The following is a 57,088-nucleotide window of genomic DNA, read 5'->3' as shown; positions in this document are numbered from 1 at the left end:
GCCAGCGGGTCACGGTGCTGTCGGGCTGGTGGACCGCCGGCGCGATGGTGCGGGCGGGCGGCGGGCTCGGCGCGACGGACCTGTGGCTGTGGTGCGGCAACGGCCGCGCCGAGGCGGCGTCCACGGGGGTGCCGATGACGGAGGCGGACGACTCGTGGGTGCGCCTGTCGGTCTCGGCGTACTCGCCCGGTGGCACCTGCACGGTGTCCGTGGCGACCGACGGCCCCGCGGGTGCCTGGGTGAACGTCGACGACGTCGAACTGGTGCGCGGGCAGGCGACACGCGGGATCCGCGGCGGCGACCTGTCGGGCGTCGCGAAGAACGAGGACTTCGGCGCCGTCTACCGTGACGCGAACGGCACCGTGGCCGACCCGGTCGAACTGCTCGCGAGCAAGGGGATGAACCTGGCCCGGCTCAAGGTCTGGGTGGACCCGGCCGACGGGTACAACACGGCGACCCAGGTCGCTGCCATGGCCCGGCGCGCCGAGACGGCCGGGATGGCCGTCATGATCGACTTCCACTACTCGGACCGCTGGACCGATCCCGGCGCCCAGGGCACCCCGGCAGCCTGGGCGGACGCGGCCCCCGCGGAGATGGCCGGGCTGCTGGCGGATCACACCCGGGACGTCCTGACCGCCGTGCGCGACGCCGGGGTGAGTGTCGACTACGTGCAGATCGGCAACGAGATCAACCCGGGCATGATGTGGCCGCACGGCCAGACCTGGGACGTCGACCCGGACGACGGCGTCCCGGGGGCGCAGTGGGACAACCTGGCCCGGTTCCTCACGGCGGGCCACAACGCCTCCAAGGAGGTCTTCCCGCAGGCGAGGACGATCCTGCACCTGACCAACATCAACAACGGGATCGGCGGGCTGACCTGGTGGTTCGACGAGGTCACGGCACGCGACGTCCCGTTCGACCTCATCGGCCTCAGCTACTACGGCTACTGGCACGGTTCGCTGGGCGACCTGCAGCACGCGATCTCGACGCTGTCCGCCAGGTATCAGCGTGACGTCGTGGTGGTGGAGACCGCCTACCCGTTCACGCTGGCTGACGACGCCCCTGCCTGGGAGAACGTCGTCAACACGTCGGGCGAGCTGGTCGCCGGCTATCCCGCGACCCCGGCGGGACAGGCGGCGTGGTTCCGCGCGGTCCAGGACGTGACGGCGGCCGCACCCGGCGGCCGCGGCCTCGGCGTCGTCTGGTGGGAGCCCGCGTGGACCGCGGTCGCGGGCAACGGCTGGGACCCGGAGGACCCGTCCTCGGGCAACGCCTGGGAGAACCAGGCGATGTTCGGGTTCGACGACCGCCTGCTCCCGCAGGTCGCGGCGGAACTCGCCCCGGACCCGACCCGCTGAGCCCGGCGCGGAGTTCCGGGCGCCCGCCCGCCGCCGCGTGGCGGATGCGGCCGGAACTCCGCGCCGGAGCACCGCGCCGGAACTCCGCGCCGGAGCACCGCGCCGGAACTCCGCGCCGGAGCACCGCGCCGGAGCGTCCGCGGCGGAGCGTCCGCGGCGGAGCGTCCGCGACGCTTCGCCGCGACCTCGCGCGGATACTCCCGCGTAGAGGACTCCGTGTCCGGGACGCCACGCGACCCGGACAAACGCCCCGTGTGTCCGCACCCGGTTCGAACAGATCGGGTCAATTCCGATAGCCTCGGCCAGCGACCTGGGATCTCGCGACGTCCGCCCAGGGCACTCAACAGTTCGAGGAGTTCGTGGTGCTGTTCGATATCGCTGGGCGCGTGCCCCGGCCTCAGGTCCAGCCTCTGGTCGCGGGAGACCCGGTGGAACTCGGGGGGTACGAGATCCGGGGGCGGATCGGGAGCGGCGGCATGGGCGCCGTCTACCTCGGCGCGACCCGCAGCGGGCGTCTCCTCGCCGTCAAGGTGATCCACCCGGAGAGCACCGGCGACCAGGAGTTCCGGGCCAGGTTCCGGCGCGAGGTCTCCGCGGCGACCCGCGTGCGCAGCCGCCGGACGGCCGCGGTGATCGACTTCGACGTCGACGCCGCCGTGCCGTGGCTCGCCACGGAGTACATCGCGGGGCCGACGCTCGCCCAGGTCGTGGCCGCACACGGCGCGCTGCCCGACGACGCCGTCCGGGAGCTCGTCGCCGGGCTGGCCGAGGCGCTCGAGGCGGTCCATCGCGAGGGCCTCGTGCACCGGGACGTGAAGCCCGGCAACGTGATCCTCGGCCCCGACGGCCCGGTGCTGATCGACCTCGGCATCGTGGCCGAGTCCGAGGCGACCTCGCTCACGACGACCGGCCTGCAGCCCGGCACCCCGCAGTACATGTCGCCGGAACAGGCCCGCGGCGTGGCCGTGGGTCCCGCGTCGGACGTCTGGTCGCTCGGCGCGGTCGGGTACCTGGCGGCCACCGGCAGGGCGCCGTTCGGGACGGGCACCCTGGCGGCGCTGACCTATCGCATCGTGCACGACGAGCCCGCGCTCGCCCCGGTCCCGGACGCCCTGCGCGGGCTGATCCAGGCATGCCTGGCGAAGGATCCCGCCGCCCGCCCGGCGCCGCCGGCCCTGCTCCGGTCGGTGACCGGACCAGCCCCCGGCGCGGACCTTCCCCTCTACCGTGCGCCGGAGCCCACCGGAACGGGCACCCTCGACGACCCGACCCAGCTGAGAACGGGGACGGCGGTCGCCGACAGCGGTACGACGGTCCCGGACGGGAGGCCCGGCGGCACCGGCCTGTCCCGCTCCCGCCGGGGCCTGGTCGTCGTGCTCGCCGCGGCGGGCCTCGTGCTCGCCGCGGGAGGCGGAGCCGCCGCCTGGCACTTCTGGGGTGGGGGCGGGGAGCCGTCGCCCGTCGCGGAACGCTCGGCCGGCGCGACCGATGAGCCGAGCTCCGAGGCAGGCGACCGGGCCGGGGAGAAGAAGCCGGGCGACGAGCAGGGGAAGAAGAAGCAGTCCCCGAAACCGTCGTCGTCCCCGTCGCCGTCGTCGGTTCCCACGAGCAGCACGACGCCCGCCTCGAACACGACGCCGCTGCCCCGGGATCCGGGACAGGAACCCGCTGGTCCCAAGACCTTCGGTACCGGAACCGTCACGGTCGCCGGGGAGGTCAGGGTCGGGGCGACGCTGACCGCGCAACCGAGCGGCTGGAAGCCCGAACCCGCCTCACGGGAATGCCGGTGGACGGTCGGCGGCGCGGCGGGCGCCCTGGGCCCGTGCAGCTACGCCGTCACGATCGGCGACGTCGGGAAGGCGATCCAGGTCGAGCTGGCCGGCTCACGCGACGGCTACCAGCGGTCCTCCGTGCGCACCGTCGTGACCCAGAGTGTTCCCCAGCCGCAGGTGGCGCAGCCCCGCTGCTCGATCTACTGGACCGCGGGCAAGGTGTACAAGGGCTGGTTCGGGCACTGCGACGTCGAGCAGCTGGAGGGTGTCACCTACCGCTGGCAGTGGCGTGACGCCGCGACCGGGCAGATCGTCAGCAAGAACGACTACGAGACCGGACCGCGGGCGTGGATCCCGGGCACCCACGCCGGCAAGGACGTGATCTGCGTGGTGACCGCGACCCGCGAGGGCTGGCGGAGCAGCGAGTCCAAGGCCGCGGCGACCCTCCCTACGGAGTGGAGGGCCTCCGCCTGACCGGCCCGTCGCCGGCCGGCGAGCCCCGGCCGGCGAGCCCCGGCCGGCGAGCAACCGCCGGCGAGCGACCGCCGTCGGCCGGCCCCGACGAGGCGGTGGCTTCCCCGGAACCCCACCACCCCGCCGGGCGCCCCGCCTGACGCTCAGCCGAAGTTGACCCCCTGCGCCAGCGGCAGCTCCGTCGAGTAGTTGATCGTGTTCGTCGCGCGGCGCATGTACTGCTTCCACGCGTCGGACCCGGACTCGCGCCCGCCGCCGGTGGACTTCTCCCCGCCGAACGCCCCGCCGATCTCCGCGCCGGACGTCCCGATGTTGACGTTGGCGATCCCGCAGTCCGACCCGGCCTCGGACACGAACCGCTCCGCCTCCCGGGCGTCCAGCGTGAAGATCGCGCTGGACAGACCCTGTGGCACGGCGTTGTGGGTCGCGATCGCGTCGTCCAGGTCCTCGTAGGTCAGGACGTACAGGATCGGCGCGAAGGTCTCGCGCCGCACCACGGCGGTCTGGGCCGGCATCCGCACGATCGCCGGGGACACGTAGGCGGCGTCGGGCGCCCCGTCCACGGAGACCCGCTCACCACCGGCGAGCACCTCGCCGCCGTCGGCGCGCGCCTCCGCGAGCGACGCCGCCATCCGCTCGGCCGAGCCCGCCTCGATCAGCGGCCCCACGAGCGTGCCCTCGCCCCGCGGGTCGCCGATCGGCAGGCCCGCGTACGCCCGGACCAGCCGCGCCACGACGTCGTCCACGACCGACGCGTGCACGACCAGCCGGCGCAGGGTGGTGCAGCGCTGCCCGGCCGTCCCGGCCGCGGCGAAGACCACGCCGCGCGTCACCAGGTCGAGGTCGGCCGACGGCGCCACGATCGCCGCGTTGTTCCCGCCGAGCTCCAGCAGGTACCGCCCCATGCGCGCGGCCACGACGGGCGCGACCTGCGCACCCATCCGCTCCGACCCGGTCGCCGACAGCAGCGCGACCCGCGTGTCGGCCACGAGCGCCTCGCCGGCGTCGCGCTCGCCGAGCACGAGGCCCGAGATCCCGGGCGCGTACCCGGCCTCGGTCAGCGCCCGGGCCAGCAGCGCGTGCGCGCCGATCGCCGACAGCGGCGTCTTCTCGCTCGGCTTCCACACCACCGTGTCACCGCACACGAGCGCCACGGCCGTGTTCCACGCCCACACCGCGACGGGGAAGTTGAACGCGCTGATCACGCCGACCACCCCGAGCGGGTGCCACGTCTCCATCAGCCGGTGACCGGGCCGCTCGGACGGGATGGTGCGCCCGCCGATCGACCGCGACAGCCCGACCGCGTAGTCGCAGATGTCGATCATCTCCTGCACCTCGCCGAGGGCCTCGCTGGTGATCTTCCCGGCCTCGATCGTCACCAGCTCGGCGAGGTCCGCCTTGTGCTCGGCGAGCAGCTCGCCGAACCGCTTGACCACGTGCCCGCGGACGGGCGCGGGCACGGAGCGCCAGGCGGTGAAGGCGTCGGCGGCCTGCCCGACGGCGTCCCGGGTCGCCTCGTCGTCGTCCCGCCGCACGCCGAGGATGGTCTCGCCGCACAGCGGCGACACGACTCCGAGCCGAGCGGGCGGCACGGAGGCGGGAGCGGCGTCGTCGCCTGGTTCGTCCGGCCGCCGGCGGGCCGGGCCGGTCGTGTCGGCGAAGACCGTCGCGTCGGTCGCGGCGCCGAGGCGCCGCAGCGCGCCCAGCGCCGCGTCGCGCAGCTCCGCCGCGAGCGGGGAAAGGGTGGTCGCCGGGGTGGTGGCGGTCATGATCGTCCTCCGGGGTGTCGAGAAGTGCCTGTTCGAAGAATGCCGGGCCCGACGACGCCGGGCGAGCCGGGCTGCCGACCACGAGGTTCCGATGGTGACCACGAGCTTGGCGAGCATCGTCCGAGTGGGCTCTGCGGAAAGCTCGTGGTCGGCAACGAAACCTCGTGGGCCATGGTCCGGCCGGTGGTGTTGTCAGAGTGTTTGCGGGGCTACGCCTAGCGTTGCCGCCGCGGCCTCGCGGGACTCGTCGACCTGGCGCGCGTAGAGCTCGAACGGATCGGCGAGCTCGCGGCCGAGCGCTCCCTCCATCCAGTCCGCGTCGCGTTCGGCGCCCGCCTGCGCGGAATCCTTGGCCCCCTCGTCGGAGAGGTTCGACTGGAAGATCCCCGCGGCGGAACGAGGCAGGAAGTCCTCGTACACGACCGGCGCGCGCACCACCCGGGGAGCCCGGCCCGGCCGCGGGGAACCGTGGTCCGTCCCGGTCTCTGCGCCGGGAGCCGGCGTGCGGCCCGGGCCGGCGACTGGCCCGGGCCCGCTCGGAGGTGCGTCGTGGCTGTCGTCGTCCGCCAGCTCGTACGTGAAGAACCCCAGGCCTCGCGCGGCGAGCTCCGCCTCGGTGGCGGGGAACGTCCGTTCCCAGATCTCCCGCCCGATCCGCTGCCGCCCGGCCTCGTCCAGCCCGGCGGCGCGCTCGTCCAGTTCGGCGACGGCGGCGTCGTACGCGGAACGGCCGTCGCGCGTCAGCGCGATGCCCCGTGCCTCGACCTCGCCGAACCGGACGCGCAGGGCGTCCTCGACGATCTCACCGCCGGCCGTGCGGAACGTGCGCGGTTCGGCGAGCGCGCGGAACGACGTCTGGCGCAGGAGCACGTCCGGCCCGTCCCAGCGCGGCGGGCCCTGGACGGCGGGGATCATCGTGATCCCGCGGGCGGTCATGCGGGCGTAGAGGTCGTCGATGTCCAGGACGCGCGGGGTGAGGTGGTTGATGTGCGTGGAGGCGACGCCGCCGATGTCGGCGGCGACGGCCGAGACCGCCTCGAGCTCGCGGTACCAGGCCTGGTCGACAGGCTCCCGGGACAGCTCGAAGGCCTTCGTGGCGAGCAGCAGGAACGTGGCGGCGCCGGACGCGGGCAGGCCGCCCTCGGCCGCGGCGCGGTCGGCGAGCAGCAGGAGCTCCGGCGGGAACAGCACCCGCGCCGCGAGGAACTCGTCCAGGCGCCGCTCCTGGTCCGGGGTGAAGAACCGCCGGTCGCCCGGGACGAGCATCGAGGTGAACACGCGGAACGGGTTCCGGGCCAGCTCCGCGCGGTCCACCGGCCGGAACGCCGTGGAGATCACCGGGACGGACGACGACGACGCGTCGCGCAGATCGTAGAACCCCACCGGACGCATCCCCATCGCCCCGAAGACCCGCGCGACCTGCGAGATCTCGGCCGGGGTCCCGACCCGGATCGCGCCGTGCCGCTCGGCGGTCACGCGGTCGATCGAGCCGAGCCGTTCGGCGTCCGCCCCGTGAGCGGCGACGAAGTCGGCGTTGACCTCGCGACTCACCTCCAGCAGCGTGGTGTAGGCGGGCACCTCCTTCCCGTACATGTCCGAGAGGGCCCGGGCGAACGCGGCCCGCAACTCCCACGATCCAAGGAATTTCTCCTGGGACATGCCCCACCTTTCCCTAGGCGCTTGTGGCGCACGGTGATATCACCAGAATCTTTCCATGCCGAGAGGGGTGGCGTCGATGCCTGGTCGAGGGAGCGGGCAGGGAGCGCGATGGGGGCCCCAGGGGAGTGGCCGGGAGCGTTTCCGCAGGCCAGGATGGTATGACCGGTGTGGTGCGAGGATCACCCGGCGATGTTGCCTGGCTCCTGTCGATATATACCTGTGGATAAAGGTGCCGGTTGACGATGTTGATGCCGGAGGATTGAGGGTATGGACGCTGAATCACAGATGAGGCTGGCCGCGGAGCTCAAGGACCGGCTCGACGCCTACGTGGTGTCCTCCGGGTTCCGGGACCGGTTCATGGACGCGATGGAGTGGGCGCTCGGGGTGCTCGAGACGCCCGAGGACAGCCTGCCACGGTGCGGGCCGCCACGGTGCGGGCCGCCGGCGGCGCTCGACGAGCGGGCCCACGAGATCGCGGTCGACTCGCTGCTCTTCGACCGCCGGGGTCCCGGGCGCCGGACGCTCGCCGAGCGCTACATCGACTTCACCCGTTCCCTGACGATCGCGGAGCACCGGATCCTGGATCGCTGGCGGGACGGCGGGATCCTCGGCGCGTTCGAGGTCCTCACGTTCCCGGGACCCGGCAGGCGGGTCGCGGGGCGCAACCTGGCGGACGGCAGCGTGTACCGGCTGGTCCTGCGGGAGGCGATGCACCACAGGATCGCGGCCCGGATCCGGCCGGGCGCCCTGCTGACCGGGCGCGCGCTGCCGGTGGGGGACGAGTGGCTGCTCGTCGGGACCGGGAACCGGACGCCGGTGCTCGATGCGGTCAGCCGCCGCTGACGCTCAGCTCGGCCTCGCGCAGGCGGGCCTCGAACTCGGCGTTCAGCTCGCGGGAGTCGAGCCAGCCCTGGGGGAGGTGCGGCTTCTTCGGCCTGCCCGCACGGCCGCGCTGGCCCTCGGCGTCCTCGCCCGGGTAACCGAACGTGAGGTCCAGCCCGTCGAGGAGCTCGCGGAGCTCGGCGAGCGTCGAGACGCGGGCCAGGTTGTGGCGCGCCTCGCCGCCGGCCGGATAGCCCTTGAGGTACCAGCCCATGTGCTTGCGCAGGTCCCGCACGCCGCGCTGCTCGTCGCCGTCGTAGTAGTCGATCATCAGCTCGCCGTGCCGGTACACGACGTCGGCGACCTCGCGCAGCCCCGGGCGGATCCGCGCGTCCGAGCCGTTGAAGGCGGCGGCCAGATCGGCGAACAACCAGGGGCGGCCCTGGCAGCCCCGGCCCACCACGACGCCGTCGGCCCCGGTGCGGTGCACCATCTCCAGGGCGTCCTCGGCCGACCAGATGTCGCCGTTGCCGAGCACCGGCACGGTCCGGACCGTCTCCTTGAGCCGGGCGATCGCCTCCCAGTCCGCCACGCCCGAGTAGTGCTGCGCGGCCGTGCGCGCGTGCAGGGCGACGGCGGCGACGCCGAGGCCCTCCGCGATCTTCCCGGCCTCCAGGTACGTCAGGTGATCGTCGTCGATGCCCTTGCGCATCTTGATCGTGACCGGGATCCCGTGGGGCTCGGCGGCGCGGACGGCGGCCCTGATGATGTCGGTGAACAGCTGCCGCTTCCACGGCAGGGCGGCGCCGCCGCCCTTGCGCGTCACCTTGGGGACCGGGCAGCCGAAGTTGAGGTCGACGTGATCGGCGCGGTCCTCCTCGGCGATGAGCCTGACCGCGGCCCCCACGGTCGCCGGGTCGACGCCGTAGACCTGGGCCGAGCGCGGCTGCTCGTCCTCGCCGAACGTGACGATGCGCAGCGCGGCCTCGTTGCGTTCCACCAGCGCGCGGGAAGTGACCATCTCCGCGACGTACAGCCCCGGGTCGAAGCCGCCGCTGCGGCCCGCCTCGCGGCACAGCGTGCGGAAAGCGGTGTTCGTGACGCCCGCCATCGGCGCGAGCACCACGGGCGTACGCACCGTGATCGGCCCGATCCGCAGCGGGGGCAGCACAGGGGCCGGCGCCGCCGTGCCGGTGGGCGCGTGCGGTTCGGTGCGTTCGATCGTGGCGGTCACGGGGCCCATTCTCCCAAACCCTCGGCGGTCCTCGCTGTGATCTCCGTCCTGCCGGACGACTGTCCGGTGTGGTCTTCTCATTCGTGTCGCCCGGCTGTATCGTCTTGCAAGAGCGCTCGCAATTTCTTGCAAGAGTATTCAACCCCCCTAGCACGACCGAATCACCCAGGAGACGCAATGACGCGCCGAACACCGTTGTTCGCCCTGCTCACAGCCTTGGTCGCGGCTCTCGCGACCCTGATGACCGCCGGCCTCGTGTCCTTGACCACGTCGGACAGCGCCGCCGCCAGCACGCCGCCCCGCGACGGCAAGGACGTGATCCTCAACCTCTTCCAGTGGACGTGGACGTCCGTCGCCGCGGAGTGCACCAACACCATCGGGCCCGCGGGCTTCGCCTACGTGCAGGTCTCGCCCCCGAACGAGCACGTCACCGGTTCCCAGTGGTGGACCTCGTACCAGCCGGTGACCTACCGGATCGAGTCCAAGCTCGGCACGCGCGCCGAGTTCGCCGCGATGGTCACCGCCTGTCACGACGCGGGCGTCGGCGTCATCGCGGACGCCGTCGTCAACCACACGGCCGCCGGTTCCGGCTCCGGCGTGGCGGGCAGCAGCTACGGCCAGGACTCGTTCCCCGGGATCTACGGCGCCGCCGACTTCAACGACTGCAGGACCGACATCACCGACTACGGCGACCGCTGGCAGGTGCAGAACTGCCGCCTGGTGAGCCTGCAGGACCTGCGCACCGGGTCGAGCTACGTGCGCGGCAGGCTCGCGGACTACTTCGACGACCTGAGGTCACTGGGCGTCGACGGTTTCCGGATCGACGCCGCCAAGCACATCCCGGCCACCGACCTCGCGGCGATCAAGGCCGAGACCTCGGGCTCCTACTGGGTGCACGAGGTCATCGGGGCCGCCGGAGAGCCCATCCAGCCGTCCGAGTACACGGGCAGCGGCGACGTGCACGAGTTCAGCTACGCCCGGCAGCTCAAGAGCGACTTCGACGGCCAGATCAAGAACCTGCGCTACATCGGCGACGGCAAGCTGCCCTCGGGCAGCGCCGGCGTGTTCGTGGACAACCACGACACCGAGCGCAACGGCGAGACCATGAACTACAAGTGGGGCGCCAAGTACCTGCTCGCCAACACGTTCATGCTGTCCTGGCCGTACGGCTCGCCGACGGTCTACTCCGGCTACGAGTTCACGGACAAGGACGCCGGGGTCCCGGGCTCGACGAACACCACCGTGCCCGACGCCAGCTGTGACGGTGCGTTCACCTGCACCCAGCGGCTGACCGAGATCAAGGGCATGGTCGGCTTCCGCAACGAGGTGACCGGCACGCCGGTCACCAACTGGTGGGACGACGGCGCCAACCACATCTCCTACGGCCGCGGCAGCGAGGGCCACGTCGCGATCAACAACACGGGGTCGTCCGTCACGAGGACCTACCAGACCTCGCTCCCGGAAGGCACGTACTGCGACGTGGTCGCCTCCGGCGACTGCTCGAGGAAGCTCACCGTGAACGGCTCCGGACAGCTGACCGCCACGCTCCCGGCCTACGGCGCGCTCGCCGTGCACATCGGTGCGACGGGCAGCGGCGGTCCGACGCCGTCGTCGTCGCCCACCCCGACGGCGTCCGCCGACGTCTCGGTCGCGGTGACCGCCACGACCACCTGGGGCCAGAACGTGTACCTCGTGGGCAACCGGCCGGAGCTCGGCAACTGGACCCCGGCGAACGGCGTCGCGCTGTCGGCGGCGTCGTACCCGGTCTGGAAGGGCACCGTCGACCTGCCCGCGGGAACCTCGTTCGAGTACAAGTACGTGAAGATCGACGGCAACGGCACGGTGATCTGGGAGAGCGGCGCCAATCGCACGGCGACGGTCGGCTCCGGCGGAGCGCTGACGCTGAACGACACATGGAGATAACTCCCCATCCGGCCGGGCCCGAGGCCCGCTGAGTTCGGTACCCGAACGCACGACGCGCCGGGCATCCTCGCCGATGCCCGGCGCGTCGTGCGCCGTCGGCGTCCGGGATGACGAGCGGCTGACCGGCCGGTGAACTCGACCATGTCTGGTTCAAAAGGATTTTCGTGGTGTTCCAGACTTCATCTCGGTACGTTGCGCGCGCAGTGGCGGCGAGCGGCGACGACGGAGGTGAGAGCACGATGCCAGGTTCCACGGCCGCGCAGCTCTGGGGTCAGGACATCGAGCAGGTCCGGGACCTCGCGCGCACGTTCCGGGAGCACTCCCGGCAGCTCGACGCCGCGCGGGAGACCATCGGGCACGCGGTCCTCGGCTTCGAGGGGTACGGGCCCGACGTCGACGTGCTGCGCGAGATCTGGTCGGGCGACCTCGCGCCGGCCATGGCGCGGATCGCCGCGGCGCTGCACGAGGCGGGCGACGTCGCCGAGCGGAACGCGGGCGCGCAGGAGGAGACCTCGGCGGACGACGGCCGAGAGGGCACGGCGGTGTCGGGCGACGGGGGCGGCGGCGGCAACGGCGGCGGAACCGCTGCCGCGCTCTTCCCCGGCGGCCCGGCCGGCGACTTCGCCGGGTCAACAGGCCGGCCGGGCGACCACGCGCCGGACCTCGCCGGGTGGCACTCCGGCCCGGGTTCCGTCGTCGCCGACAGCTGGGACAACCTCCTGGACGCGGGCGGTCAGCTCTGGGACGCCACCGGCGGCTCGATCCTGGAGGGCCGCTGGCCACGCACCACCGAGATCGTCGCGTCCGGCGCGCTGTTCGGCGGGGCGCTGGCCGACACCGCCCTGACCACGGGCACCGGCGGGCGCGTCGACCTCGACCTGTTCGACGACGGCGAGCCGGTGGCCGGCGAACCGGTCGCCGTCGACCTCGACCGGGAGGGCCACTACCCGCGCGACCTCGAGGACCTGGTGTCCGCCGTCGAGGACACCTCCGGCCCGGAGGTCCGCGTCACCACGATCGAGACGGCCCGGGGGCCGCGCGTCGTCGTGAGCGTCCCCGGGACGCAGGAGTGGAACCCGTCCACCGGCGGCAACCCCGCCGATCTCACCGGCAACCTCGTCACGGCGGGCGGCGGGACCTCCACGATGACGGGGTCGGTCGAGCTCGCGATGCGGAACGCGGCGATCCCGCCGGGCGCCGAGGTGATGCTGGTCGGCCACTCCCAGGGCGGCATGACGGTCGCCGACCTGGTCTCGGACCCGGGCTTCGTGTCCGCCCACCACGTGACCCACGCGATGGTCTACGGATCGCCGGTCGACTCGGAGCGCCTCGACGCCCGCGTGCACGTCCTGGAGCTCGCCCACCGCAACGACCTCGTGCCGCGCCTGGACCTCGGCGACGCGCCGGCCCTGCCCGGCCCGGTCCCCGGCGTCGTCCTCCCCGGCCCGCCCGGCGGCCACGAGCAGGCGGGCCCCTCGCACACCGAGGTCACGTTCGGCGACAGCCCCGGCGGCCTCCTCGACATCGGCGCGAACCACGGTTCCGCCGGGTACCGCGAGGCGCTCGCGGCCGGCACCGATCCGGGCCTGCTCGCCTACGAGCAGCGGTTGCGCGACGCGGGCTTCCTCGGCAGCGGCCACGACGCGTCGAACACGACGGCCGTGGACGTCTCGATCGGCAGACGGCAGGCGGACCACGCCCCGGCGTGACGGTCGCGGGCACATACGACGGCCTGGCCGCCCCCGCGGGACGCGGGGACGGCCAGGAGCGTGCTCAGGGCGAGGGCGGCGAGCAGGTCAGGCGCGGAGCCAGACCGTCGTGTCGGACGGCACCGCGATGCCACTCGCGTCGCCCGCCACCGGCGCCGACGAGATCAGCACCTCGGCACCCTCGGGCAGCACGACCGGCGTCGTGCCCAGGTTGCTCAGGACGACGACGCCGGCCACCCGCAGCGCGATGACGTCGGCGGCCCCGGCGTACCCCGTCACCCACGACAGCCCGCCACGGCCCAGGCCCTCCGCGCGGCGCAGCTCCAGCGCGTTCCGGTACATCTCGAACGTCGAGCCGGCCACGCCGTACTGCTGGTCCGCCGCCAGGGCGCGGTAGGCCTCCGGCTGCGGCAGCCAGGTCTCGCCCGACGCGCCGAAGCCGAGGCCCGGGGCGTCCGCCTCCCAGGGCAGGGGGATGCGGCAGCCGTCCCGGCCGGCCTCCTTGCCCTTCGTCCGGAAGAACGCGGGGTCCTGGCGCACCTCGTCGGGCAGCGTGGTGTGGTCGGGCAGGCCGAGCTCCTCGCCCTGGTAGACGTAGGCGGAACCGGGAAGCCCCAGCATGAGCAGCGACGCGGCGCGGGCGCGGCGCAGGCCGAGCGTGGCGTCGGGCTGGGGATCCTCCGGTCCGATCCCGTTCAGCGGGCCGTCCGCCACCTCGTCCAGCCCGAGGCGGGAGGCGTGGCGCACCACGTCGTGGTTGGACAGCACCCAGGTGGTCGGCGCGCCGACCGCGTCCATCGTCTCCAGCGACTCGGCGACGACGCGGCGGATCGCCGCCGCGTCCCACTGGGTGGTGAGGAACGCGAAGTTGAACGCCTGCTGCATCTCGTCGTCGCGCACGTACCGGGCCAGGCGCGACATCGGGCTGACCCAGGCCTCGGCGACCAGGCAGCGCTCGTCGTCGTACTCGGCGAGCACCTTGTGCCAGGCGCGGTAGATCTCGTGCACGCCCTCCTGGTCGAACATCGGGCCCTCGTTCGAGCCGCCGGACTCCGCCTCCGCGGCGTCCGCCGCGGTGTTGCTCACAGGGGTGCCGTCCGACGACGTCGCCCCGGCCCGTCCCGGCTGACCGGCGTCGGCGCCCTCGACCATGGCGACCTTGCCGGCCCAGTCCGGCAGGCCCGGCTCCTTGACCATGCCGTGCGCGACGTCCACGCGGAAGCCGTCCACGCCGCGGTCCAGCCAGAAGCGGAGAACGTTCTCGAACTCGGCGCGGACCTCCTCGTTCTCCCAGTTCAGGTCCGGCTGGGAGGAGTCGAACAGGTGCAGGTACCACTGCGGGCCCGCCGGGCCGTCGTGGCCGGCCGGGGCCAGCCGCGTCCAGGCCGGGCCGCCGAAGATGGACTGCCAGTTGTTCGGCGGCTCGCTGCCGTCGGCGCCCTTGCCGTCGCGGAACATGTACCGCTCGCGTGCGGCCGAACCCGGAGCCGCTGCCAGCGCCTCCGCGAACCAGACGTGCTGGTCCGAGGTGTGGTTCGGGACGAGGTCGACGATCACGCGCAGGCCCAGCTCGTGGGCGCGGGAGCGCATCGCGTCGAAGTCGGCGAGCGTGCCGAACAGCGGATCGATCTGGCGGTAGTCGGCGACGTCGTACCCGGCGTCCTTCTGGGGCGACCGGTAGAACGGGCTGAGCCAGACCGCGTCGACGCCGAGCTGCGCCAGGTGCCCGAGCCGCGCGGTGACGCCGGGCAGGTCGCCCATGCCGTCGCCGTTGCCGTCCGCGAAGGAGCGCGGGTAGACCTGGTAGATGACGGCGTCGCGCCACCACTCGGAGCCGGTCGCGGCGGCATGGATCGATTCGCCTGCCGTCAGCGGCACGGCGGATTCGGTGCGAGTCATCGGTGATTCGTCCTCGAGGTCTCGGGGGGAACGGGCCCGGCGCCGTGCCGGGGGACGGCGCCGCTGCAACATTGTTGCAATCTTTGCAGACAGCGTACAGCCGATCAGGGCTACCGAGGTAGCGCGTCGGCCGGGCCGGATATCACCCGCTGCGGCAGCGTTCCGGCGCCGCGGCGGGCCGTCACCGGGGGTTCGGCGCGGCCCCGGTCGAGCCGCGGACCACCAGTTCCGGGGTGAACAGCAGCTCGGTGCGCGGGGCGCGCTCGCCGTGGATCTCGCTGAGCAGGGCCGAGACCGCGGCGCGGGCCATCTCGGTGACCGGCTGGCGCACGGTGGTCAGCGGCGGATCGGTGAAGGCCACCAGCGGCGAGTCGTCGTAACCCACCACCGACACGTCGCCGGGCACGGACAGGCCCTGCTGCCGGGCGGCGCGGATCGCGCCGAGCGCCATGAGGTCGCTCCCGGTGACGACGCCGGTGTGGCCGCCGGCGAACAGCTCGCTCGCCGCCGCCTGCCCGCCCTCCAGCGTGTACAGCGTGCCGACGATGTGCTTGGCCTTGACCTCCTCGGCGCTCGAGGCGAGCTCGTGCGCGACCAGTTCCGCGCAGAACGCGTCGATCTTGCGCCGCGCCGGCACGAAGCGGTCCGGGCCGATGGCGAGCCCGATCCTGCGGTGCCCCAGCGAGACCAGGTGGCGTACCGACAGCTCGATGCTGGCGGCGTCGTCGGGCGAGACGAACGGGGCGTCGATGCCCTCGGCGAAGCCGTTGACGAAGACGATCGGCAGGCCGCGACCGCGCAGGCGCTGGTAGCGCTCACGGGAGGCGCGCATGTCGGCGTGCTTGCCGGAGGCGAACACGATCCCGTCGACGGCGTGGTCGATGAGGGTCTCGATGTACTCGTCCTCCGTGGTACCGCCCGGCGACTGGGTGCACAGCAGCGGCGTGTAACCCTGTTCGGACAGTTGCGACTCGATCGCCTGCGCGAACGCGGGGAACACCGGGTTCGACAGCTCGGGGACGATGAGTCCCACCAGGCCCGCGGGGCGCGACCGCAGCGCCGCGGGCCGCTCGTAGCCGAGCACGTCGAGGGCGGTCAGGACGGCCTGGCGGGTCTCCCCGGCGACACCGGGCTTCCCGTTCAGCACGCGGGAGACCGTCGCCGTGGACACGCCCGCCTGGGCTGCGAGGTCGGAGAGTCGGGTGCGCACGAAAGGCAGCCTAGATGAGGCCGGGCGTGTCGTCGTCTTCATCCCGTCACCGTTTCGTCGTCGAACCGTTCCATGACCGCCGTCGCCGGATGCGACCACGGCCCGACCTGCGCCGCGGCAGACCGATGCTGAAACTTTATCGCAAGAACTTGCAAACCTCCTTGCAGCGGCTCTACCGTCGCACTCACGAGATCGGAATCAGGTCCGCGGCCACCGGGTCGTGGCCGTGAACCACGGGAGAACCGATGCGACGGAGCATCCTGACGGCAGTCACCGCCGTCACCGCAACGCTGGCGCTGGCCGCGTGCTCGGCCGGCGAGGAGCCGGCGAGCGAGGAGTCGTCGGCCGCGCCGGCGCTGGAGGGCAGCCTCACGGTGTGGGTCGACGAGACCCGGATCGACATCTTCAAGGAGCTCGCCGCGGACTACAAGGAACAGCGCGGCATCGACCTCGAGGTCGTCCAGAAGGCCTCGGGCGACATCCGCGAGGAGTTCGTCCAGCAGGTCCCCACGGGCAAGGGCCCGGACGTCGTCGTCGGCGCCCACGACTGGACCGGCGAGTTCGTCACGAACGGCGTCGTGCAGCCCGTCGAGCTCGGCGAGAAGGCCGGCGAGTTCTCCGAGGTCTCCGTCGCCGGCTTCACGTACGACGGCGCCGTGTACGGCGTGCCCTACGCGGTCGAGAACATCGCCCTGGTCCGCAACGACGACCTCGTGGCCGAGACGCCGGGGACGTTCGACGAGCTGCTCGCGCAGAACGACGAGACCGGCGCGAAGTACCCCGTCGTGATCCAGCAGGGCGAGGAGGGTGACGCGTACCACCTGTACCCGCTGCAGACCTCGTTCGGCGCCCCCGTCTTCGCGCAGAACGACGACGGCTCGTACAGCACCGAGCTCGCGCTCGGCGGCGACGGCGGCACCGCGTTCGCCGAGTACGTCGCCGAGCTGGGCGACGCGGGCGTCCTCGACCCGGCGATCGACGGCGAGAAGGCCAAGCAGCTGTTCCTGGACGGCAAGACGCCGTACATGGTCACCGGCCCCTGGTACGCGAGCGAGTTCACGGCCGCGGACATGAACATCTCCGTGCTCCCCGTCCCGAGCGCCGGCGGCGAGCCCGCCCAGCCGTTCGTGGGCGTGCAGGGTGCGTTCATCAGCGCCAAGACGCAGAACGCGCTCGTCGCGAACGACTTCGTCACCAACTTCCTCGGCTCGGCCGACGTGCAGCTGCGCCTCGCCGAGGCCGGCGGCCGCGCCCCCGCCTCGACCGAGGCCGCCGGCCAGGTCGACGACGAGATCATGAAGCAGTTCTCCGAGGCCGCCGGCACCTCGCCGATGCCCTCGATCCCCGAGATGGGCTCCGTCTGGCAGTTCTGGGGCGTCACCGAGGTCGAGCTCATGACGGGCAAGTCCAAGGACCCGGCCGGCTCCTGGACGGCGATGGTGGAGAACATCCAGAAGGCGATCGACGGCTGAATCTCGGCACCCAGAGACCGATGAGGTCCAGGTCCGGCCCGGCCACCGCGGATCAGCGGTGGCCGGGCCGGGCACGGGCCCGCGACTGACGAAGAGGCGACGATGACCGAGGTTCCGCTCGGAGGTCCGGCCGCGCGCACCGGGCGGGGGAGCGACTCCCACGCCCGCCGCGTCGGGCCGGGCTGGTACGTGAAGATCATCCTGATGGCGGCGGTGAACGCCCTGGGCCTGTACGGGGCCTGGAGCGCCGTCGTGGTGGGTTCGTGGGGCGTCGCGGTGTTCCTGGCGCTCGCCGTGGCGGCCGCGGACTGGGTGTACTTCAGCCGGCGCATGCTGCCGGGGAAGTACCTGTACCCGGGCCTGCTGTTCCTGCTGGCGTTCCAGCTGTTCGTCATGCTGTACACGGGGTACGTGGCGTTCACCAACTACGGGGACGGCCACAACTCCACGAAGCAGGACGCGATCGCCGCGATCTCCGCGCAGAACGAGCGGCGCGTGGAGGGCTCGGCGACGTATCCCGTCACCGTCGTCGAACGCGACGGCGAGCTGGGGCTGGCGATCCTGCGGGACGGGGAAGCGGTCGTCGGCGACGCCGATACGCCGCTCGAACCCGCCGCGGGATCCGACGACGGCGCCCGCGTGACCGCCGTCGACGGCTGGACCACCCTCGACTTCGCCGCGCTCGTCGAGCGCTCGGCGGAGATCACCGAACTGCGCGTCCCGTTCTCCGACGATCCCGCCGACGGCGGCCTGCGGACGCAGGACGGCTCGCTCGGCTTCGTCGCCGCGCCGCGTCTCGTGTACGACGACGCCACGGACACGTTCACCGACTCGAGGAGCGGCGCCACCTACGCACCGGACGACCACGGCAACTTCGTCTCGGCCGGCGGCGAGGCGCTGACCCCAGGCTGGCGGGTCGGCGTGGGCCTCGAGAACTTCACCGCGATCTTCACCGAGAAAGGCCTGGCCGGTCCGTTCCTGCAGGTACTGGTGTGGACGTTCGCGTTCGCGGCGCTGTCGGTGATCACGACGTTCGGGCTCGGACTGTTCCTCGCGATGGTGTTCGACGACCCGCGGGTCAAGGGCCGGAAGGTCTACCGCGCGCTGCTGATCCTGCCGTACGCGTTCCCGGCGTTCCTCGCCACGCTCGTGTGGCGCGGGATGCTGAACGAGCGGTTCGGCTGGGTCAACGAGGTCCTGCTGGGCGGCGCCGACGTGCCGTGGCTGACCGATCCGCTGCTCGCCAAGTTCTCGGTGCTGGCCGTGAACCTGTGGCTGGGCTTCCCGTACATGTTCCTCGTGTGCACGGGCGCGCTGCAGTCGATCCCCGGCGACGTCGTCGAGTCCGCGCGGGTCGACGGCGCGAGCCGCCTGCGGACCATCCGCTCGATCGTGCTGCCGCTGCTCATGGTGTCGACGGCGCCGCTGCTGATCTCGTCGTTCGCGTTCAACTTCAACAACTTCGCCCTGATCTACATGCTGACCGGCGGCGGGCCCCACTTCGAGGGCGCGCCCGTGCTCGTGGGGCACACCGACATCCTCATCTCGATGGTGTACTCCGTGGCGTTCGAGTCGGGCGTCAAGCAGTACGGCCTGGCCAGCGCGGTGTCGCTGCTGATCTTCGTGATCGTGGGCGTCATCTCGTGGCTGGGATTCCGCCGCACCCGGACCCTGGAGGAACTCTGATGAGCGCGGTGACGAGGGCAGATCGGGCGGCGTCGGGCCGCGACGCGGCGTCGGGCCGCGCGGACCGGTACACGATCCGGCACGACACGAGCCCGCGCGGGCTGGCGTGGTGGGCCGAGATCGGCTGGCGGCACGTGGTCGGGCTCGTGATGGTCGTGATCTGCGTGGTGCCGCTGCTGTACGTGATCTCGGCGTCGCTCAACCCGTCCGGGACGTTCACCGGGTCGAACCAGCTGTTCCGGGAGGTGGGCGGGGACAACTACGCCGAGCTGTTCGGCACGAACTTCTGGCTGTGGTTCGGGAACTCGTTCGTGGTCTCCAGCGTGTCGGCGATCGGGACGGTGCTGATGGGCGGGGCCGCGGCCTACGCGTTCAGCCGGTTCCGGTTCGCCGGGCGGCAGGCGTCGCTCACGGCCCTGCTGCTGGTGCAGATGTTCCCGCAGATGCTCGCGGTGGTGGCGATCTTCCTGGTGCTGCTGACCCTGGGAGACGTGATCCCGGCGCTCGGCACGAACTCGACGCTGGCGCTCATCGCCGTGTACCTGGGCGGTGCGCTCGGCGTGAACACGTTCCTCATGTACGGGTTCTTCAACACCGTCCCGCGCGAGATCGACGAGGCCGCGAAGATCGACGGCGCCGGCCACGCCCAGATCTTCTGGGGGATCATCCTCCGGCTCGTCTCCCCGATCCTGGCGGTGGTCGGGCTGCTGAGCTTCATCGGCACGTTCGGCGAGTTCATCATCGCCAAGACGGTGCTGCAGTCCCCGGACCGCCTGACCCTCGCGGTCGGCCTCTACCAGTGGGCCTCGGACGAGCGGAACGCCCCCTGGGGCCTCTTCTCCGCGGGCGCGGTCCTGGCGGCCGTCCCGGTGGTGATCCTGTTCCTCTTCCTGCAGAAGTACATCGTCGGCGGCCTCACCTCGGGCGCCGTCAAGGGCTGAGGCGCCCCGGGACAGCCCCGCCGGGCGCTCCTCACGCGGTCTCGCGGAGGGCCCGGCGGGTGCTTTCTATCCGGGTGAGCTCGGCGAAGGCCGCCTGGTAGGCCTCGAAGTCCGCCGAGGGGTCGAGGCGCTGGAGGCGGCTGCGGGCCTGGGCGATGCGGCGGTTGAGGCCGAGGTCGACGAGGCCGCGGACGACGCCCTCCACGAACCCCGGGATGGCCGCCTCGCGGTCCTCCGGGAGGTCGGCCACGGCCAGTCGCGTCACCAGCGGGGCGACGACGTCCGGTGCGCGGTCCAGGACCTCGTCGACCCAGGCGGCCGGGCCCACGGCCTTGCCCGTCACGGCTCCGCCGGCGGCCACGACGGACTCGTGCACGGCCCGCCACGCCGGGGTCAGGAAGGCGTCCGGTCCCAGCTCGTCGAAGGTCTCGGGGACGTGCTGCGGATACTGCAGGACGACGGCGAGCGCGAGGTGCTCGGCGCGCGCCACGGGGTCCCGCGGGTCCGGGGCCGGCAGGCCCGGCGGCGCGGGCGCCTCCCCGCCGCGAGGCTCGCCCGTCCCCGCGGTGCCGCGCCCGGCGGCCGTCGTCGTCCCCGAGGAGCGGTCCGGGCCGGAGTCGCGCGCCGGCGTGCTCGCCGCGCGTTGTACCTCGCGTCCCACCGTGCGCTCGTCCATGCCGAGCCAGCCCGCGAGCATGCGGACGTACTCCGGGCGCAGCGCGCTGTCGCGGATGCCCGCCACGCGCGGTGCCGCGGTGCGGAGCGCGCCGACCCGGCCCTCGGCCGTGTCGAGGTCGAAGCCGTCGAGGTCCGTCTGGATGACGAACTGGAACAGCGGCACGCGGCCCTTCACCAGCGACTTGACGGCCTCCGGGCCGCGGGCCAGGCGCAGGTCGCAGGGATCCATGCCGTCGTCGGCCACCGCCACGAACGTCTGGGCGTAGAAGCGCTGGTCCTCGCTGTAGGCGCGGTTGGCGGCCTTCTTGCCCGCCTCGTCGCCGTCGAACGTGAAGATGACCTCCCCGCCCAGCGACGTGCCGCTGCGCAGCTGCAGCCCGCCGCCCACGGCCGTGTCGCCCATCAGGCGGCGCACCACCTTCGCGTGGTCCGCGCCGAAGGCAGTACCGCACGTGGCCACGGCCGTGGTCACGCCCGACAGGTGGGCCGCCATGACGTCGGTGTAGCCCTCGACGATGACGACCTGCTTGTCCTTCGCGATCTCGCGCTTGGCCAGGTCGATCCCGTACAGCACCTGCGACTTCTTGTACAGCGGCGTCTCGGGGGTGTTGAGGTACTTGGGCCCCTGGTCGTCGTCGTACAGCCTGCGGGCGCCGAACCCGATCACCCCGCCCGTGACGTCGCGGATGGGCCACACCACGCGACCCCGGAAGCGGTCGTAGACGCCGCGCTGGCCCTGACTGACCAGGCCCGCGGCGAGCAGCTCGTCGCGCGTGTAGCCGCGGCCCTGCAGATGGCGCGTCAGGTTGTCCCAGCCCTGCGGCGCGTAGCCGACGCCGAACAGCTCCGCGTCGGCGCGCTCGAAGCTGCGCTCCGCGAGCATCCGGCGGGCGGGCGCGGCACCCGGCGTCATGAGCTGCTCGGCGTAGAACTCCGCGGCGACGCGGTGCGCGTCCAGCAGGCGCTGCCGCTTGCCCGGCTCGTCCCGGGGGCGCTGCGGGCCGCCGTCCTCGTACCGGAGCTGCACGCCCACCTGCGCCGCGAGATGCTCGACGGCCTCGGCGAACCCCATGCCGTCCATCTTCATCAGGAACGTGAAGACGTCCCCGCCCTCGCCGCAGCCGAAGCAGTGGTAGCGCCCCACGCTGGGGCGCACGTTGAAGCTGGGGGAGCGCTCGTCGTGGAACGGGCACAGTCCCTTGAGCGAGCCGACGCCCGCCGGCTTGAGCGTGACATGGGCCGAGATCACCTCTTCGATGCGCGCGCGCTCGCGGACCTCGTCCACGTCCTCACGCCTGATGATCCCCGCCACGGCCACGAGTCTATGCGGCGACGGGGACGCCCGGGCCGGGCCTTCCGCAGGCGCTCCGGCGGCCGGCGACGCGCCGACGCAATACCTGGATTTGTCGCTGTACATCGGACCGATACTCTTTGCCCAGAGTTCAGCCGTGGACGTCCTGGTCCGTGGCACATCGCTGGAGAGGGAGTGGGCAGTCGCCATGTTCGGCGGAAACATCCGGTACCGCAAGAGGCTCGCGCTCGGGCCGCTGAAGTTCAACATCACCCAGAAGGGCCTGTCGTCGATGAGCTTCAAGCTCGGCTTCTGGACGTGGAACTCCAGGACCAAGAAGCACTCGATCAACCTGCCCGGCGGCCTGAGCTGGATCAGCAACAACAAGTGAGCCCCGCCCGGGGCGCACGGCCCCGCACGGCAGCGCAGAGCCCCTGGTCACGGAAACCGTGACCAGGGGCTCTGTCGTTGTCCCAGCTAGCTGTCGGTGCTCAGCCCTGCGCGCAGGTGGCCGAGACCGTGCTCGGCGAGCCGGAGGCGATGAGGCCGAAGCTCGTCGACTGCCCGGCCGCCAGGTTCCCGTTCCACGAGACGTTCTTGAACGAGGTGCCGGACTGCGTCGCGTTCCACACCTGGCTCACGGTGGCGCCGGTGAGGCCCACCGTCCAGCCGGAGATCGCGCTCGGACCCGCGGTCACCTTCACGTCGGCCTGGTAGCCGCCGCTCCACGAGTTCACGACGGTCACCGCCGCGGTGCAGGCGAGGCCCGGGTTGGACGGCGTCGGCGTCGGCGACGGCGAGACCGCGGTCGGGGACGGCGTCGGTGACGGGGAGACGGCCGTCGGGGACGGCGTCGGGGACGGCGACGGCGACGACGTGGATCCGCCGAAGTTCACGTCGGAGCAGTCGTAGAACGCCTCGGGGCTGTCCGAGCGCTCCCAGACCGAGAAGATGATGTGACGGCCCGACTTGCCGGACGGCAGCTGCGCGTTCCAGTAGTACTCCGCGCCTTCCGGCCCGCTCTGCTTCGGCGGGTTGACCGCCGTGTGGAACGGCTCGACATCCGACCACTTGAGCGGCTGGCTCGGGTCCCAGCCGTTCTTGGTGACGTACAGCATGAACTTGCCCGGGTGGGCGGCCCATGCCGCGTACCGGAAGGTGACCGTCTGCCCCGACTGGACCGACGTCGCCGGCCAGGCCGTGCCGCCCGGGCGCATGCCGGCGAACTCGGCGTGCGCGCCGCACAGCTTGCCGTCGGGGACGGCCGTCTGGTGCTGGCCCGCCGCGTTGGAGACCAGGTTGCCGAACCAGTTGTAGAAGGCGTAGTTGCCGTACTGGTCCAGGGCCGCCTTGCACATCGAGTTCTGCGGGTTCAGGCCGCCACCGCTGCCGTTGTCCACGCCGTCGCGATAGCAGGTGTACGACCGCGACATCGGGAACAACGTGGTCCCGTGGGCCTTGGCCTCCTGGGGCGCCGGGTCGGCCACGACCACGAGCATCGCCCCGAACAACGCGAGCACGGCGGCGAGGACCACCGCGCGCACCCGCGTGACCTTCTTCGTCATCGCTGTCACTTGTTTCCACTCCTTTGTCGGTACAAGCCTCCGGCCAGAGTGGAACGGCGCGTCCGCGCCGCGGTAGCGGACGAATCATTTAGGTGCGGTTGTCCGACGACGCCGGGCGCGCCCGCGCGTCGCCTCTCAGCTGCCCGGCTGCGTGAGCCGTACGTGCAGCGCCATCGCGGACAGGTCCGTCAGCGACGCCACCTGGTCGATCACCACGCGCAGCCGGGCGGCGTCGTCCGCGGCGTCCTTCCAGTCCGCGGCGAACGGGCCCTCCAGCTCGTCGGGCGCGCGCTCCGCGAGCACCCGCACCAGCTCCGTGACGATCTCCCGCTCGCGCTCGTAGCGCCGCTCCATCCCGCGCGGCGCCATCACGTAGGTGACGGCGATTCCCTTGAGCGCGAGGATCTCCAGCTCCGTCTGCTCCGGCACTATGAGCCGCGCCGCGTAGCGGGTCAGGGGCCCGTCGCCGTACTCGGCACGCGTCGCGGACACCGCGGCGTCCACGAACCGCCCGATGAGCTGGCTCGTCATGTCCTTGAGCGACGCGCGCGACCGCCGCGACCCGTCGTAGGCGCGCAGCAGGTAGCCCTCGCCGCGCAGGTAGTCCTGCAGCCGTCCGAGGGCCGCGTCGATCGCGTCGGCCGAGTACCACGTGCCGTACCAGGACCGCACGTGCTCGGCGACGCGCGCCCGCTCCTCGGCGTGCGCCATGAGGTCCAGGTCGATGCGCCCGGCCACCACGCCGTCCTCGACGTCGTGCACGGAGTAGGCGACGTCGTCGGCCAGGTCCATGACCTGTGCCTCCAGGCACTTCACGCCGACGGGCGCGCGCGAGCGCAGCCAGTCGAAGACCGGCAGGTCGTCGGGGTAGACGCCGAACTTGCGGCTCGGCTGCCCGTCGGGGCGCTCGGGCCCGGCGCCGTACGCCCACGGGTACTTCACGCTCGCGTCGAGGCTGGCGCGCGTGAGGTTCAGGCCGACCGGGCGCCCGTCGTCGGCGAAGATCTTCGGCTCGAGGCGGGTCAGCAGCCGCAGGGTCTGGGCGTTGCCCTCGAACCCGCCGATGGACTCGGCGAGGTCGGCCAGCGCCGTCTCGCCGTTGTGCCCGAACGGCGGGTGGCCGAGGTCGTGCGTGAGGCAGGCGGTGTCCACGACGTCGGGGTCGCAGCCGAGGCTGCGGCCGGTCTCGCGGCCCACCTGCGCGACCTCGAGGGAGTGCGTGAGCCGGGTCCGGACGAAGTCGTCGTGACCCGCCCCGAGCACCTGCGTCTTCGCGCCGAGGCGGCGCAGGGCGGAGCTGTGCACGACGCGCGCGCGATCGCGCTCGAACGGCGAGCGGGCGACCGATTTCGGCGGTTCGGTGACCCACCGCTCGACGTCGTGGACCGTGTACGACGACGGCGCGGGCAGAACTGGCTCTTCCACGCCCACCACCGTAGTGGTGCCGTCAGGCACCAGGGGATTCCGGCTTGTCACCGGGCATGCACAGCACGGCCACGAGGAGCAGGGCCGCGGTGACCGCCGTGGCGGTGAACACCAGGGTCATCGCGTGGGCCAGCCCGGGGCCCGTGGGTGTCCCGTCCGCGCCGATCGCCGCCAGCGCGTTGACGACGGCGCCGAAGACGGCCACGCCGACGGCGGACCCGATCGACCGGGAGAACATGTTGAGCCCGGTGACCGCGCCCCGCTCGTGCCAGGGCGCGCTGGTCTGCGCGGCGATGAGCGTGGGGACGGCCGTCATGCCCATCCCGGCGCCGATGAGGAACGTGGTCGCGGCGACCTGCCAGACGGCGGCGTGCTCCCCCAGGAGCAGGGCGGCGAGCACGGAGCCGGCGAGCACCAGGGACGATCCGATCAGGCCGGTCGCCCGGAACCCGATGCGCAGGTAGAAGTTGCCGGAGAACGTCGCGGTGAGCGGCCAGCCGATGGTCATCGCGGCGAGCGCGAACCCGGCGGCCAGCGGCGTGGCGCCGAGCACCCCCTGCGCGTAGATCGGGACGTAGGTGGACAGGCCGAGCACGATCACGCCCACCATGAACCCCGCGACGGTCGAGGCGCCGATCACGCGGCGGCGCAGCACGCGCAGGTCGAAGACGGGATGCGCGGTGCGCAGCGCCCACCAGGCGAACCCGCCGAGCAGCAGCGCCGCCAGGGCGTAGAGGCCGACGGTGAACGGGAGCGCGAGCGAGGCGCCCTCCAGCAGGCCGAGCAGCAGGGCCGTGCTTCCCGCGGTGAGGAGCGCCGCGCCGACGTAGTCGATGGGCTCGCGGGCGCCGTCGCGCTCCGGCTCGTGGAAGCTGCGCCACAGCATGACGGCCGCGAGCAGGCCCAGCGGCACGTTGATCCAGAAGATCCACCGCCAGGAGGCGAACTGCGAGAACACGCCGCCGAGCGCGGGCCCGACGACCGAGGCCGCGGCCCAGACGCTCGCCATGTAGCCCTGGGTCTTGGCGCGTTCGGCGAGGGTGTAGACGTCGGACACGATCGTCATGGACATCGGCATGACGGCGCCCGCGCCGAGGCCCTGCACCACGCGCCCGACGATGAGCCAGGTCATGGAACCGGCCACGCCGCACAGCACCGAGCCCAGCAGGAACAGCACGATCCCGGCCAGCATCATCCGCTTGCGGCCGAGCACGTCCGCCAGCCGCCCGTACACCGGCACGCTCACCGCCTGCGCGAGCGTGTAGACGGAGAACAGCCAGGGCAGGCGCTCGAAGTCGCCGAGCTCGCGGGCGATGGTCTGGGCCGCGGTCGCCAGGATGGTGGCGTCGAGGGCGACCAGCGCGGCCGCGAGCATGAGGGAGCCCAGGATCGGGCCGCGCTCGGAGCGCAGGCCGACGCCGCGCAGGGTGACCGGGGCGCCGGGTCCGGCGGACACGGCGGGCGTGGACGCGGACGTCATGCGGCGGCGCCGGCGTCGCCGGGGATCAGGGTGTGCACGCCCGGGGGAACGTTGCCCGGGGCACGTGCTATTCCCGGGGCACCGGGTGAAATCACCTCCTCTGTGGCGCATGCCACGCGAAGTGCACCTACGATCGCGAGCAACGCGACCGCCTGGCACGACGACGTGCAGTCGCGAGGACACCCCTGACACACAGGAGGCAGTTGTGAAGGCAACCCGATGGATTCCCGTGCTCGCCACCATGGGCCTGGTCCTGGGAACGACGGTCACGGCACCGGCCGTGGCCGCACCCGAGGTCCCGCCCTCGCTCGAGGACCGCATCCGGACCGACGGGGTCGTGCGGCACCTGGAGGCGTTCCAGGAGATCGCCGACGAGAACGGCGGCAACCGGTCCATGGGCACGCCCGGCTACGAGGCCAGCGGCGCGTACGTGGAGCGGCGGCTGCGCGCGGCCGGCTACGAGACCGAGCGGCAGTACTTCGAGGTCGAGCAGTTCACGGTGACCGACCTGTCGGTGACCGTGCCGGGCGTCGAGCTCGACCCGATCGCCATGACCTACTCCCGCAGCACGCCGGACGCCGGTGTCACCGCGCCGGTCGTGGTCCCCGCGATCGCCAACGGCTGCGCCGTGGCCGACGGCGGCTCGGGCGACCCGTGGGCCGGCGTGGACGTGGCCGGCAAGATCGCCCTGATCCAGCGCGGCACCTGCACGTTCGGCGCCAAGTCCCGCACCGCCGCGGCGGCCGGGGCGGCGGCCGTGATCATCTACAACAACACCGCCGGCACGCTGAACGGCACGCTCGGCGGGTCGGACCCCGCGCTCGCGCCGACCGTCGGCGTCACCCAGGCGGAGGGCGAGGCCATCCTGGCGGCGCGGGCCGCCGACCCGGCGCTCCAGGCGTTCTTCGACCTGCAGGCGGTCGAGGAGACCAAGCAGACCTTCAACGTGCTCGCCGAGACCTCGTGGGGCGACGCGGGCAACGTCGTCATGCTGGGCGCGCACCTCGACAGCGTCGAGGAGGGCGCGGGCATCAACGACAACGGGACCGGCTCGGCCGGCATCCTGGAGACCGCGATCCAGCTGGCCAAGGTGGGCCGGGCTGAAGCGCTGCCGAACAAGGTGCGCTTCGCCTGGTGGGGCGCCGAGGAGCTCGGGCTCCAGGGCTCGAACCACTACGTGGCGAGCCTGTCCGCCGCCGAGCAGGACGACATCGCGCTGTACATGAACTTCGACATGATCGGCTCGCCGAACTACACCATCGGGGTGTACGACGCCGACCAGTCGACGTACGAGGCGCCCGTCACGGTTCCCGAGGGTTCCGCCGCCGTCGAGGCGGCGTTCACCGGCTACTTCGACTCGGGCGACCAGCCGTGGGTCGACAGCCCGTTCTCCGGCCGCTCCGACTACCAGGGCTTCATCCTGGCCGGCATCCCGGCGTCGGGCCTGTTCACCGGCGCGGACGCCATCAAGACGGATCAGGAGGCGGCGATCTTCGGCGGTACGGCGGGCATCCCGCTCGACCCGAACTACCACTCCGCCGCCGACGACCTCACCAACGTCGACACCGAGGCGCTGACCATCATGTCCAAGGCCATCGGCCATGCGACGCACGAGTTCGCCCGGAGCACGGACGCGGTCGGCGGGAACTGATCCCAGGGCCGTCGTAGCAAGCACCGTGGGCCGGAACTCGACGAGTTCCGGCCCACGGTTTCTGTGTGCTCCCCCGACTGGATTTGAACCAGTGACCTGCCGATTAACAGTCGGACGCTCTGCCAGCTGAGCTACGGGGGATCAAGGCCGTTCACCCGGTGCCCCGGGCTGCGACCTGGAAAAGAGTAGCAGGTCCCTCGCGGTGTCCTCGAACCGAAATCCGCCGCCGCGGAAGCGACCTGCATCACAACATCGGGTGCCCCTGACCTGCCGCGGCCGGAGGGTTCCGGGCGCGACAGGTCAGGGGGCAGCTGCTCAGGCGGGGAGGCCGACGGCGGAGCGGGCGGCGGATTCCGCCGCGTCCACCGCGGCCGCGACGCCCGGGTCCGCCAGGTTCAGGTCCGCACCGCCCACCACCTGGGAGAACATCTCGCCGTCAGCCCTGCGCCGGATCGCTACCCGGGCCGAGCGGCCCTGCGGCAGCTCCACCGGGGCCGCGTGCACGACCGACCACTGGACGCGCTCGCGCAGCGTCTGCGGGAACGTCGTGGGCACGCCGGGCACGAGCCGCAGCACAAGGGGCGCGAAGCCGTCGACCCACTCGACCGTGATGGTGCCGGTCTCCGGATCCGCCGCCGCGCGGTCGACGTCGCACCACTCGCGCCGCACGACGACGTCGCCCGCCTCGACGACCACCAGCTCGCTCCGTGCGGCGAAGGCCCATCCGCCGGCGAGCCGGGCCCGGGCCAGCGGCCTGCCGACGCCGGAGGTCCGCAGAGCCCGGCCGACGTTGTCGGGCAGACGCGTGAAGAGTCCCATGACCGCCACGTTACTGCCCGGCCGCCGGGCGGTCGGCGTGCGGCGTCGGCGCGCCCGCGGCGTCGTCGGCGATCTCGTCCGCGGTGACCTCGTCATCCGTGTCGGGCCGCCGCAGGCGGCGGAACACCGCCCACAGGACCGCCGTGAGCGGCACGGCGATCACCGCGCCGAGAAGGCCGGCGAGCACCGTGCCGCAGGTGATGGCCAGCGCCATCGCCACGGGGTGGAGGTTCACCTGCTTGCCGGTGATGAGGGGCTGCAGCACATTGGCGTCGATCTGCGCGATGACCGTCATGCCGATGGCGACGATGATCGCGGCCTGCATGTCGCCCGTCGCGAGCGTGACCACCGCGCTGATGACGATGGCCGCGACCGGGCCGATCATCGGCACGAACACCGCCATGAACACCACGACAGTCAGCGGCAGCGCGAGCGGGTTGCCCATGATGCTCAGGAAGATCCCGGCCATGGTCGCGTCCGCCAGCGCCACGAACGCGATGCCGCGCGTGTACCCGGAGAAGGTGCGCCATCCGGCGTCGCCGCCGGCCTCCCAGCTGCCCTGGAGACGGACGGGCAGCTGCGCCACGAACCAGCGCCAGATCTGGTCGCCGCCGCTGAGGAAGAAGATCGTCAGGAACATCGCCAGGACGACGACGGTCGCGCCCGTGCCCGCGAGGTTCGCCCCGGCGAGGGCCTGGTCGATGACGGCGCCGCTGTTCGCCTCGAACCAGGTGCCGGCCTCGCCGAGCCATTCGTCGCTGGTGGGGACGTCGAAAGGGAGCTGCTTCGCGAGCGCGTCGAGGCCGGAGGTGAGCTGCTCGGACAGGTCCGCCCAGCGGCTCGCGATCGTCGAGACGACGTAGGTCGTCAGGCCGCCCACGACCACGAGCAGCGTCAGCAGCGAGGCGAACATCGCGAGGCCGCGGGGCAGGACGCGGTCGTAGAAGTTGCCCAGGGGGAGCAGGACAGCGGTCAGGACGAGCGCGAGGTACACCGCGACGAAGACGATCTGCACCAGGCTGATCAGATAGACGACGCCGACGATCACCGCCGCGATCCCGAGCAGGCGCCAGGCGGCGTCGCCGGCGTCGCGGACCCAGCCCCGGGGGCCGGAGGTGTCTGCGGTCGGGTCGGTCACGTCGTCGGTCACGGTGCCATTGTGTCGGACATCGGGTCCGGCACCCGGTCCGGCAGCCCGGCTGGTGTCTCTGGCCTCGGCAGCGGGGCCCGCGGGCTCCGCGCTTCCGGCCTCCTGGCCGGCGTCCCGTACCGGCGCGTGGGTGCTCATGAACGCTCCTGTCCTCGTGTGCTCGGGTGTCGCTCGCACGTGTCCGGGGAAATGTACCGGTTCGCCGAGCCGCGAGACAGCAGGCGCCGGAGAACGGCGGATTCCGGGGGCGAGGGACAGCGGGTACGACGACGCCGCGGCGCGGGACTCAGCAGTTCCAGCGCAGGATCACCGGCCTGGCGTGCTCGTACCCCAGCACCGAGATCGTCGCGGTGTCCAGGCGGAGCAGGCGGCCCTCGGTGGCGGGCAGGCCGAGCCACCGCGCGGCCAGGACGCGCAGCGAATGGCCGTGGGCGAAGGCGAGCGTGCGCTGGTCGCCGCACACGCGAGCGCGCTGGACCACCTTGTCGAGCCGGGCGCCGACCTGGTCGGCGTTCTCGCCGCCCGGGCACGAGTGGGTCCACACCGACCAGTGCGGTACCGACTGCTGGATCTGCGGGGTGGTCAGCCCCTCGTACTCGCCGTAGTTCCACTCGGCGAGGGCGGGCTCGACCTCGGCGTCCTCGTGTCCCGCGAGCTCGGCCGTGCGCCGCGCACGGATCAGCGGGCTGGTGAGGACCTGCCGGAACTCGACGTCGTCCAGCCGTTGCCGCAGGGCGATCGCCTTCTTCTCGCCCTCCGGGAGGAGCGGCAGGTCGGTCGACGACGTGTGCCTGCCGTTCTCGCTCCATTCGGTGGGACCGTGACGGACGAGCCAGAGTTCGTCGGACATGTGGTCAAGCGTGCCAGGGTTCGGCACGACTCGCCTGACGGGAAGGCTGGTGCGGGATCCCCCGCACATGATTTCCTTGGGGCCGGGAGGGGTCCCGCTGACCTCCTGTGACGATGGCACCATCGACCGGGAGGCCCTGTGATGACCCCGCTGCGCTCCACCCTCCTCGCTGCCGCGCTCAACCTGAGCGGCCTGGGCGTGGGATACCTGTTCCTGGGCCTCCCGTGGCTCGCCGTCGCACACGTGGCGGGCCTGGTGATCTGGTGGTTCGTGTCCGACGGCGGGGTGGGCGGGATCGTCTTCCCGGTGGCGTGGATCCTGGTGGGCGTCGTCGCCGCCGCGGTGCTCGGCGGGCGCCGCTCGCCCGCGGCCGTGCCGCCGGGCGTGGTGCCGCCCGGCGCCTACTTCGCCGGCCCGGTCCCGGTGGTGGCTCCCGGCCGGGGCCGGTGGCCCGTCCCGGTCGCGGCCACGACCGCCGTCGTGCTGGTCGTCGCGAGCCTGACCGCCGTGGGCGTCTACAACACCGCGGCCGCGAGCACGCTCGGCGCCGCGCGGGACGCGCACACGCAGGGCGACTGCGAGCAGGCCATCGAGGACCTCGGGAACCTGTCCGACGGCTTCCTCCGGCACAACCTGACGGCCCCCGCCGACGAGGTCGGACAGGAGACCGGCGCCTGCTGGATCCTGCAGGACGCCCGCGCCCAGCGGTCCGACCCGGAACGCGCCGTCAGCACGTACGACGACTACCTCGCCCGCGACGGCGTCCGGTTCGCCGGCGCCGCCGACGAGCAGGCGCTCGCGCGCCTCGACAACGCGGACCGGCTCGCGGGACACGGCGACCGCGAGGCCGCCGTCGCGGAGCTCACGACGGTGGCCGGGTCCGGCCTCGCGGCCGCGAGGGAGGTCCCGGGCAGGGTCGGCGCCATGTACGACGACGCCGTCGGCGGCGCGGACGGCGACTGCGAGATGTCCGAGACCCTGGAATGGTTCGCCGATCGCGACGAGGACGTCGTGGCGGACGTGTCGGCGACGGCCCGCCGCGAGCTTCCCGGTGCCCTCCTGGACTGCGCGAGCGACCTGTTCTCGCGCGCCCGCGAGAGCGTCCGGGACGATCCGCGCGACTACGACGCCGGCCTCTTCGACAAGGCGCGGTCCCGGGCCGGGCAGCTCCGGGCGGACTTCCCGGGTACTCCCGCGGCCGGCAGGGCCGAGACCCTCGTCAGCCGCATCGACGAGGCCGCGGGACGTGCCGCGGACCGTCGCCGGGAGCTGAAGATCATCGACGACATCAAGGCGACGACGGGCGGCAAGCTGGAGCAGCCGCGTTCCTCGGGCTCCTCGGGGAGCGGCTCGGCTCAGGTCGTCGTCGAGAACGGCTCCGCCGAGACGCTGGAAGTGCTGTGGACGGGCCCGACGACGGGCAAGGTGCGGATCGACCCCGGCGACTACGGCGACGACTGCACGGACTACCGCACACGGCCGACCGAGAGCATCACGCTCCCGTCCGGCGACTACACGGTGGTGGTCCAGGCGGTCACCGACAGCGGCGTCGTCCCCTTCAAGGGCAACTGGAGCATGGGCGCGGGGACGCGCTACGGGGAGTGCTACTACATCAAGTCCTCGTACGGCGGCTACGACCCGTTCGCGGACATCGACCCGCTCGACGACTTCGGCATCGAACCGATCGAGCCGTAGACCCGTCACGAGCCGGCTCGACGCCGTGCATCCGACTCTCGAAACAGGTAACGGCCGATGTCCTCGATGCAGCCTCCCGCCGAAGGATCCGTTCCCGGTCCGCCCGCTGTCCAGCCGCTGAAGCGCTCTCCCGCGGGCAGGACCGACCGGGACCTGACGATCGTTCTGATCATCCTTGCGCCGGTCGCCTGTGCGCTCGCCAGCTTCTGGGGGTTCTTCTCCGTCTCAGCCGCCGGCGGTTGCAGTGCCGACACCTGCAACGGGACGCTGATCAACCTGGGAATCTGGACGATGGTCGCGGGTCCGTGGGTTGTCTGGATCGTCTCGGGCATCTGGGCGATCGTCCGTCTGGCTCAGAACAAGACCGGCGTCGAGGTCATGGCGAAGGGCATCGTCGTGGCGGTTGCCCTCTACGGAATCGGCAATTCCCTGATGTTCCTGGGAATCAGCTGAGGCGCCCCGTGTACCGAGCGCACAGGGCGGGCAGGGCGCGCACGGCGCTCGGATCTCCAGGGAATCTTGGACGTCAGCCAGGGATGGATGGCTACGCTGCAGGTCATGTGCTGGTATGCGGAGATCAGGCCCCGGGTGCACTACGTCTGCGTGCCGTGCCGCCGGAGCGTGAAGTCGTGGTGGGGGCGCACCGGCGTCGTCTGTCCTTCATGCCGGGGAACGATGGTCGATGCCGGGCCCGATCTGGCCGTGCCGCCACGGAGGGACGCCCGGCGGTGGCGGGCGGTCGAGGCGGTTCTGGCCGCCGGACTGCGGTACGACGGCCGCGACGGGTGCGGCTGCGGCAAGGACCCCAAGCCCCGGCCGCGCACGAGCGCCCAGGTCCGGCGCCTGCTGCGGGCGGCGGATCGTGCGGGCGTCGCGCGGGATCGCGCGCTGACCCTCGAAGACGCCTCGGACGCCTACCGGTAGCAGAGCGCACGCGACCGGCCCTCGCGGCTCAGCGGTTCCGGGGTCGGGCGGCGTTCATGAAGCGCCTGGCAGGGACCCCGCGAGCAGGCGTTCCGCCGCTTCCCTCGCCGTGTCGGCGGCGCCCGGGTCGCTGTTGATGGCGGCGGCCACGATCGCGCCCTCGGCGAGCAGGAAGATTCCCTCCGCGACGGCGGGCCCGCCGGCCGCCGCCCAGGTGGTGACCTGCTTGCGGAACGCGGCCTTGTGCGAGCGGACCTCCTCGAGGATCGCCGCGGAGCTCGACCCGAGCTCGCCGTGGATGTTGATCCATGCGCACCCCCGGAACCCGGGTTCGGAGAACCAGCCGCGGAGCCACTCGAAGATCGCGTCGACCCGCCGGGCGGTTCCGTCGACGCTCTCGACGTGCTGTGCCAGGCTGCTGCGCCAGCGCTGGTCGCGCCGCCGGAGCATGGCCACGACCAGGGCCTCCTTGGTGGGGAAGTTCGCGTAGATCCGCTTCAGCGACCTGCCCGACACGTCGCGGATCTCGTCCATCGAGACCTCGTGGACGCCCCTGGCGTAGATGAGCCGCTCGGCCACGTCCAGCAGCACCCGGCGGTCCTGGATCTTCTGTTCCGCAGTGAGCATGCTAGCCACCAAAACCACCTCTGACATGGATAAACGTTCCCGGCATAGGTTACCCTACCGGGGAGAACGTACGTTCTCCCGACCAGGAAGGTGATATGCGATGCCCGAGACCCGGCCGCCCTTGCCCCCGTTCACCGCCGAGACCGCGCGCCAGAAGGTCCAGGCCGCCGAGGACGCCTGGAACACCCGCGACCCGCAGCGGGTCGCCCTCGCCTACACCCCCGACTCGGTCTGGCGGAACCGCAGCGAGTTCCTCCACGGCCGCGCCGAGATCGTCGCCTTTCTCACGAGGAAGTGGGAGCGCGAGCTCGACTACGCGCTGCGCAAGAGCCTGTGGGCGTTCCACGAGAACCGCATCGCGGTCCGGTTCCAGTACGAGTGGCACGACGCCGCCGGCCAGTGGTGGCGCAGCTACGGCAACGAGCAGTGGGAGTTCACGGACCAGGGCCTCATGTCCCGCCGGGAGGCGAGCATCAACGACGTCGCGATCGCCGGGTCCGAACGCCGGATCACCGGTCCGCGCCCGCCCGAGGAGCACGGTCTGGAGATCCCGCTGCGGTAGGTACCGGCCGCCGGGCCGTGCCGTGGGGGTGACCCCGCCGGGCGACGCGGGCAGCGTTGCCCCGTCCGAGCCGACGACAAGAGTTCGCCGAACCGTCGCCGTACCGCCCTACCTGCGGCTTCGCCGCAGCCGCTAGGGTCTTGCCGCCCTGTTCGTCTCGAGTCTGGAGGCACCATGTCCCGAACGCTCCGACGCGTGATCACGATGATCGTCACGGCAGCCGCCGTCTTCTCCTTCACCGCCGCCCCGCCGGCCACGGCGGCGACGTTCCTGACGCACGCCCAGGCCACGGCGCAGCTCAGCGCCGCGGGTATCACCTGGTCGTCCAGCGGCAACTGCAGCAACCGCTACAACTCGACCTGCACCTCGTTCGAGCAGATCCGGCAGACCACGATCGACGGCATCAAGACGCTCAAGCGGTCCAGCGGCTGCGCCGTCAACATCACGGGCGGCACCGAGACCGGCCACTCGAGCGGGACGTACAGCCACTGGAACGGCTACAAGGTCGACATCTCGAAGTACACGTGCGTGGGCAACTACATCAAGAACAACTTCACCTACGTCGGGTACGTCTCCGGGTGGGGCTACCAGTACCGCTCCGGCGCCGGGAACCTCTACACCGACGAGGGCAACCACTGGGACATCCTCTACTACAACTGCGGCGGGTGCTGAGGCCTGCCGGTCACCAGCCGGACGCGCTGGGTTCCCGCTGGGTCGGGACCACACAACGGAAACCATGAGGCCCGGGATCCGCAGGATTCCGGGCCTCGCGGTGCCCCGTCTGGGGCTTGAACCCAGGACCGACGGATTATGAGTCCGCTGCTCTGACCGACTGAGCTAACGGGGCCTGCGGCACCGCGCTCACCTGCGCGGAGTGCAGGTGCCGCGAGGAGGATCCTACCCGGAACGGCCGATAATTCGGTGGTGTGTCCGCCGCCCGGCCACCTACCGTGCGGTACGCGGCACACGCCGTCGGCTCGCACGGTCCGACGACGTGTGCCGCCCAGAGGTCAGGGTGCTGCGCCGGCGCCCGCATTCTTCAGGCGCCAGCGGCGGGCGTCGATCGATTTGCCTGAGCGGTTAAGCAGCGCGGCCGCGACCGCGGGTGGGTTGGCGAGGACGACGGCGTCCTGTTCCGGGGTCCATGCACGCTTCTTGACGCCGTATCGGGTGGACGGCGGGGTCCAGGCGGCGATGGCCGCAGCCTTGCGCCGCTTGCGCTCCAGGGCGAGCGAGCCGTCGTGGTACGCCCAGGTCGCCAGTTTCTTGGCTGCCACGCTCGTCACCATGATGTTCCGGACTCCGTCGCGGGTGTTCGGGCGAGCGGCCCGTTCGACGTCGCATACCGCACGGATGATCGAGCAAAGGTAGTCCGCGAGTGCCGGGCTGGCCGTCGTGAAACTCACGAAGGGGTAGCCCTTGCCGGTGAATCCAAGGGACCCGTCACCGTCGAGGAGGCCGCGGACGTAGTCCGGGGCGGAGAAGTCGTGCCGCGGAGGAGCGGCGATCGTGGACTTCCGGCCGATGGGTACGCCGGCTTCATGGAAGAAGCTGCGTGCCTCCTGGGCGTAGAACCTCAGTGTTGCCGTCCGATACTCGCCCTGCGAGAAGTTCGTGGCCCTGGCGCGGGTGGTCACGGAAGCGTTCCACGGCAGTGCTGTCGCGATCTCGTCGAGCAGCCCGCGGTCGCACTCGGCGAGTTCGATCTGCAGTCGCCCCTTGTGAGTCAGGTCGCCCTCATGGCTGCCATCCGTCTGAAGGAGTCCGACAAGGTATGAGAAGAATGGAGAAGTTAACGCTTGGATGTCCACACGGCTAGCCTAGATATCGATCAAGGGTTCGCAACCGGAAGGTCGTGGGGCCGGTTGTTATGTGGCGACCGACGGTCGCATGGAAGAATTCCGACCATGGCGATGCGTGAGATCCGGGTGATGCCCGACCCCGTCCTGCGGACCCCCTGCGACCCGATCACCGCGATCGACGAGCGGGTGCGCGGCCTCGTGGCCGACCTTCTCGAGACGGTCGACCACGAGGGCCGCGCCGGCCTGGCCGCGAACCAGATCGGCGTCGGTCTGCGGGCGTTCTCCTGGAACATCGAGGGGGACATCGGCTACGTGCTCAACCCGCGCGTCGTGGAGCTCGGTGACGAGACGCAGGACGGCGGCGAGGGCTGCCTCTCCGTGCCCCGCCTCTGGTACCCCACGGTCCGGGCGAACTTCGCCCGCGTGGTCGGCACGGACCTGGACGGCAACGAGGTCGAGGTCTCCGGCGAGGGCCTGATGGCCCGCTGCCTCCAGCACGAGTGCGACCACCTGGACGGCAAGCTCTACCTCGACCGCCTGGAACGCGAGGCCCGCAAGGAGGCCATGCGCGAGCTGCGCGCCGGCCTCTGACGCCTCGGTCAGCGCGGGAGCGACGACGCCGTCCGCTTCCGCCCAAGTTCACCCCTCTTCGGACTTGGACACCCGTCCAGTAAGTCCGTTAAACAGGTAATCTGGGCCCTGAAGTTGCTCGATTGGTGAAATTTCTCGCCGTAAACACGCTACTTCGCGTGCACGGGGCCGGGGAGTCGTGCAGGATGGGCTGCGGACGGAGTAGTACGGACGGACGCCGCGCACCAAGCCTCGGCCACAACGTCACCGCCCGGTGAGGACGTAGGGGAAGACGTGCCTCGACCAGGGAGGAAGACATGGCCGGTGGAATCACCCGTGGCGTGTTGTTCGTGCATGCTGCGCCCCGTGCCCTGTGTCCGCACATCGAGTGGCAGGCAGGCGGCGTCCTGGACCTGGATCTCTCGATGGACTGGACGCCTCAACCCGCGGGGCGCGGGCTGTACAGAACTGAATACTCGTGGCAGGGGCCGCAGGGGACGGGCGCAGCACTCGCGTCCGCCCTGCGCGGCTGGGACCACCTCAGGTACGAGGTCACGGAGGATCCGAGCGCGGGTGCCGACGGCGCCCGGTGGTCGCACACCCCCGACCTCGGCATCTTCCATGCCGTCACGGACGTCCACGGCAACATCGTGATCCCGGAGGACCGCATCCGCTCGGCCCTCGCCGAGGCGGACCCCCGGGCCACCCGCGAAGCTCTCGCCCTCGCCCTCGGCACGGCCTGGGACGACGAGCTGGAACCCTTCCGCCACGCCGGCGCCGGTGCACCGGTCCGCTGGCTCCATGACGTCGGCTAGGAAACGGCGAAAGCCCGCCCGGTGAAACCACCCGGCGGGCTTTCGGTCGTTCGGTCTCAGGCGTTCTGCACCAGCAGGGCGACGTTGTGCCCGCCGAACCCGAAGGAGTTGTTCAGCGCCGCGATGTCCCCGCCGGGCAGCTTCGCCGGCTCGTCCCGCACCAGCGGCACCTGCAGCTCCGGATCCGGTGTCACCACGTTGATCGTGGGCGGCGCCAGCCGCTCCGCCACGGCCTTGACCGTGAACACCGTCTCGAGCGCCCCGGCCCCGCCCAGCAGGTGCCCGGTCATCGACTTCGTCGCCGAGAGCTGCACGTGGTCGGCCTCGCCGCCCAGCAGCGCCCGGATCGATGCGGTCTCCGTCAGGTCGCCCACCTTGGTGGACGTGGCGTGCGCGTTGATGTGCACGACGTCGGACCCGGAGGCCCCGGAGTCCTGCAGCGCCGCGCGCATCGCGGTGACCTGCCCCTTGCCCTCGGGGTCGGGCGAGGTGATGTGGTAGGCGTCGGACGACAGCCCCACGCCGCCGATCCTCGCGTACACCCGCGCGCCGCGGGCCGCCGCGTGCTCGGCGCTCTCCAGCACCACCACGGCCGCGCCCTCGCCGATCACGAACCCGTCGCGGTCGACGTCGTACGGCCGCGAGGCGCCCTCGGGGTCGTCGTTGCGCAGCGAGAGCGTGCGCGACGCGCAGAACGCGGCGATCGGCATCGGGTGGATGGTGGCCTCGGTGCCGCCCGCGACGACGACGTCGGCCCGGCCCGACCGGATCATCTCGACCCCGTAGCCGATGGCCTCGGCGCCCGACGCGCACGCCGACACGAGCGCGTGCGCCCCGGCCTTGGCGCCCAGCTCGAGGGAGACGTAGGCGGTGGGGGAGTTGGGCATGAGCATCGGGACCGTCATCGGGAGCATGCGGCGCGCGCCGCGCTCGCGCAGGGTGTCCCAGCCGTCGAGCAGCGTCCACACCCCGCCGATGCCGGAGGACACCACCGTGCCGAGCCGTTCGCCCTCGACCTCGGGGCTGCCGGCGTCCGCCCAGGCCTCGCGCGTCGCGATGATCGCGTACTGCGCGGACGGGTCCATGCGGTTGAGCTCGGGCTTCTTGAGGACCTCCTCCGGCTTCACCTTGATGGTGGCGGCGAAGGTCACGGGGATCTCGTAGCGCTCGGACCAGTCGTTGTCCATGGTCCGTGCGCCGGACGTCCCGGCGAGCGCGGCCTCCCAGGTGGAGGTCACGTCCCCGCCGAGCGGGGTGGTGGCGCCGAGGCCGGTGACGACGACTTCGCGTCCGGAGGTCATGAGGTCTCTCTCCTGGTCGGTGGTGCGGTGGTGCTGTCGCGTAAAGGTGTCCGACGGCGGACCGGGGCGGCTTCCGTGCGGAAGGGACCCCGGACCGCCGTCGGCCAGGTACCGGTGAAGGGCCTCAGCCCTGGGCGCCCTTGATGTAGCTCACGGCGTCGCCGACGGTCGCGAGGTTCTTGACCTCTTCGTCCGGGATGCGGACGTCGAACTTGTCCTCGGCGTGCGTGACGATGGTCATCATCGAGAGCGAGTCGATGTCGAGGTCGTCGGTGAAGGACTTCTCCAGCGCGACGGCGGTCTTGTCGAGACCGGTCTCCTCGGCGACGATCTCGGCGAGACCCTCGAGGATCTCCTGCTCAGTGTTGGCCATGGGACTTCCTTTTCTTGTCGGTGGGAGTTGTGCTCCCGGGGGGTGGTGACCACTCGTTCCCCGGGAGCCCGGGGCTGAGGAGTACGAAGCGAAGGTTACGGCAGGATGACGACCTGCGCGGCGTACACGAGTCCGGCCCCGAACCCGATCTGCAGGGCGACGTCACCGGACTTCGCCTGGCCGGATTCGAGCAGCTGGGCGGCCGCGAGGGGGATGGAGGCGGCGGACGTGTTGCCCGTCTCGGCGATGTCCCGGGCGACCACCACCGACTCCGGAAGCTTGAGCTGCTTGATCATCTGGTCGATGATCCGCATGTTCGCCTGGTGCGGCACGAACACCTGGATCTCCTCGGGGGAGACCCCGGCCTCGGCCATCGCCTTGGCGGCGACGGGCGCCATCTGGAACGACGCCCACTTGAACACCGTGGGGCCGTCCTGGCGCAGTGTGGGCCAGCCGAGCGACGGGTCCTCGCGCCATTCCTGCCACGAGTGGGTCTGGCGGATCGCGGTGTGCTTCGAGCCGTCGGAGCCCCACACGGTCGGGCCGATGCCCGGCGTGTCCGAGGGCCCGACGATCGCGGCGCCCGCGCCGTCGCCCAGCAGGAACGAGATGGACCGGTCCGTCGGGTCGATGATCTCCGACAGCTTCTCCGCGCCGATCACGAGCACGTTCCGGGCCAGCCCGGACCGCACGAGCCCGTCGGCCTGGCCGATCCCGTAGGCGTACCCGGCGCACGCGGCCGACACGTCGAACGCGGCGGCCGGCGTCGCGCCGAGCCGGTCGGCGAGGATCGAGGCGGCCGACGGCGTCATGTGCATGTGCGTGATCGTCGAGACGATGATCGCGTCGATGTCCGCGCCGGTCAGGCCCGCGGCGTCGAGCGCCTTGCGGGCCGCGGCCTCGGACAGGTCGAGCACGTCGCGGTCCGCGCCCGCGCGGCGGCGGGTCACGATGCCGGTGCGCTGGCGGATCCATTCGTCGGACGAGTCGATGGGCCCCGCGATGTCGTCGTTGGTGACGACGTGCTCGCCCCGCTCCGCGCCGATGGCGAGGATGCGCGAGAACTGCGTGGGCTGGGACTGCTGCAGGAGGGTCACTGTGGTGCTCCGGGTGTCGTGCCGGCGGACTCGGTACCAGCAGCGCCGCCGGCGGCGCTGTGGCGGGAGATGAGGTCGCGGGCCGCGTCGATGTCCCCGGGCGACTTCACCGCCACCGTTTCTACGCCCTTGAGGGCCCGCTTGGCGAGTCCGGTGAGCACGCCGCCGGGCGCGAGCTCGAGGAGCGCGGTCACGCCGCGGGCCGCGAGCGAGTCGCTGACCAGGTCCCAGCGGACCGGGGCGGTGACCTGTCCGGCCAGGTTGGCCAGCACGTCCGACGCCGTCCCGTGGCCGTGGGCGCCGCCGGTGTAGGCGGCCCCGTCGAGGTCGGCGAGGAACGGGAGGACCGGGTCCTTGCCGGCGAACCCGGTGGCCACGGGCGTGAACTCCTCGCGGGCCGCGTCCATGAACGGCGTGTGGAACGCGCCGGCCACCTGGAGCGGGATCACCCGGGCGCCGGGCGGCGGGTTGTCGGCCAGCTTCGCGAGGTTCTCCAGGGCGCCCGCGGCGACCACCTGGGCGGCGCTGTTCACGTTCGCGGGCCACAGCCCGGCGGCCTCGATCGCGGCGAGCACCTCCTCGGGCTGCCCGCCCACGACCGCGCTCATCCCGGACGGCCGGGCCGCGGCGGCCTTCGCCATCGCGCGGGCCCGTGCGGCCACGAGCCCGGCGGCGCCGTCGTCGGACACCACGCCGGCCACGGCGGCCGCGGCGACCTCGCCGACGGAGTGACCCGCGGTCACGTCCACGACCCCGGCCGTGTCCCGGCCGTCCAGGATCACGCGCAGGGCCAGCAGCGACGACGCCACGATCAGCGGCTGGGCGACGGCGGTGTCACGGATCGTGTCCGCGTCCGACGTCGTGCCGTGAGCGGCGAGATCCGTGTCCGCGGCCTCGGAGGCGGCGGCGACGAGTTCGGGCACCCCGGGAAGCTCCAGCCAGGGGCCGAGCATTCCGGGGGTCTGGGAGCCCTGTCCAGGGCAGACGACGGCGAGCACCAGTCCACTCTGCCAAGCCCGGCCCAAACCGGGGCGTCGCGACCCGTACCAAGCTTCTCGGGGGCGGTTGTGGGATCCCTACAAGGATCGTTCCTCACCGGACTCGCCCAGCTGCCCCAGCGCGAGCGCCACCTGCAGCACGAACGACTCGCGGGCGTCGAGCGGGTCCCAGCCCGTGATCTCCGACACCTTGCGCAGGCGGTACCGCACCGTGTTGGGGTGCACGTACAAACGGCGGGCGGCCGCCTCCAGGGAACGCCCGGTGCCCAGGTACGCGGACAGCGTCTCCAGCACCGAGCCGCCCGCCTGGGCGAGCGGCTGGTAGGCCTGCGTCACCAGGGTGCGGCGCGCCGAGGCGTCGCCCGTCAGGACCCGCTCGGGGAGCAGGTCGTCGGCCAGGACGGGGCGCGGCGCCTGCGGCCAGGCGGGGGCGGCGGCCATGCCGGCCAGCGCCGAGCGTGCCGACCGGGCGGCGTCGTCCAGGCCCGACGACGCCGAGCCGATCACCACCGGACCCGGCCCGAAGCGGCTGAGCAGGCCCGTGGCCACCGCGGCCAGGTCGCCCTCCCCGCCGAGCACGAGCACCAGCCGGTCGCCGTGGATCCCGACGAGGGCGTCCCCGGCCGCGCGCCGCGCGGCCCGCCGCAGCTCCGCGGCGCGCACCTCGTCCAGCCCGCTGTTGGTGGTTCCCACGACGACGAGCGTGCCGCCCTTGCCGCTCCAGCCCAGCGCCGACATGCGGCTGCGCAGCGCGTCGTTCCCGTCCCCGCGCACGAGCGCGTCCACGACCAGCGCCTCCAGGCGGGCGTCCCACGCGCCGCGGACCTCCGCGGCGCGTGCGTAGATCTCCGCGGCGGAGAACGCGACCTCGCGGGAGTAGCGCAGCACCGCCTCCCGCAGCTCCCGCTTGCCGTCCGGGGCCGCGATCTGGTCCGACATCTCCTCCACCACGTCCACCCCGCAGCGCACCAGCTGCAGCGTCTGCTGCAGGGAGATCGTGCGGGTGAGCTCCGGGGGAGCGGCCGAGAACATCTCGGCGACGCCGTGCGGCGGGCTCACCGGGTCGGCGAACCACGAGATGAACGCGTTGACGCCGGCCTGGGCGACGAGGCCCACGTAGGACCGGTCCTCGGCCGCGAGATTGCGGTACCAGGACAGCTGCTCGTCCAGGCGGCGCAACGTCGCCGACGTGAGCCTGCCGCTCGCGTCGCGGACCCGCTGCAGGTTCTTCCCGTTCGCCTCCCGGGCGGCGGTGCTGCCGCCGCCCGCCGGGGCGCCGGGGGCGTCAGCGGGGTCTGCGGGGTTTGCGGGGTCGGTCTCGGGTGATGCGGGCACGAGGGCGAGAATACGGGTCCGGTTGTACGGAGTCCACAAACGGGCGATTCGTTCGGGACACCGTCGGAACCCGCGGCCGGTGCCCGCCGCGGCCGGCCGGCGCCTGGTGAGTGGAGGAAACCCCATGGACCGGGAAAAAGTTTATGGCGCTCCGGCCAACGGTTCGCTGTAGTGTCGAACATATGGTCTTGATGCAACGGCTCCGACGGCTGCTCCGCCGGCCCACCTCTGCATCCACGGTCGGCATCCGGCGGGAGTCGTCGGCCCCACGTCGAGGAGACGACATCCACGAGGACGCACTGCGGGCACAGCTCGCCGACGACCCGAACAACGCCGAGGCCTTCGGCGCGCTGGCGGAGATCGTGCGCCGTCGCGCGGCCGAGGGGCATCACGCGGAGGATCCCCTGCGGGACACCGAGGACGAGCCCACCGCCGCCCAGCTGCGCGAGCAGGCCGCGGACCTCGCGGTCTGGGCGCTCGCCGAGGAGATCGCCGGGAACCCGCGCGGCTGGTACCCGCTCATCGAGCTCGGGCGGCTGTCGCTGGCCGAGGATCCCGAGGGCGCGGTCCGCCGCTTCACGACGGCGGCCGAGCGCGACCCGGAGGGGCACGCGCTGGCCGACGGGCTCGCGATCCTGCGCGACGCCGGGATGCCGGTCGAGGCGCTGGGCCTGGGCGTGGGTCACTGGCGGGTGCGGGAGCACACGCCGGAGGTGGGCCGGCACCTGGTGCGGGCCGCACTGGAGGCGGGCCGCCCGTTCGAGGCGAGGCAGCACCTGGGGGCGATGGACCTGCACCCGGACGGCTCCGCCGTGGTAAAGCTCCGGCGTGAACTGGAGCAAGAGATCGCCGCGGCCGACCAGCCCAGGGCAGGCACCTGACGGGTCGCCGCCCCCGGGCGGCCGTGGGAGCGCTTGCGTACCGGTGCGGTCCCGCCCGAGGCCGGCGAGGCCGGGCGGGACCGCGGGTCTCAGGGGTTCGCCGGGTCCACCGCGAGGAAGTCGTCGAACGACCACGTCGTCGCGGTCGTCCCTCCCGTGTACAGGCGCACGCCCACGGAGCCGGGCACCTGGAGCGAGGCGGTCGTGTCCGTGTGGACCACCTGCCAGTCCGCGGGCTCGGCGGTTCCCGCGGCCCAGACCTTCGCCCGCACCGTCGTCGGCGACGTCCCCGTCGCCCGCACGCGCAGCAGCAGCGGTTCGCCGGGCCGGAACGTCAGCCCCGGGACCACGCCGCCGACCACGGGCGTGCCGTTGCGCGCGACGTGCAGGTCGGCGTGCCCGTCGGCGTAGATCTTCACCCGCCCGCCGAGGTCCTCCGTCCCGGCCCGCCGTGCCAGCACCGTCAGGAACGAGGTGTCCGACGGCGTCGCGTCGGCCCACGCCCGCACGGTGACGTCGACGTCGGCGGCGGACACGTCGTCGAGCGCCGCGCTCATCGTCCGGCCGCCGGTCATCGCGAACGTGCCGGCCCCGCCGGCGACGTCGAACCGCGACAGCGTGCCGCCGAGGGTCCACGCCCCGCCCGTCGTCGCCTCGCCCCAGCCGTCCACCACGATCCTGTTGAAGGTGTCACGCCCGAGCGCCGGATCGACCGGCCCGGATCCCGTGGTCCCGACCAGGTGGTGCAGTGCCACCTGGTCGGCGGTGAGGGCCTGCGGGTAGACGGCGATCTCGTCGAGGTCGCCCTTGAAGTTCGTCGCCGGCGACGACGGCGACCACCCGGTCAGGCCGTCCCCGCCGACGCGCCACCAGCCGTTGTACGCCCTGGCGCTCGTGATCGAGGGCTCGGAGGCGACGAGCTGCCCGTCGAGGTAGAGCCGCAGGCCGTCGGCGCCGAGTGTGCCGACCGCGTGGTGCCAGGCGCCGTTCGTCACCGCCGCGGGGGAGACGACGGTCCGGGCCGTGGCGGAGTGGACGCCGAACACGAGCCTGCCGGTGCCGTCCAGGTACAGGTGCCGGTCGTAGACGCCGGACGACGTCGCGTCGCCGCGGTTCCCGTAGCCGATCAGCTTGCCGCCGGGGGTGGTGCCCCGGAACCAGGTCTCGACGCTGAACGTCTGCGGCGCGGCCTTGCTCGTGCCGGCGGACCACGCCCGCGAGGTGCTCGTGCCCGCTGCCGCCGCCGCCGTGTCCGGATCGGCGGTGAGCGCGCCGGGCCTGCCGAACGCCAGCGCGGGGCCGGCGTTCAGCACGGGCCCGCCCGCGAGGTTCGCGACTGGCGCGGCGGTGCCGCCCATCCGCCAGTAGTTCACGGCGCCGTCGGTCAGGACGCCGCGCGCGTACTCGCGCAGCGGCGCGCCGTCGGACACCGTGACCTCCGTCCACGGCGACCACGCCTGGTTGCCCCACGGGTCACGCGCGACGACGGCGTAGCGGTGCGTCGCCCCGGGCGCCACGCTCGTGTCGAGGAGCGCGAACGGCTTGACCTGCCAGAAGCTGGCGGTGTGCTCCAGGACGGCGACCGGCGATGCGCCGGACGTGTCGCGGTAGACGGTGTAGGTCAGGGTCTTGTCGTCACGGTCGTGGTTGCCGGGCCAGGCCAGGCGGACGACGCTGGCCCCGGGTGACGTCGCGGTCAGCGGGAACGTGGACCCGCCGAGACGCGGGCCGTCCTCGTTCGGCGCGAGGTCGCGCACCGCGAACCGCACCAGGCCCTGCTGCGGCGTGCCGTTCACGGTGAGGAACTCGCCGCCGAACACGACGTGGTCGCCGCCCGCGGTCACGTGCCACGGGCCCTGGTCCTGGCCGGTGAACGTGCCGACGCTGAAGTCCGGGTACCAGTTGAGGAACTCGGGGCGGGGCGTGCCGGGGTGGTCCGGGTAGCCGAAGATGTCGGCGGTGTTGGTGCCCTCCACGGTGAGGGTGACGGCCGTGCCCCGCTTGAACGATCGCGGGCTGGTCTCGGGGAACCCGCCGCTGTTGCCGCAGTAGTGCTTGTGGCTCGCCTGATAGGCCACGCCCTGGAACGGCACGATGGAATAGGTGTCGCCGTGGCAGTCCTCCAGCCACACCAGCTCCCCCGTCGCCCAGGACACGGCGAACGAGCCCTCGACGGTGCCGCCCCCGCCGTAGTGGTAGCCGGTGCCGTAGACGTTCGCGCCGTCGGTGACCAGGTCGAGGATCGCCGAGGAAGCGCCCGCGTTGCGGACCCGGGCGTTGACCGGGAGCGGGAGCAGGTCGCCGGTCGCGGCGTCGAGGCGGGCCAGGCCGTAGCCCGGGGTGGAGGAGCCGTCCACCGAGGTGAAGTTCCCCCCGATCATCACCGACCCGCCGTCGGGCGCCGCGGTGATCGCCTGGACGGAACGGTCGCCGACCGCGGCCTCGAAGGCCCGCGTCGTCGCGCCGGTCGCGGCGTCGACGGCGGCCACGCGGGCCCGCGTCGCGCCGTTGACCGTGGAGAAGGCGCCGCCGAGGAACACGTCGGCGCCCGAGGTCGCGACGGAGTAGACGGGGCCGTTGACCGACGGGCGGAACCCGGTCAGGTCGCCCGTGGCGACGTCGAACGCCGCGGCGCGGTACCGCGTGACGCCGTCGATCTCGGTGAACGGGCCGACCGCGTACACCGTGCGGCCGTCCGGGGAGACGGCGAGCTCCTTCACCTCGCCGTTCGTCGCCGGATCCCAGGCGGCGTCCAGCTCGCCGGTGGCGAGGTCGTAGCGCAGGAGGTTGGCTCGCGGCACCTCCGCCGTGCCCGCCGGTGCGCCCGCGGGGCGGGCGGAGGTGAACCTGCCGCCCACGTAGACGGTGTCGCCCACGATCACCTGGGACCAGACGACCCCGTTGATCTGGACGGTGGGCAGCGGGTCGGAGCTCACGGTCGGCGGCAGGGCGGACGTCGTCGTCCCCTGATCCGCGGCGACGGCCGCGTCCGCCCGCGACGCGGGAACGGACAGCGCCAGACCGGCCAGCACCAGCGAGAGGGCGGCGACGGACGCCGCGTAGCGGCGCGGGGCATGGGCGTGGGCAACGCGCATCGGGGAACCTCAGCCTTGTCGGGGGGAAGAGCCAGGCGTCACCGAGGTTATGCTCCGGCGCCGGCCGGCGGTGGCTGAGCGAGGGTGATTTCTCGGGTGAAACGGGTGGGCCCGGAGGGACTTGAACCCCCGACCGTTGCGGTGTAAACGCAATGCTCTACCAGCTGAGCTACAGGCCCTGGAAACGGCGCAGTCAGGATACCCGGCCCGAGGGCCGGGACCCGGCAGACTCCCTGCCGAGGCCTCCTCAGATCTCAGCGAGTGCCCGGCGGTACCCCTCGAGGTCCCGACGTTGGCCGCGGGGGTTGACGATGCTCCAGCGCACGATGCCGTCGTCGTCGATCAGGAACGAGCCGCGCAGGGCGTGGCCCGACTCGTCGTCGAACACCCCGAACGCCCTCGAGACCGCGCCGTGCGGCCAGAAGTCGCTGAGCAGGTCGAAACCGAAGCCCTCGATCTCCTGCCACGCCTTGAGCGTGAAGACCGGGTCCGTGGACACGGCCAGCAGCCGCACCCCGGCGGTCTCGAAGTCCTCGATGTTGTCCCGCAGCTCGCACAGCTCGCCCGTGCAGATGCCGGAGAAGGCGAACGGGAAGAACACCACGAGCACGGGCCCGCCCGCGAGGTCGGCGAGGTGGAACGGCGTGCCGTGCGTGTCCGGCAGCGTGAAGTCCGGCGCGGGGTCGCCGGGGCCGACGACGGTGCCGGCGTCGCCGGGTCCCCCCATCAGCGGCCCTTGCCCCGCGGGACGAGCCGTGTCGCCGACCAGTCGTCCGCCACGGCGAACGTGTTGGTCGACTGCATGCCCGCGGTGTTCGCGGCGTCCTGGATCTCGCCGGGGGTCGTGTGCCCGTCACGGCCGGCCTTGGGGGTGAAGATCCAGATGATCCCGCCGTCCTCGAGGTACTCGGTGACATCGACGAGGGAGTCCGTGAGGTCCCCGTCGTCGTCCCGCCACCAGAGGATCACGCCGTCGGTGACGTCACCGAAGTCCTCGTCCTCGAGTTCGCTGCCGGTGATCTCCTCGATCTCGGCGCGCACGTCGTCGTCGACGTCGTCGCCCCAGCCGAACTCCTGCACCACCTGGCCGGCCTTGAAGCCGAGCCGGTCCGCACCCTGGGTGTCCGCGCTCACTTGGTTCTGCGTTCCCTTCATCTCTTCGTCCTGGGCCGCGTCGGTGACCAGGCGTCCTTTCGTGGCAAAGGTAGTGCACCGGAGCCCGGCGCGCCGCACAGGCGCGCGGGTCGTACCTGCATTGCACCACGCTTGCGCGTGGCGCTGACCGAGTATCAGTAAAGCGAGACTCGGTCTCAGGAGTGGAGCGTACCCGTGAGAGGTCGTCTCGAAGTAACGCAGATCACCCCTCCGAACTTCGCTCTTGACCGTTCTATGGTGTGTGCGCACGCCAACAGGGGTCAGAATGGCAGGACCACCTGTGCGCGGGTGAGCGTCGTGTGCCGCGAAACGGCCGGCGTCGCTCGCGGAGGGGCGCAGGACCAGAAAGCATGGCTGACAAGGCCGTGCCGACGACTCTGGCGTGACGAAGGACGACGCGCCGGGTGCAGGGCCCGTCACGACGAGGCGCTCGCCCGGGCCGGATCCTCGGGGCGCCGGCGAAACAGGGAGAGGTTGCTGGTGGCTTCGTTTGACGAGACCGGACCGCTGATCAACGGTCTGCTCAGCGCTGTGCCGGACATCGACCCGGGGGAGACCTCCGAGTGGGTCGAGTCGTTCGACGGACTGATCGACGACAAGGGCGGCCCTCGCGCCCGGTACGTCATGCTCAACCTGCTGCGGCGGGCGCGCGAGCGCAACGTGCACATCCCCGTGACGATGGCGACGCCGTACGTCAACACCATCGGCGTCCACGAGGAGCCGTACTTCCCGGGCGACGAGGCGATGGAGCGGCGCTACCGCTCCTTCATCCGCTGGAACGCGGCGGTCATGGTGACGCGCGCGCAGCGTGAGGGCCTCGGGGTGGGCGGCCACATCTCGTCGTACGCGTCGGTGGCGACGCTGTACGAGGTGGGCCTGAACCACTTCTTCCGCGGCAAGGACCACGAGGGCGGCGGCGACCAGGTCTACTTCCAGGGCCACGCCTCACCGGGCGTGTACGCCCGCGGGTTCCTCGAGGGCCGGCTGAGCGCCGAGCAGCTCGACGGCTTCCGGCAGGAGAAGTCGCACGCGGGCGGCGGCCTGCCGTCGTACCCGCACCCGCGCCTCATGCCGGACTTCTGGGAGTACCCGACGGTCTCGATGGGCCTCGGCCCGGCGTCGGCGATCTACCAGGCCTGGACCAACCGCTACCTGCACAACCGCGGGATCAAGGACACCAGCCAGCAGGACGTGTGGGCGTTCCTCGGCGACGGCGAGATGGACGAGCCGGAGAGCCGCGGCATGATCCAGCTCGCGGCGCAGCAGCAGCTGGACAACCTGACGTTCGTGGTGAACTGCAACCTGCAGCGCCTCGACGGTCCGGTGCGCGGCAACGGCAAGATCGTCCAGGAGCTCGAGGGGCAGTTCCGCGGCGCGGGCTGGAACGTCATCAAGGTCGTGTGGGGCCGCGAGTGGGACGCCCTGCTGGAGGCCGACAAGGACCGCGCGCTCGTCAACCTGATGAACGCGACGCCGGACGGTGACTACCAGACCTACCGCGCCGAGTCGGGCGCGTTCATCCGCGAGCACTTCTTCGGGCGCGACCCGCGCACCAAGGCCCTCGTCGAGAACATGACCGACGAGGACATCTGGAACCTCAAGCGCGGCGGCCACGACTACCGCAAGCTCTACGCGGCCTACTCGGCGGCGCGCGCGCACACCGGCCAGCCGACGATCATCCTCGCGCACACCGTCAAGGGCTACGGCCTGGGCTCGGGCTTCGCGGGCCGCAACGCCACGCACCAGATGAAGAAGCTCAAGACGGACGAGCTCAAGGCGCTGCGCGACTCGCTCAACATCCCGATCACGGACGAGGAGCTCACGAACCCGTACGCGGCCCCGTACTACCACCCGGGCATGGACGCGCCGGAGATCCAGTACATGCTGGACCGCCGCCGCAAGCTCGGCGGGTTCGTGCCGGAGCGCCGGGCCAACCCGAAGACCCAGCTGCCGCTGCCGCAGGACAAGTCCTACGAGCTGCTGGCCAAGGGTTCGGGCACGCAGGAGGTCGCCTCGACGATGGCGTTCGTCCGCATGCTCAAGGACCTGTTCAAGTCCAAGGGCTTCGGCGAGCGCATCGTGCCGATCATCCCCGACGAGGCCCGCACGTTCGGCCTCGACTCGATCTTCCCGAGCGCGAAGATCTTCAACACCCTGGGGCAGAACTACCTGGCCGTGGACCGCGAGCTCATGCTGAGCTACAAGGAGTCCGAGTCCGGGCAGATCATGCACACGGGCATCAACGAGGCGGGTTCGGCCGCCGCGTTCCAGGCGGTCGGCACGTCGTACGCGACCCACGGCGAGCCGCTGATCCCGATCTACATCTTCTACTCGATGTTCGGCTTCCAGCGCACCGGCGACCAGTTCTGGGCCGCGGGCGACCAGCTCACGCGTGGTTTCATCATCGGCGCGACGGCGGGGCGCACCACGCTGACCGGTGAGGGCCTGCAGCACGCCGACGGCCACAGCCCGATCATCGCGGCGACCAACCGCGCGATCGTGCAGTACGACCCGGCCTACGGCTACGAGATCCGGCACATCGTGCGCGACGGCATCGAGCGCATGTACGGGCCCGGCCAGGACGGCATCGGCACGGACGGCCGCGACCAGAACGTCATGTACTACCTGACGGTCTACAACGAGCCGATGGTGCAGCCGGCCGAGCCGGCGGACGTCGACGTCGAGGGCATCCGGCGCGGTATCCACCGCATCGCGACCGCGGACGACGCCGCCGAGGGCCCGAAGGCTCAGCTCCTCGCGTCCGGTGTGGGCGTCCCGTGGGCCCTCGAGGCGCAGCAGCTGCTGCGCGAGGACTGGGGCGTGCACGCCGACGTCTGGTCGGTGACCAGCTGGACCGAGCTGCGCCGCGACGCGCTGGACGCGGAGCACGCCGCTCTCGTGGACCCGGCCGCCGAGCCGCGCGTGCCGTACGTGACGCAGAAGCTGCAGGGCGCTGCGGGGCCGTTCGTCGCCACCAGCGACTACGACCACATGGTGCCGGACCAGATCCGCGCCTGGGTCCCGGGCGACTACGCGGTGCTCGGTGCCGACGGCTTCGGCTTCTCGGACACCCGCGCCGCCGCGCGCCGGTACTTCCTCATCGACGGCCCGTCGATGGTGGTCAAGACGCTGCAGGTGCTCGCGCGCCGCGGCGAGGTGCCGGCCGACGTCGTCGCCAAGGCCGTCGAGAAGTACCGCCTGCTCGACGTGAACGCGGGCACCTCGGGGAGCGCGGGCGGCGAGAGCTGACCTGACCTCGAGAAACCCCTGGAGGGCGGCGCGGGACTTCCCGCGCCGCCCTTTCTCGCGCCCGCACGGTCGTGCCCGGCGTACCGCGAACGCAACTCGTGGCCGGGTGGCGCACCTCCCGGGGCCGACGGCGCGGGGCGCGGCCTGCGGGGGTCACCAGCTCGCTGACCAGGCCGGAGATGACCTACAACGGGGTAGTTCGCCGTATCTGTGGCGCGATCTTTTCACCCGCGCTACGGTCGGCGCGGGCGCGGAAACTCGATCCCGGGTCCGGCAGGGGGGTGTGCTCGGCATGCCTCGGCACAGCAAGAGCGAGGAGTTGTCATGAGCAGCAACGAGTACGAGGGCCAGTCCAGCGAATTCGGCGGCGAGGGCCAGGAGAACACCGAGAACCCGTACGGCCAGCAGAGCGGGTCCGAGCTCGGCTCGGAGCAGGGCGGCTTCGGTTCGTCCGAGCCGTCGGAGCAGGGCGGCGAGTCCTACGGCCAGACGGAGCAGACCGAGGGCTCGGCCTACGGCGAGTCCCAGTCGGAGGGCGGCTTCGGATCGCCCGAGCAGGGCGCCGAGGGCGGCGAGTCCTACGGTGAGCCGCAGTCCGAGGGTGGCTTCGGGTCGTCGGAGACGACGTCGTCCGAGGGCGGCTTCGGTGCGCAGCAGAGCGCCGAGGGCGGCGACACCTACGGTCAGGACACCGCGTCCGACCAGCCGGCCGGCTCGTCGTACGGCGAGTCGCAGTCGGAGGGCGGCTTCGGGTCGCCCGAGCAGAGCACGGAGGGCGGCGAGTCCTACGGTGAGCCGCAGTCCGAGGGTGGCTTCGGCTCGCCCGAGCAGGGCACCGAGGGTGGCTTCGGCTCGCCCGAGCAGGGCGGCGAGTCCTACGGCCAGGGCGAGGGCGGCGCGCAGTTCGGCTCGCAGGAGTCCCCGGAGGGCTCCGAGTCGCAGTTCGGCGAGCAGCAGCCCGGTTCGGAGTTCGGCTCCGAGGAGAGCCAGGGCGAGGGCGGCCAGGGCTACTGAGCCCCACCGCCACGCGCGCTCACGGGGCCCTCGCCGTCGGCGGGGGCCCCGTTCTGCTGCCCGCATCGTTGGCCGAACCCGTTGTCGATGTCAGTGCCTGTCGCTGTCGTCTCCCCGTGCTCGCCTCCGGGCGAGTGGGTCGTGTCGTCGCGCTGTCTCCGTCGTCGATGTCAGTGTCTGCCGCTGCCATCTCCTCGTGCTCGGCTCCGGGCGAGTGCCTCGTACCTCGGCCCTCACCCTCCGCCGAACCCTTCGTCGATGTCAGACACCCGGGGCAGGATGGCCTCGTGCGAGTGATCCTGACCCGGGCAGGCGGCCAGCAGGCCGCCGTCGCGAGCATGCCCGAACCGGGCGATCTCCGGGCCGACGCCGCCGGGCCGCCGACGCCGCCCCGCTGGACCTGGGACGACACGAACCGCTGGTACCCGCGGCTGCTGTCCGACGGCGTGCGGGTCGAGCGCGCCCACGACCTCCGGCTCGCCCACGCGATCCTGCGCTCCTCCGACCTCTCCGCGGACACCACTCTGGCGACGGCACCACCGGGTCCGTGGGACGGCCTGCCGCCGGTGTCCCCGCCCCAGCCGGGAGGGGCCGCGCCACCGGACGCCCCGGCGACGCTGTTCGACCTCGGGCAGCCCGCGCCGTCGTCGTCGGACCCGGACGGTGACGGGCTCGACCCTGTCGCGGAACTGGGCGCGCAGCTCGACGCGATCGCGTCGAGCGCCGGCCCGGCGCGGCTGCGGCTGCTGGTCGCCGCGGAGTCGGCGGGGGCGCTCGCGGCGGCCGAGATGCAGCACGTGGGGCTGCCGTGGCGCACCGACGTGCACGACGAGATCCTCACCGAGGCGCTCGGCCCGCGGCCGCGTCCCGGCGAGCGGCCCGCGAAGCTCGAGGCCCTCGTGCACCGGATCCGCGAGGCGCTGGACGCGCCGCCGACGCTCAACCCGGACTCGCACCCGGACCTGCTGCGGGCGATGGAGTACGCCGGGGTGGGGGCGCGCAGCCTGCGCAAGTGGGAGCTGGAGAAGCTGGACCATCCCGTGGTCGCGCCGCTGCTGGAGTACAAGTCGCTCTACCGGCTGTACACGGCCAACGGGTGGAGCTGGCTCGACACCTGGGCGCGCGCCGGGCGGTTCCGCATGGAGTACGTGGTGGGCGGCGTCGTCACGGGACGCTGGGCGAGCACCGGCGGGGGCGCGCTGCAGCTCCCGCACAGCGTCCGGCGCGCGGTCGTGGCGGATCCCGGCTGGCAGTTCGTCGTGGCCGACGCCGCCCAGCTCGAGCCCCGGGTCCTGGCGGCCCTCGCCCGCGACGAGCACATGGCGGCGGCGGGCCGGGGCCCGGACGGGGGGACGAGCGCGGCGGCGGGCCCGGGCGCGGCGGCGAACGGGGCCGGCGGTGCGAGCGCCGGCGACGTCGACATGTACGCCGGGATCGTCGCCGCCGGGGTCGTCGAGACCCGGCAGCAGGCCAAGGTCGGGATGCTGGGCGCGATGTACGGCGGGACGACGGGCGTGTCGGCCCAGGTGATGCCGCGGCTCGCGAAGGCGTTCCCGCAGGCCATCGACCTGGTGGAGAGCGCTGCCCGCGCGGGGGAGCGCGGCGAGGTGGTGACCACGCGGCTGGGCCGCAGTTCCCCGCGGCCGGGTTCGGCGTGGGCTGCGACGCAGTCGCGCGCGTTCGACGAGGACGCCGGCGCCGACGACGCCTCCCGCGCCCGCTCGCAGACCCGCGCCTGGGGCCGCTTCACCCGGAACTTCGTGGTCCAGGGCACGGCCGCGGAATGGGCCCTGTGCTGGATCGCGTCCCTGCGCCGCCGCCTCTGGGCGCTCGGCACGGTCCCCGGCGACGCCGCCGGGCTGGCCCCGGCGCCCTTCGCCGACCGCCCGCACCTGGTGTTCTTCCTGCACGACGAGGTCGTGATCCACACCCCGGCCGCCCTCGCCGCCCAGGTCGCCGCCGAGACCCGCGCCGCGGCCGCCGAGGCGGGCCGCCTCCTCTTCGGCGACTTCCCGGTCACCTTCCCGGTCACGGTCGCCACGGTCGACAGCTACGCCGACGCCAAGGACTGAGCGGCGGCGCCGAGGAGCGGCTGGCAAAACCGAGGACGAACGACGCGCGCCGACCCGCCCATCGATCGCGGTCGGCACGGACCCGCCTATCGATTTCGACTGGCGCCGGCCCGCTCACCCATTCGGGCCGGTCCCGGAGATCGGCGCGGCGCGCTACCCCGGCGGGCCGGCCGCCGGGGTAGCGGAGACATCAGAGTCCGGCCAGGGCCGCCGTGACGACGCGGGCCGAACGGAGGGCGGCGTCGTCGACGTGGGTGAGGAATTCCGTGCCGTCGGGGGCGCACAGGTCGGAGACCCCGCGGATCGCGACGAACGGCGCGCCGTGGTTGTGGCATGCCTGCGCGATCGCCGCCGACTCCATGTCCACGGCCAGGACCTGGTCGAACGCCACGCGAAGGGTCTCGGCCAGGGACGTGGTGACGAACTGCTCGGAGGATCCGATGGTCCCCGCCAGCACCTTCTGGTCCTGTCCGGCGCCCGCGGCCGAGGCCGCCTCCAGCAGACCCGGGTCCGCCGCGTAGACGGCGGGCATCCCGGGCACCTGCCCGAGCCGGTAGCCGAAGGCGGTCGCGTCGGCGCCGGTGTTCACGTACGTCCGCCCGACGACGACGTCGCCGACGGCCACCGACGCGTCCAGCCCGCCCGCGCTCCCGGCGCTGATCACCGGGACCGTGCCGTAGGTGAGCAGCGCGCCGACCGCGGCGCCGGCCGCGTTGACGAACCCGATCCCGCTGCGCACGAGCGCGACGCGGCGCCCGCCCAGCTCGACGATCGTGTGCTCGGCGGCGCCGACGGCCTGGGAGACACCCGCCCCGGTCTCGGCCGGCGCGGCGTCGTCGGGCACGATGCCCTCACCGGGCGCGACGCCGCCGGTGACCCCGGCGAGCTCGAGGAACGGCGCCGCCTCGTCGGCCATGGCGACGATGACGACGGCCTGGACACCCGCCCCCGTCGTTGCCGTCACGCGAAGACCTGCGTCCACCGACCGCGCTCCGCGAGGAACGTGCGGGCGGCGTCCTGGGCGCCCTCCAGCGTGTGGTTCGCGCCCCAGCCGCACTGCACCTCGTTGGCGGCGGGCACCTCGTCGGCGGTGGTGACGTCGGTGAGCGTCGCCTCGATGAGGCCGAGCACCTCGTCCTCGGCGGGGTCGCCCTGGAGGATCAGGTAGAAACCGGTCTGGCAGCCCATGGGCGAGAAGTCCAGCACGCGGTCCGAGTGGTTGCGCGACTTCTCCGCGAACAGGTGCTCGAGCGAGTGCACCACCGGCATCTCCAGGTGCGCGACGTTCGGCTGGGCGAAGCGCACGTCGTACTTGACGATGACGTCGCCCGCGGGAAGCTGCTTGCGGTCGGCGAGCCGCACGTACGGGGCGGCCACGATTCGGTGGTCGAGGTTGAACGACTCGACATTCATGCGTGGTGTATCGGTCATGACCCAAACCCTACGTGCGCGGACCGCCGCGGCCGCGCCGTCCGCCCGAAGCGTCCACGGGCTGGAACGGCCACCGCGCGGCAGGCCCGCCCGCACGCGGCGGAGCCCCCGGCCGCAGGCGCGCTGCGGCCGGGGGCTCCACCCGGCGTCGTCGGACGACCGACGGGCAGTTACCGATCCGTCACGAACAGGTGACCGTCGACGACGACGGCGCCGACCCGTTCGCCGTGAACCCGTACGTGGCCGTCTGGCCCGCGCCCAGGTTCCCGTTCCACGACACGTTCCTGACGGTGTGCGTCGAGCCGGAGGAGGTCAGCGACCCGTTCCAGACCTGCGACAGGGTGGAGCCGGACAGCGTGAACTGCGTCGTCCAGCCGCTGATCGCCTGGTTCGCCTTCACCGACACCTCGGCCTGGTAGCCGCTGCCCCAGTTGTTGACGATCCGCAGCGTGGCCGCGCACGCACCGCTGGGCTGCGGCGTCGTGGGGCTCGCCGTCGGGCTCGCGGACGGCGTCGTCGGCGTCGGGCTCGGCGTCGTCGGCGTGGGCGACGGCGTGCTGGTGCTGCCCGCGTTCAGGGCCTCGAGGGTCGCCGTGTAGGCGGCCTTCTTGTTGCCGTTGCCGTCGAACAGCAGCGGCGTGCCGGAGGCGCGCCACGAGTCCGTGTCACGCACGCCCCACACCGTGATGCCGTTGCAGCGCGTCACGGCGAGGCAGTCCTGGACGACCTTGCGGTACGTCTCGGCCTGCGTGGTGCCCGAGCCCTCGATGTCGAGCTCGGTGATCTGCACGTCCACGCCCAGGTCGGCGAAGTTCTGCAGCGTGGTGCGGTAGTTGCTCGGGTACGGGCTGCCCGAGTTGAAGTGGGACTGGAAGCCGACGCAGTCGATGGGCACGCCGCGCGCCTTGAAGTCCTTGACCATGTTGTAGACGCCCTGGGTCTTCGCCCAGGTCCAGTTGTCCGTGTTGTAGTCGTTGTAGCAGAGCTTGGCGCCCGGGTCGGCGGCGCGGGCCGTGCGGAACGCGACCTCGATCCAGTCGTTGCCCGTGCGCTGCAGGTTCGAGTCGCGGCGGCCGCCGCCGGAGTCGGCGTAGGCCTCGTTCACGACGTCCCAGGAGTGGATCTTGCCCTTGTAGTGGCCGGCGACGCCGTTGATGTGGTTGATCATCGCCTGGCGGAGCGTCGAGCCCGACATGTTCTGCATCCAGCCGGGCTGCTGGGAGTGCCACGCCAGGGCGTGGCCGCGGACCTGCTT

46 protein-coding genes and 3 tRNA genes (2 of these 49 running past the window's edge) are annotated in these 57,088 nt (G+C 72.3%); 21 read left to right on the top strand and 28 right to left on the bottom strand.

The window, feature by feature from the left end; genetic code table 11:
* Positions 1-1,358, top strand: partial view of a glycoside hydrolase family 53 protein gene (locus ABD208_RS13755; protein WP_344103799.1) — the 3' portion only. 277 nt of this gene lie to the left of the window's left edge; 1,358 of the gene's 1,635 nt are visible here — the last part of the coding sequence; its start codon lies off the left edge, out of view; it ends in the stop codon at positions 1,356-1,358.
* Positions 1,359-1,720: 362 nt separating this feature from the next.
* Complete coding sequence (locus ABD208_RS13750) at positions 1,721-3,604, top strand: serine/threonine-protein kinase (protein ID WP_344103797.1); 1,884 nt, start codon at positions 1,721-1,723, stop codon at positions 3,602-3,604.
* Between the two features lie 143 nt (positions 3,605-3,747).
* Here ABD208_RS13750 and amaB read toward each other — a convergent pair whose 3' ends face one another.
* Entirely contained in the window at positions 3,748-5,373 is a 1,626-nt protein-coding gene (gene amaB / locus ABD208_RS13745) for an L-piperidine-6-carboxylate dehydrogenase (protein ID WP_344103795.1), read from the bottom strand.
* Between the two features lie 192 nt (positions 5,374-5,565).
* Positions 5,566-7,032, bottom strand: coding sequence for a 2-oxoadipate dioxygenase/decarboxylase (gene hglS, locus ABD208_RS13740; protein ID WP_344103793.1), 1,467 nt, complete (start codon positions 7,030-7,032; stop codon positions 5,566-5,568).
* Between the two features lie 267 nt (positions 7,033-7,299).
* On the opposite strand from hglS, the gene ABD208_RS13735 reads away from it, so the two are divergent.
* The gene (locus tag ABD208_RS13735; RefSeq protein WP_344103791.1) at positions 7,300-7,875 is read left to right on the top strand and encodes a hypothetical protein; all 576 of its coding nucleotides are present in this window, start codon (positions 7,300-7,302) and stop codon (positions 7,873-7,875) included.
* Here ABD208_RS13735 and dusB read toward each other — a convergent pair.
* The gene (gene dusB, locus ABD208_RS13730) at positions 7,862-9,097 is read right to left on the bottom strand and encodes a tRNA dihydrouridine synthase DusB (RefSeq protein ID WP_344103789.1); all 1,236 of its coding nucleotides are present in this window, start codon (positions 9,095-9,097) and stop codon (positions 7,862-7,864) included. The two genes, ABD208_RS13735 and dusB, sit on opposite strands and share 14 nt — an antisense overlap.
* A gap of 168 nt (positions 9,098-9,265) precedes the next feature.
* On the opposite strand from dusB, the gene ABD208_RS13725 reads away from it, so the two are divergent.
* Positions 9,266-11,011 (top strand): carbohydrate-binding module family 20 domain-containing protein, encoded by a 1,746-nt coding sequence (locus ABD208_RS13725; protein WP_344103786.1) that lies wholly within the window; start codon positions 9,266-9,268, stop codon positions 11,009-11,011.
* 239 nt (positions 11,012-11,250) lie between these two features.
* Positions 11,251-12,720, top strand: a complete 1,470-nt coding sequence (locus tag ABD208_RS13720) for a hypothetical protein (protein WP_344103784.1) — start codon at positions 11,251-11,253, stop codon at positions 12,718-12,720.
* An 87-nt stretch (positions 12,721-12,807) separates the two neighbouring features.
* On the opposite strand, the gene ABD208_RS13715 is transcribed toward ABD208_RS13720, so the two are convergent.
* Together ABD208_RS13715 and ABD208_RS13710 are read right to left on the bottom strand one after the other, a co-directional pair.
* Positions 12,808-14,619 (bottom strand): glycoside hydrolase family 13 protein, encoded by a 1,812-nt coding sequence (locus ABD208_RS13715; RefSeq protein WP_344103782.1) that lies wholly within the window; start codon positions 14,617-14,619, stop codon positions 12,808-12,810.
* Between the two features lie 181 nt (positions 14,620-14,800).
* Complete coding sequence (locus ABD208_RS13710; protein ID WP_344103778.1) at positions 14,801-15,871, bottom strand: LacI family DNA-binding transcriptional regulator; 1,071 nt, start codon at positions 15,869-15,871, stop codon at positions 14,801-14,803.
* A gap of 203 nt (positions 15,872-16,074) precedes the next feature.
* Between ABD208_RS13710 and ABD208_RS13705 the strand changes: the two genes are divergently transcribed.
* The 3 genes from ABD208_RS13705 to ABD208_RS13695 all read left to right on the top strand — a co-directional run bounded on the left by ABD208_RS13705 (position 16,075) and on the right by ABD208_RS13695 (position 19,928).
* On the top strand, positions 16,075-17,301 hold the full coding sequence (locus ABD208_RS13705) for a sugar ABC transporter substrate-binding protein (RefSeq protein ID WP_344103776.1): 1,227 nt from the start codon (positions 16,075-16,077) through the stop codon (positions 17,299-17,301).
* 102 nt (positions 17,302-17,403) lie between these two features.
* Positions 17,404-18,987 carry an ABC transporter permease subunit gene (locus ABD208_RS13700; protein ID WP_344103774.1) on the top strand — a complete coding sequence of 528 codons (1,584 nt, stop codon included), beginning with the start codon at positions 17,404-17,406 and terminating at the stop codon, positions 18,985-18,987.
* Complete coding sequence (locus ABD208_RS13695) at positions 18,987-19,928, top strand: sugar ABC transporter permease (protein WP_344103772.1); 942 nt, start codon at positions 18,987-18,989, stop codon at positions 19,926-19,928. The genes ABD208_RS13700 and ABD208_RS13695 overlap by 1 nt, the downstream gene beginning before the upstream one ends.
* A 31-nt stretch (positions 19,929-19,959) precedes the next feature.
* On the opposite strand, the gene dnaG is transcribed toward ABD208_RS13695, so the two are convergent.
* A complete protein-coding gene (gene dnaG / locus ABD208_RS13690) occupies positions 19,960-21,918 on the bottom strand; it encodes a DNA primase (protein ID WP_344103769.1) in 1,959 nt (652 codons plus the stop codon).
* 136 nt (positions 21,919-22,054) lie between these two features.
* Here dnaG and ABD208_RS13685 point away from each other — a divergent pair, with 136 nt between their 5' ends.
* A complete protein-coding gene (locus tag ABD208_RS13685; protein ID WP_344103766.1) occupies positions 22,055-22,288 on the top strand; it encodes a DUF4236 domain-containing protein in 234 nt (77 codons plus the stop codon).
* Between the two features lie 100 nt (positions 22,289-22,388).
* Here the strand turns inward: ABD208_RS13685 and ABD208_RS13680 are convergent, their stop codons facing one another.
* The 3 genes from ABD208_RS13680 to ABD208_RS13670 all read right to left on the bottom strand — a co-directional run bounded on the left by ABD208_RS13680 (position 22,389) and on the right by ABD208_RS13670 (position 26,367).
* A complete protein-coding gene (locus ABD208_RS13680) occupies positions 22,389-23,462 on the bottom strand; it encodes a lytic polysaccharide monooxygenase auxiliary activity family 9 protein (protein WP_344104160.1) in 1,074 nt (357 codons plus the stop codon).
* 135 nt (positions 23,463-23,597) lie between these two features.
* Positions 23,598-24,887: a deoxyguanosinetriphosphate triphosphohydrolase gene (locus ABD208_RS13675; RefSeq protein ID WP_344103764.1), complete on the bottom strand. Its 1,290-nt coding sequence runs from the start codon at positions 24,885-24,887 to the stop codon at positions 23,598-23,600.
* 22 nt (positions 24,888-24,909) lie between these two features.
* The gene (locus ABD208_RS13670; RefSeq protein WP_344103761.1) at positions 24,910-26,367 is read right to left on the bottom strand and encodes an MDR family MFS transporter; all 1,458 of its coding nucleotides are present in this window, start codon (positions 26,365-26,367) and stop codon (positions 24,910-24,912) included.
* Positions 26,368-26,572: 205 nt separating this feature from the next.
* Between ABD208_RS13670 and ABD208_RS13665 the strand changes: the two genes are divergently transcribed.
* On the top strand, positions 26,573-28,018 hold the full coding sequence (locus ABD208_RS13665) for a M20/M25/M40 family metallo-hydrolase (RefSeq protein ID WP_344103758.1): 1,446 nt from the start codon (positions 26,573-26,575) through the stop codon (positions 28,016-28,018).
* Positions 28,019-28,086: 68 nt separating this feature from the next.
* On the opposite strand, the gene ABD208_RS13660 is transcribed toward ABD208_RS13665, so the two are convergent.
* The 4 genes from ABD208_RS13660 to ABD208_RS13645 form a co-directional block, all read right to left on the bottom strand.
* Positions 28,087-28,159 (bottom strand) — tRNA-Asn (locus ABD208_RS13660).
* A 174-nt stretch (positions 28,160-28,333) separates the two neighbouring features.
* On the bottom strand, positions 28,334-28,837 hold the full coding sequence (locus ABD208_RS13655) for a hypothetical protein (protein WP_344103755.1): 504 nt from the start codon (positions 28,835-28,837) through the stop codon (positions 28,334-28,336).
* Between the two features lie 10 nt (positions 28,838-28,847).
* Complete coding sequence (locus ABD208_RS13650; protein ID WP_344103753.1) at positions 28,848-29,987, bottom strand: AI-2E family transporter; 1,140 nt, start codon at positions 29,985-29,987, stop codon at positions 28,848-28,850.
* 286 nt (positions 29,988-30,273) lie between these two features.
* A complete protein-coding gene (locus tag ABD208_RS13645) occupies positions 30,274-30,837 on the bottom strand; it encodes a histidine phosphatase family protein (RefSeq protein WP_344103751.1) in 564 nt (187 codons plus the stop codon).
* Between the two features lie 141 nt (positions 30,838-30,978).
* Between ABD208_RS13645 and ABD208_RS13640 the strand changes: the two genes are divergently transcribed.
* The 3 genes from ABD208_RS13640 to ABD208_RS13630 all read left to right on the top strand — a co-directional run bounded on the left by ABD208_RS13640 (position 30,979) and on the right by ABD208_RS13630 (position 33,456).
* Complete coding sequence (locus tag ABD208_RS13640) at positions 30,979-32,532, top strand: hypothetical protein (RefSeq protein ID WP_344103749.1); 1,554 nt, start codon at positions 30,979-30,981, stop codon at positions 32,530-32,532.
* A gap of 57 nt (positions 32,533-32,589) precedes the next feature.
* The gene (locus tag ABD208_RS13635; protein WP_344103747.1) at positions 32,590-32,985 is read left to right on the top strand and encodes a hypothetical protein; all 396 of its coding nucleotides are present in this window, start codon (positions 32,590-32,592) and stop codon (positions 32,983-32,985) included.
* A gap of 222 nt (positions 32,986-33,207) precedes the next feature.
* A complete protein-coding gene (locus ABD208_RS13630) occupies positions 33,208-33,456 on the top strand; it encodes a hypothetical protein (protein WP_344103745.1) in 249 nt (82 codons plus the stop codon).
* 54 nt (positions 33,457-33,510) lie between these two features.
* On the opposite strand, the gene ABD208_RS13625 is transcribed toward ABD208_RS13630, so the two are convergent.
* Complete coding sequence (locus tag ABD208_RS13625) at positions 33,511-34,083, bottom strand: TetR/AcrR family transcriptional regulator (RefSeq protein ID WP_344103743.1); 573 nt, start codon at positions 34,081-34,083, stop codon at positions 33,511-33,513.
* 100 nt (positions 34,084-34,183) lie between these two features.
* Here ABD208_RS13625 and ABD208_RS13620 point away from each other — a divergent pair, with 100 nt between their 5' ends.
* Both ABD208_RS13620 and ABD208_RS13615 read left to right on the top strand, forming a co-directional pair.
* Complete coding sequence (locus tag ABD208_RS13620; RefSeq protein WP_344103741.1) at positions 34,184-34,645, top strand: nuclear transport factor 2 family protein; 462 nt, start codon at positions 34,184-34,186, stop codon at positions 34,643-34,645.
* A 204-nt stretch (positions 34,646-34,849) separates the two neighbouring features.
* Positions 34,850-35,317: a hypothetical protein gene (locus ABD208_RS13615; RefSeq protein WP_344104158.1), complete on the top strand. Its 468-nt coding sequence runs from the start codon at positions 34,850-34,852 to the stop codon at positions 35,315-35,317.
* A gap of 101 nt (positions 35,318-35,418) precedes the next feature.
* On the opposite strand, the gene ABD208_RS13610 is transcribed toward ABD208_RS13615, so the two are convergent.
* Positions 35,419-35,492 (bottom strand) — tRNA-Ile (locus ABD208_RS13610).
* Between the two features lie 163 nt (positions 35,493-35,655).
* Positions 35,656-36,456, bottom strand: coding sequence for a hypothetical protein (locus ABD208_RS13605; protein WP_344103739.1), 801 nt, complete (start codon positions 36,454-36,456; stop codon positions 35,656-35,658).
* A gap of 96 nt (positions 36,457-36,552) precedes the next feature.
* Here ABD208_RS13605 and def point away from each other — a divergent pair, with 96 nt between their 5' ends.
* Together def and ABD208_RS13595 are read left to right on the top strand one after the other, a co-directional pair.
* The gene (def, locus tag ABD208_RS13600; protein ID WP_344103737.1) at positions 36,553-37,038 is read left to right on the top strand and encodes a peptide deformylase; all 486 of its coding nucleotides are present in this window, start codon (positions 36,553-36,555) and stop codon (positions 37,036-37,038) included.
* 296 nt (positions 37,039-37,334) lie between these two features.
* Positions 37,335-37,832, top strand: coding sequence for a DUF3145 domain-containing protein (locus ABD208_RS13595; protein ID WP_344103735.1), 498 nt, complete (start codon positions 37,335-37,337; stop codon positions 37,830-37,832).
* Between the two features lie 56 nt (positions 37,833-37,888).
* Here ABD208_RS13595 and ABD208_RS13590 read toward each other — a convergent pair whose 3' ends face one another.
* The 5 genes from ABD208_RS13590 to ABD208_RS13570 form a co-directional block, all read right to left on the bottom strand.
* A complete protein-coding gene (locus ABD208_RS13590; protein ID WP_344103732.1) occupies positions 37,889-39,133 on the bottom strand; it encodes a beta-ketoacyl-[acyl-carrier-protein] synthase family protein in 1,245 nt (414 codons plus the stop codon).
* Between the two features lie 124 nt (positions 39,134-39,257).
* The gene (locus tag ABD208_RS13585; RefSeq protein ID WP_344103730.1) at positions 39,258-39,506 is read right to left on the bottom strand and encodes an acyl carrier protein; all 249 of its coding nucleotides are present in this window, start codon (positions 39,504-39,506) and stop codon (positions 39,258-39,260) included.
* A 95-nt stretch (positions 39,507-39,601) separates the two neighbouring features.
* A complete protein-coding gene (locus ABD208_RS13580; protein ID WP_344103728.1) occupies positions 39,602-40,603 on the bottom strand; it encodes a beta-ketoacyl-ACP synthase III in 1,002 nt (333 codons plus the stop codon).
* The gene (locus ABD208_RS13575) at positions 40,600-41,601 is read right to left on the bottom strand and encodes an ACP S-malonyltransferase (RefSeq protein WP_344103726.1); all 1,002 of its coding nucleotides are present in this window, start codon (positions 41,599-41,601) and stop codon (positions 40,600-40,602) included. The genes ABD208_RS13580 and ABD208_RS13575 overlap by 4 nt, the downstream gene beginning before the upstream one ends.
* A 78-nt stretch (positions 41,602-41,679) precedes the next feature.
* Complete coding sequence (locus ABD208_RS13570; RefSeq protein WP_425561112.1) at positions 41,680-42,936, bottom strand: PucR family transcriptional regulator; 1,257 nt, start codon at positions 42,934-42,936, stop codon at positions 41,680-41,682.
* Between the two features lie 191 nt (positions 42,937-43,127).
* Between ABD208_RS13570 and ABD208_RS13565 the strand changes: the two genes are divergently transcribed.
* A complete protein-coding gene (locus tag ABD208_RS13565) occupies positions 43,128-43,817 on the top strand; it encodes a hypothetical protein (protein WP_425561111.1) in 690 nt (229 codons plus the stop codon).
* Positions 43,818-43,906: 89 nt separating this feature from the next.
* On the opposite strand, the gene ABD208_RS13560 is transcribed toward ABD208_RS13565, so the two are convergent.
* The 4 genes from ABD208_RS13560 to ABD208_RS13545 all read right to left on the bottom strand — a co-directional run bounded on the left by ABD208_RS13560 (position 43,907) and on the right by ABD208_RS13545 (position 48,067).
* A complete protein-coding gene (locus ABD208_RS13560; protein ID WP_344103721.1) occupies positions 43,907-46,912 on the bottom strand; it encodes a LamG domain-containing protein in 3,006 nt (1,001 codons plus the stop codon).
* A gap of 106 nt (positions 46,913-47,018) precedes the next feature.
* Positions 47,019-47,091: transfer RNA gene (locus ABD208_RS13555), tRNA-Val, on the bottom strand.
* 68 nt (positions 47,092-47,159) lie between these two features.
* A complete protein-coding gene (locus ABD208_RS13550; protein WP_344103719.1) occupies positions 47,160-47,639 on the bottom strand; it encodes a peroxiredoxin in 480 nt (159 codons plus the stop codon).
* The gene (locus tag ABD208_RS13545) at positions 47,639-48,067 is read right to left on the bottom strand and encodes a DUF3052 domain-containing protein (RefSeq protein ID WP_344103717.1); all 429 of its coding nucleotides are present in this window, start codon (positions 48,065-48,067) and stop codon (positions 47,639-47,641) included. The genes ABD208_RS13550 and ABD208_RS13545 overlap by 1 nt, the downstream gene beginning before the upstream one ends.
* A 480-nt stretch (positions 48,068-48,547) precedes the next feature.
* Here ABD208_RS13545 and aceE point away from each other — a divergent pair, with 480 nt between their 5' ends.
* The 3 genes from aceE to ABD208_RS13530 all read left to right on the top strand — a co-directional run bounded on the left by aceE (position 48,548) and on the right by ABD208_RS13530 (position 54,402).
* Complete coding sequence (aceE, locus tag ABD208_RS13540; protein ID WP_344103715.1) at positions 48,548-51,316, top strand: pyruvate dehydrogenase (acetyl-transferring), homodimeric type; 2,769 nt, start codon at positions 48,548-48,550, stop codon at positions 51,314-51,316.
* Between the two features lie 324 nt (positions 51,317-51,640).
* Positions 51,641-52,330 carry a hypothetical protein gene (locus tag ABD208_RS13535; protein WP_344103713.1) on the top strand — a complete coding sequence of 230 codons (690 nt, stop codon included), beginning with the start codon at positions 51,641-51,643 and terminating at the stop codon, positions 52,328-52,330.
* A 338-nt stretch (positions 52,331-52,668) separates the two neighbouring features.
* Positions 52,669-54,402 carry a bifunctional 3'-5' exonuclease/DNA polymerase gene (locus ABD208_RS13530; protein ID WP_344104154.1) on the top strand — a complete coding sequence of 578 codons (1,734 nt, stop codon included), beginning with the start codon at positions 52,669-52,671 and terminating at the stop codon, positions 54,400-54,402.
* Positions 54,403-54,592: 190 nt separating this feature from the next.
* Here ABD208_RS13530 and mtnN read toward each other — a convergent pair whose 3' ends face one another.
* From mtnN to ABD208_RS13515, 3 genes are all read right to left on the bottom strand, one after another.
* Complete coding sequence (gene mtnN, locus ABD208_RS13525; RefSeq protein WP_344103711.1) at positions 54,593-55,366, bottom strand: 5'-methylthioadenosine/S-adenosylhomocysteine nucleosidase; 774 nt, start codon at positions 55,364-55,366, stop codon at positions 54,593-54,595.
* Complete coding sequence (locus ABD208_RS13520; protein ID WP_344103709.1) at positions 55,363-55,833, bottom strand: S-ribosylhomocysteine lyase; 471 nt, start codon at positions 55,831-55,833, stop codon at positions 55,363-55,365. The genes mtnN and ABD208_RS13520 overlap by 4 nt, the downstream gene beginning before the upstream one ends.
* A gap of 181 nt (positions 55,834-56,014) precedes the next feature.
* Positions 56,015-57,088, bottom strand: the 3' portion of a protein-coding gene (locus tag ABD208_RS13515) for a glycoside hydrolase family 10 protein (protein WP_344103706.1). It continues 345 nt past the right edge of the window; the window shows 1,074 of its 1,419 coding nt (coding positions 346-1,419); its start codon lies off the right edge, out of view; the stop codon is at positions 56,015-56,017.

Source organism: Myceligenerans crystallogenes, assembly GCF_039529775.1.
Classification (GTDB): Bacteria; Actinomycetota; Actinomycetes; order Actinomycetales; family Cellulomonadaceae; genus Myceligenerans; species Myceligenerans crystallogenes.
This window is presented reverse-complemented; position numbering and strand designations above follow the sequence as displayed.

Bases quoted from the DNA above. Each gene is read 5' to 3' on its own strand.
- ABD208_RS13720 (WP_344103784.1), top strand. From the start codon at position 11,251: ATGCCAGGTTCCACGGCCGCGCAGCTCTGGGGTCAGGACATCGAGCAG.
- ABD208_RS13625 (WP_344103743.1), bottom strand. From the start codon at position 34,083: ATGCTCACTGCGGAACAGAAGATCCAGGACCGCCGGGTGCTGCTGGAC.
- ABD208_RS13655 (WP_344103755.1), bottom strand. From the start codon at position 28,837: ATGGGACTCTTCACGCGTCTGCCCGACAACGTCGGCCGGGCTCTGCGG.
- ABD208_RS13630 (WP_344103745.1), top strand. From the start codon at position 33,208: ATGGTCGATGCCGGGCCCGATCTGGCCGTGCCGCCACGGAGGGACGCC.
- ABD208_RS13615 (WP_344104158.1), top strand. From the start codon at position 34,850: ATGATCGTCACGGCAGCCGCCGTCTTCTCCTTCACCGCCGCCCCGCCG.
- ABD208_RS13550 (WP_344103719.1), bottom strand. From the start codon at position 47,639: ATGGGGGGACCCGGCGACGCCGGCACCGTCGTCGGCCCCGGCGACCCC.
- ABD208_RS13530 (WP_344104154.1), top strand. From the start codon at position 52,669: ATGCCCGAACCGGGCGATCTCCGGGCCGACGCCGCCGGGCCGCCGACG.
- ABD208_RS13705 (WP_344103776.1), top strand. From the start codon at position 16,075: ATGCGACGGAGCATCCTGACGGCAGTCACCGCCGTCACCGCAACGCTG.
- ABD208_RS13585 (WP_344103730.1), bottom strand. From the start codon at position 39,506: ATGGCCAACACTGAGCAGGAGATCCTCGAGGGTCTCGCCGAGATCGTC.
- ABD208_RS13535 (WP_344103713.1), top strand. From the start codon at position 51,641: ATGAGCAGCAACGAGTACGAGGGCCAGTCCAGCGAATTCGGCGGCGAG.
- ABD208_RS13620 (WP_344103741.1), top strand. From the start codon at position 34,184: ATGCCCGAGACCCGGCCGCCCTTGCCCCCGTTCACCGCCGAGACCGCG.
- ABD208_RS13715 (WP_344103782.1), bottom strand. From the start codon at position 14,619: ATGACTCGCACCGAATCCGCCGTGCCGCTGACGGCAGGCGAATCGATC.
- ABD208_RS13700 (WP_344103774.1), top strand. From the start codon at position 17,404: ATGACCGAGGTTCCGCTCGGAGGTCCGGCCGCGCGCACCGGGCGGGGG.
- ABD208_RS13735 (WP_344103791.1), top strand. From the start codon at position 7,300: ATGGACGCTGAATCACAGATGAGGCTGGCCGCGGAGCTCAAGGACCGG.
- ABD208_RS13595 (WP_344103735.1), top strand. From the start codon at position 37,335: ATGGCCGGTGGAATCACCCGTGGCGTGTTGTTCGTGCATGCTGCGCCC.
- ABD208_RS13670 (WP_344103761.1), bottom strand. From the start codon at position 26,367: ATGACGTCCGCGTCCACGCCCGCCGTGTCCGCCGGACCCGGCGCCCCG.
- ABD208_RS13725 (WP_344103786.1), top strand. From the start codon at position 9,266: ATGACGCGCCGAACACCGTTGTTCGCCCTGCTCACAGCCTTGGTCGCG.
- ABD208_RS13560 (WP_344103721.1), bottom strand. From the start codon at position 46,912: ATGCGCGTTGCCCACGCCCATGCCCCGCGCCGCTACGCGGCGTCCGTC.
- ABD208_RS13645 (WP_344103751.1), bottom strand. From the start codon at position 30,837: ATGTCCGACGAACTCTGGCTCGTCCGTCACGGTCCCACCGAATGGAGC.
- dusB (WP_344103789.1), bottom strand. From the start codon at position 9,097: ATGGGCCCCGTGACCGCCACGATCGAACGCACCGAACCGCACGCGCCC.
- ABD208_RS13565 (WP_425561111.1), top strand. From the start codon at position 43,128: ATGCAACGGCTCCGACGGCTGCTCCGCCGGCCCACCTCTGCATCCACG.
- ABD208_RS13545 (WP_344103717.1), bottom strand. From the start codon at position 48,067: ATGAAGGGAACGCAGAACCAAGTGAGCGCGGACACCCAGGGTGCGGAC.
- ABD208_RS13590 (WP_344103732.1), bottom strand. From the start codon at position 39,133: ATGACCTCCGGACGCGAAGTCGTCGTCACCGGCCTCGGCGCCACCACC.
- amaB (WP_344103795.1), bottom strand. From the start codon at position 5,373: ATGACCGCCACCACCCCGGCGACCACCCTTTCCCCGCTCGCGGCGGAG.
- def (WP_344103737.1), top strand. From the start codon at position 36,553: ATGGCGATGCGTGAGATCCGGGTGATGCCCGACCCCGTCCTGCGGACC.
- ABD208_RS13635 (WP_344103747.1), top strand. From the start codon at position 32,590: ATGTCCTCGATGCAGCCTCCCGCCGAAGGATCCGTTCCCGGTCCGCCC.
- ABD208_RS13710 (WP_344103778.1), bottom strand. From the start codon at position 15,871: ATGAAGACGACGACACGCCCGGCCTCATCTAGGCTGCCTTTCGTGCGC.
- ABD208_RS13695 (WP_344103772.1), top strand. From the start codon at position 18,987: ATGAGCGCGGTGACGAGGGCAGATCGGGCGGCGTCGGGCCGCGACGCG.
- ABD208_RS13680 (WP_344104160.1), bottom strand. From the start codon at position 23,462: ATGACGAAGAAGGTCACGCGGGTGCGCGCGGTGGTCCTCGCCGCCGTG.
- hglS (WP_344103793.1), bottom strand. From the start codon at position 7,032: ATGTCCCAGGAGAAATTCCTTGGATCGTGGGAGTTGCGGGCCGCGTTC.
- ABD208_RS13520 (WP_344103709.1), bottom strand. From the start codon at position 55,833: ATGACCGATACACCACGCATGAATGTCGAGTCGTTCAACCTCGACCAC.
- ABD208_RS13640 (WP_344103749.1), top strand. From the start codon at position 30,979: ATGACCCCGCTGCGCTCCACCCTCCTCGCTGCCGCGCTCAACCTGAGC.